This is a genomic window from Vibrio sp. Isolate30 (assembly GCF_022397975.1).
Taxonomy (GTDB): domain Bacteria; phylum Pseudomonadota; class Gammaproteobacteria; order Enterobacterales; family Vibrionaceae; genus Vibrio; species Vibrio fortis.
The window spans coordinates 1-57,671 of sequence record NZ_JAKEUS010000001.1; the positions used below are offsets into that span (position 1 = coordinate 1).

The 57,671-nt window shown below is 44.2% G+C and carries 52 protein-coding genes, 2 tRNA genes, 1 rRNA gene and 1 riboswitch (1 of these 56 running past the window's edge); of the genes, 20 read left to right on the top strand and 35 right to left on the bottom strand.

Annotation, left to right across the window (positions count from 1 at the left end; translation table 11 throughout):
- Nucleotides 1-79: 79 nt before the first annotated feature.
- The 4 genes from L1D60_RS00005 to L1D60_RS00020 form a co-directional block, all read right to left on the bottom strand.
- Nucleotides 80-155 (bottom strand) — tRNA-Ala (locus tag L1D60_RS00005).
- Nucleotides 156-195: 40 nt separating this feature from the next.
- Nucleotides 196-272 (bottom strand) — tRNA-Ile (locus tag L1D60_RS00010).
- A 173-nt stretch (nt 273-445) separates the two neighbouring features.
- Nucleotides 446-1,998: ribosomal RNA gene (locus tag L1D60_RS00015) — 16S ribosomal RNA — on the bottom strand.
- A gap of 454 nt (nt 1,999-2,452) precedes the next feature.
- Nucleotides 2,453-2,977, bottom strand: coding sequence for a DUF3087 domain-containing protein (locus tag L1D60_RS00020; protein WP_239839155.1), 525 nt, complete (start codon nt 2,975-2,977; stop codon nt 2,453-2,455).
- Between the two features lie 243 nt (nt 2,978-3,220).
- Between L1D60_RS00020 and trmY the strand changes: the two genes are divergently transcribed.
- Nucleotides 3,221-3,820 carry a tRNA (pseudouridine(54)-N(1))-methyltransferase TrmY gene (trmY, locus tag L1D60_RS00025; RefSeq protein ID WP_032553406.1) on the top strand — a complete coding sequence of 200 codons (600 nt, stop codon included), beginning with the start codon at nt 3,221-3,223 and terminating at the stop codon, nt 3,818-3,820.
- Between the two features lie 84 nt (nt 3,821-3,904).
- Here trmY and L1D60_RS00030 read toward each other — a convergent pair whose 3' ends face one another.
- Nucleotides 3,905-4,990: a permease gene (locus tag L1D60_RS00030; protein ID WP_239839156.1), complete on the bottom strand. Its 1,086-nt coding sequence runs from the start codon at nt 4,988-4,990 to the stop codon at nt 3,905-3,907.
- Nucleotides 4,991-5,224: 234 nt separating this feature from the next.
- Between L1D60_RS00030 and L1D60_RS00035 the strand changes: the two genes are divergently transcribed.
- Complete coding sequence (locus tag L1D60_RS00035) at nt 5,225-5,518, top strand: metalloregulator ArsR/SmtB family transcription factor (protein ID WP_239839157.1); 294 nt, start codon at nt 5,225-5,227, stop codon at nt 5,516-5,518.
- Nucleotides 5,505-6,089, top strand: coding sequence for an RNA polymerase sigma factor SigZ (sigZ, locus tag L1D60_RS00040; RefSeq protein WP_239839158.1), 585 nt, complete (start codon nt 5,505-5,507; stop codon nt 6,087-6,089). The genes L1D60_RS00035 and sigZ overlap by 14 nt, the downstream gene beginning before the upstream one ends.
- Nucleotides 6,090-6,161: 72 nt before the next feature.
- On the opposite strand, the gene L1D60_RS00045 is transcribed toward sigZ, so the two are convergent.
- Complete coding sequence (locus L1D60_RS00045) at nt 6,162-6,782, bottom strand: YitT family protein (RefSeq protein ID WP_239839159.1); 621 nt, start codon at nt 6,780-6,782, stop codon at nt 6,162-6,164.
- 352 nt (nt 6,783-7,134) lie between these two features.
- Here L1D60_RS00045 and L1D60_RS00050 point away from each other — a divergent pair, with 352 nt between their 5' ends.
- From L1D60_RS00050 to L1D60_RS00065, 4 genes are all read left to right on the top strand, one after another.
- On the top strand, nt 7,135-7,356 hold the full coding sequence (locus L1D60_RS00050; protein WP_239839160.1) for a hypothetical protein: 222 nt from the start codon (nt 7,135-7,137) through the stop codon (nt 7,354-7,356).
- Nucleotides 7,357-7,371: 15 nt separating this feature from the next.
- Nucleotides 7,372-8,592: an MFS transporter gene (locus L1D60_RS00055; RefSeq protein ID WP_239839161.1), complete on the top strand. Its 1,221-nt coding sequence runs from the start codon at nt 7,372-7,374 to the stop codon at nt 8,590-8,592.
- 150 nt (nt 8,593-8,742) lie between these two features.
- On the top strand, nt 8,743-9,468 hold the full coding sequence (locus tag L1D60_RS00060) for a sulfite exporter TauE/SafE family protein (RefSeq protein ID WP_239839162.1): 726 nt from the start codon (nt 8,743-8,745) through the stop codon (nt 9,466-9,468).
- A 63-nt stretch (nt 9,469-9,531) separates the two neighbouring features.
- Nucleotides 9,532-9,891: an MmcQ/YjbR family DNA-binding protein gene (locus L1D60_RS00065; protein ID WP_239839163.1), complete on the top strand. Its 360-nt coding sequence runs from the start codon at nt 9,532-9,534 to the stop codon at nt 9,889-9,891.
- Nucleotides 9,892-9,947: 56 nt separating this feature from the next.
- Here L1D60_RS00065 and L1D60_RS00070 read toward each other — a convergent pair whose 3' ends face one another.
- Nucleotides 9,948-10,703 (bottom strand): phosphatase PAP2 family protein, encoded by a 756-nt coding sequence (locus L1D60_RS00070; protein WP_239839164.1) that lies wholly within the window; start codon nt 10,701-10,703, stop codon nt 9,948-9,950.
- Between the two features lie 373 nt (nt 10,704-11,076).
- Nucleotides 11,077-11,243, top strand: a riboswitch (FMN riboswitch).
- Nucleotides 11,244-11,553: 310 nt separating this feature from the next.
- On the opposite strand from L1D60_RS00070, the gene ribB reads away from it, so the two are divergent.
- Together ribB and L1D60_RS00080 are read left to right on the top strand one after the other, a co-directional pair.
- Nucleotides 11,554-12,210 carry a 3,4-dihydroxy-2-butanone-4-phosphate synthase gene (ribB, locus tag L1D60_RS00075; RefSeq protein WP_239839165.1) on the top strand — a complete coding sequence of 219 codons (657 nt, stop codon included), beginning with the start codon at nt 11,554-11,556 and terminating at the stop codon, nt 12,208-12,210.
- A 224-nt stretch (nt 12,211-12,434) separates the two neighbouring features.
- Nucleotides 12,435-13,283 carry a hypothetical protein gene (locus L1D60_RS00080; RefSeq protein ID WP_239839166.1) on the top strand — a complete coding sequence of 283 codons (849 nt, stop codon included), beginning with the start codon at nt 12,435-12,437 and terminating at the stop codon, nt 13,281-13,283.
- Nucleotides 13,284-13,417: 134 nt separating this feature from the next.
- On the opposite strand, the gene L1D60_RS00085 is transcribed toward L1D60_RS00080, so the two are convergent.
- Entirely contained in the window at nt 13,418-14,311 is an 894-nt protein-coding gene (locus L1D60_RS00085) for a LysR family transcriptional regulator (RefSeq protein ID WP_239839167.1), read from the bottom strand.
- Nucleotides 14,312-14,464: 153 nt separating this feature from the next.
- Here L1D60_RS00085 and L1D60_RS00090 point away from each other — a divergent pair, with 153 nt between their 5' ends.
- The gene (locus tag L1D60_RS00090; protein ID WP_239839168.1) at nt 14,465-15,097 is read left to right on the top strand and encodes an NAD(P)-dependent oxidoreductase; all 633 of its coding nucleotides are present in this window, start codon (nt 14,465-14,467) and stop codon (nt 15,095-15,097) included.
- Nucleotides 15,098-15,235: 138 nt separating this feature from the next.
- Here L1D60_RS00090 and L1D60_RS00095 read toward each other — a convergent pair whose 3' ends face one another.
- The gene (locus L1D60_RS00095; RefSeq protein ID WP_239839169.1) at nt 15,236-15,886 is read right to left on the bottom strand and encodes a cupin domain-containing protein; all 651 of its coding nucleotides are present in this window, start codon (nt 15,884-15,886) and stop codon (nt 15,236-15,238) included.
- A 135-nt stretch (nt 15,887-16,021) separates the two neighbouring features.
- Nucleotides 16,022-16,789: an SDR family oxidoreductase gene (locus L1D60_RS00100; protein ID WP_239839170.1), complete on the bottom strand. Its 768-nt coding sequence runs from the start codon at nt 16,787-16,789 to the stop codon at nt 16,022-16,024.
- A gap of 105 nt (nt 16,790-16,894) precedes the next feature.
- Between L1D60_RS00100 and L1D60_RS00105 the strand changes: the two genes are divergently transcribed.
- The gene (locus L1D60_RS00105; protein ID WP_239839171.1) at nt 16,895-17,233 is read left to right on the top strand and encodes a helix-turn-helix domain-containing protein; all 339 of its coding nucleotides are present in this window, start codon (nt 16,895-16,897) and stop codon (nt 17,231-17,233) included.
- A gap of 60 nt (nt 17,234-17,293) precedes the next feature.
- Here L1D60_RS00105 and L1D60_RS00110 read toward each other — a convergent pair whose 3' ends face one another.
- On the bottom strand, nt 17,294-18,199 hold the full coding sequence (locus tag L1D60_RS00110) for a LysR family transcriptional regulator (protein WP_239839172.1): 906 nt from the start codon (nt 18,197-18,199) through the stop codon (nt 17,294-17,296).
- Nucleotides 18,200-18,397: 198 nt separating this feature from the next.
- On the opposite strand from L1D60_RS00110, the gene L1D60_RS00115 reads away from it, so the two are divergent.
- A complete protein-coding gene (locus L1D60_RS00115) occupies nt 18,398-19,117 on the top strand; it encodes an SDR family oxidoreductase (RefSeq protein WP_032553424.1) in 720 nt (239 codons plus the stop codon).
- 85 nt (nt 19,118-19,202) lie between these two features.
- Here the strand turns inward: L1D60_RS00115 and L1D60_RS00120 are convergent, their stop codons facing one another.
- The 11 genes from L1D60_RS00120 to ompW all read right to left on the bottom strand — a co-directional run bounded on the left by L1D60_RS00120 (nt 19,203) and on the right by ompW (nt 33,322).
- On the bottom strand, nt 19,203-19,763 hold the full coding sequence (locus L1D60_RS00120; protein WP_239839173.1) for a GGDEF domain-containing protein: 561 nt from the start codon (nt 19,761-19,763) through the stop codon (nt 19,203-19,205).
- A 421-nt stretch (nt 19,764-20,184) separates the two neighbouring features.
- Nucleotides 20,185-20,637, bottom strand: coding sequence for an HIT family protein (locus L1D60_RS00125; protein WP_239839174.1), 453 nt, complete (start codon nt 20,635-20,637; stop codon nt 20,185-20,187).
- Nucleotides 20,630-22,204: an AMP-binding protein gene (locus L1D60_RS00130; RefSeq protein WP_239839175.1), complete on the bottom strand. Its 1,575-nt coding sequence runs from the start codon at nt 22,202-22,204 to the stop codon at nt 20,630-20,632. Before L1D60_RS00130 ends, L1D60_RS00125 begins: the two co-directional genes overlap by 8 nt.
- Entirely contained in the window at nt 22,191-24,239 is a 2,049-nt protein-coding gene (locus L1D60_RS00135; protein WP_239839176.1) for an alpha/beta fold hydrolase, read from the bottom strand. Before L1D60_RS00135 ends, L1D60_RS00130 begins: the two co-directional genes overlap by 14 nt.
- Nucleotides 24,232-24,492 (bottom strand): hypothetical protein, encoded by a 261-nt coding sequence (locus tag L1D60_RS00140; protein WP_239839177.1) that lies wholly within the window; start codon nt 24,490-24,492, stop codon nt 24,232-24,234. Before L1D60_RS00140 ends, L1D60_RS00135 begins: the two co-directional genes overlap by 8 nt.
- A complete protein-coding gene (locus L1D60_RS00145; protein ID WP_239839178.1) occupies nt 24,489-25,349 on the bottom strand; it encodes a diiron oxygenase in 861 nt (286 codons plus the stop codon). The genes L1D60_RS00140 and L1D60_RS00145 overlap by 4 nt, the downstream gene beginning before the upstream one ends.
- Nucleotides 25,350-25,375: 26 nt before the next feature.
- Nucleotides 25,376-27,079: an AMP-binding protein gene (locus L1D60_RS00150; RefSeq protein WP_239839179.1), complete on the bottom strand. Its 1,704-nt coding sequence runs from the start codon at nt 27,077-27,079 to the stop codon at nt 25,376-25,378.
- 432 nt (nt 27,080-27,511) lie between these two features.
- The gene (locus tag L1D60_RS00155) at nt 27,512-29,425 is read right to left on the bottom strand and encodes a TRAP transporter fused permease subunit (protein ID WP_239839180.1); all 1,914 of its coding nucleotides are present in this window, start codon (nt 29,423-29,425) and stop codon (nt 27,512-27,514) included.
- 74 nt (nt 29,426-29,499) lie between these two features.
- The gene (locus L1D60_RS00160; protein WP_032553426.1) at nt 29,500-30,432 is read right to left on the bottom strand and encodes a TAXI family TRAP transporter solute-binding subunit; all 933 of its coding nucleotides are present in this window, start codon (nt 30,430-30,432) and stop codon (nt 29,500-29,502) included.
- Nucleotides 30,433-30,647: 215 nt separating this feature from the next.
- Nucleotides 30,648-32,393: a choice-of-anchor I family protein gene (locus tag L1D60_RS00165; protein ID WP_239840414.1), complete on the bottom strand. Its 1,746-nt coding sequence runs from the start codon at nt 32,391-32,393 to the stop codon at nt 30,648-30,650.
- 287 nt (nt 32,394-32,680) lie between these two features.
- Nucleotides 32,681-33,322 carry an outer membrane protein OmpW gene (ompW, locus tag L1D60_RS00170; RefSeq protein ID WP_239839181.1) on the bottom strand — a complete coding sequence of 214 codons (642 nt, stop codon included), beginning with the start codon at nt 33,320-33,322 and terminating at the stop codon, nt 32,681-32,683.
- Nucleotides 33,323-33,720: 398 nt separating this feature from the next.
- Here ompW and glgC point away from each other — a divergent pair, with 398 nt between their 5' ends.
- The 3 genes from glgC to L1D60_RS00185 all read left to right on the top strand — a co-directional run bounded on the left by glgC (nt 33,721) and on the right by L1D60_RS00185 (nt 36,117).
- A complete protein-coding gene (gene glgC, locus L1D60_RS00175) occupies nt 33,721-34,938 on the top strand; it encodes a glucose-1-phosphate adenylyltransferase (protein WP_239839182.1) in 1,218 nt (405 codons plus the stop codon).
- 467 nt (nt 34,939-35,405) lie between these two features.
- Nucleotides 35,406-35,762, top strand: coding sequence for a ribosome-associated translation inhibitor RaiA (gene raiA, locus L1D60_RS00180; RefSeq protein ID WP_239839183.1), 357 nt, complete (start codon nt 35,406-35,408; stop codon nt 35,760-35,762).
- 199 nt (nt 35,763-35,961) lie between these two features.
- The gene (locus L1D60_RS00185; RefSeq protein ID WP_150868545.1) at nt 35,962-36,117 is read left to right on the top strand and encodes a DUF3012 domain-containing protein; all 156 of its coding nucleotides are present in this window, start codon (nt 35,962-35,964) and stop codon (nt 36,115-36,117) included.
- A gap of 138 nt (nt 36,118-36,255) precedes the next feature.
- Here the strand turns inward: L1D60_RS00185 and phnE (L1D60_RS00190) are convergent, their stop codons facing one another.
- The 7 genes from phnE (L1D60_RS00190) to L1D60_RS00220 form a co-directional block, all read right to left on the bottom strand.
- The gene (phnE, locus tag L1D60_RS00190) at nt 36,256-37,059 is read right to left on the bottom strand and encodes a phosphonate ABC transporter, permease protein PhnE (RefSeq protein WP_032553432.1); all 804 of its coding nucleotides are present in this window, start codon (nt 37,057-37,059) and stop codon (nt 36,256-36,258) included.
- Nucleotides 37,059-37,859, bottom strand: coding sequence for a phosphonate ABC transporter, permease protein PhnE (gene phnE, locus L1D60_RS00195; RefSeq protein ID WP_239839184.1), 801 nt, complete (start codon nt 37,857-37,859; stop codon nt 37,059-37,061). The genes phnE (L1D60_RS00190) and phnE (L1D60_RS00195) overlap by 1 nt, the downstream gene beginning before the upstream one ends.
- Nucleotides 37,847-38,617, bottom strand: a complete 771-nt coding sequence (gene phnC / locus L1D60_RS00200; protein ID WP_239839185.1) for a phosphonate ABC transporter ATP-binding protein — start codon at nt 38,615-38,617, stop codon at nt 37,847-37,849. Before phnC ends, phnE (L1D60_RS00195) begins: the two co-directional genes overlap by 13 nt.
- Nucleotides 38,618-38,723: 106 nt before the next feature.
- Nucleotides 38,724-39,764 (bottom strand): phosphate/phosphite/phosphonate ABC transporter substrate-binding protein, encoded by a 1,041-nt coding sequence (gene phnD, locus L1D60_RS00205; protein ID WP_239839186.1) that lies wholly within the window; start codon nt 39,762-39,764, stop codon nt 38,724-38,726.
- A gap of 281 nt (nt 39,765-40,045) precedes the next feature.
- The gene (locus L1D60_RS00210; RefSeq protein ID WP_239839187.1) at nt 40,046-41,266 is read right to left on the bottom strand and encodes a glycerophosphodiester phosphodiesterase family protein; all 1,221 of its coding nucleotides are present in this window, start codon (nt 41,264-41,266) and stop codon (nt 40,046-40,048) included.
- Between the two features lie 313 nt (nt 41,267-41,579).
- Nucleotides 41,580-42,932 (bottom strand): sigma-54 dependent transcriptional regulator, encoded by a 1,353-nt coding sequence (locus L1D60_RS00215; RefSeq protein WP_239839188.1) that lies wholly within the window; start codon nt 42,930-42,932, stop codon nt 41,580-41,582.
- Nucleotides 42,929-44,893, bottom strand: coding sequence for an ATP-binding protein (locus L1D60_RS00220; RefSeq protein ID WP_239839189.1), 1,965 nt, complete (start codon nt 44,891-44,893; stop codon nt 42,929-42,931). The genes L1D60_RS00215 and L1D60_RS00220 overlap by 4 nt, the downstream gene beginning before the upstream one ends.
- A gap of 418 nt (nt 44,894-45,311) precedes the next feature.
- Between L1D60_RS00220 and L1D60_RS00225 the strand changes: the two genes are divergently transcribed.
- Nucleotides 45,312-47,372 carry an alpha-amylase family glycosyl hydrolase gene (locus L1D60_RS00225; protein ID WP_239840415.1) on the top strand — a complete coding sequence of 687 codons (2,061 nt, stop codon included), beginning with the start codon at nt 45,312-45,314 and terminating at the stop codon, nt 47,370-47,372.
- Between the two features lie 126 nt (nt 47,373-47,498).
- Here L1D60_RS00225 and L1D60_RS00230 read toward each other — a convergent pair whose 3' ends face one another.
- The gene (locus L1D60_RS00230; RefSeq protein WP_239839190.1) at nt 47,499-48,017 is read right to left on the bottom strand and encodes an RNA methyltransferase; all 519 of its coding nucleotides are present in this window, start codon (nt 48,015-48,017) and stop codon (nt 47,499-47,501) included.
- Between the two features lie 351 nt (nt 48,018-48,368).
- On the opposite strand from L1D60_RS00230, the gene L1D60_RS00235 reads away from it, so the two are divergent.
- Nucleotides 48,369-50,030: a methyl-accepting chemotaxis protein gene (locus tag L1D60_RS00235; protein WP_239839191.1), complete on the top strand. Its 1,662-nt coding sequence runs from the start codon at nt 48,369-48,371 to the stop codon at nt 50,028-50,030.
- A gap of 120 nt (nt 50,031-50,150) precedes the next feature.
- Here L1D60_RS00235 and L1D60_RS00240 read toward each other — a convergent pair whose 3' ends face one another.
- Entirely contained in the window at nt 50,151-50,825 is a 675-nt protein-coding gene (locus L1D60_RS00240) for an endonuclease (protein WP_239839192.1), read from the bottom strand.
- Nucleotides 50,825-51,694 carry a LysR substrate-binding domain-containing protein gene (locus L1D60_RS00245; protein WP_239839193.1) on the bottom strand — a complete coding sequence of 290 codons (870 nt, stop codon included), beginning with the start codon at nt 51,692-51,694 and terminating at the stop codon, nt 50,825-50,827. Before L1D60_RS00245 ends, L1D60_RS00240 begins: the two co-directional genes overlap by 1 nt.
- Nucleotides 51,695-51,973: 279 nt before the next feature.
- Here L1D60_RS00245 and L1D60_RS00250 point away from each other — a divergent pair, with 279 nt between their 5' ends.
- The gene (locus L1D60_RS00250; protein WP_032553445.1) at nt 51,974-52,321 is read left to right on the top strand and encodes a DUF3316 domain-containing protein; all 348 of its coding nucleotides are present in this window, start codon (nt 51,974-51,976) and stop codon (nt 52,319-52,321) included.
- A 115-nt stretch (nt 52,322-52,436) separates the two neighbouring features.
- Here the strand turns inward: L1D60_RS00250 and L1D60_RS00255 are convergent, their stop codons facing one another.
- The gene (locus L1D60_RS00255; RefSeq protein ID WP_239839194.1) at nt 52,437-54,074 is read right to left on the bottom strand and encodes a methyl-accepting chemotaxis protein; all 1,638 of its coding nucleotides are present in this window, start codon (nt 54,072-54,074) and stop codon (nt 52,437-52,439) included.
- 239 nt (nt 54,075-54,313) lie between these two features.
- Between L1D60_RS00255 and L1D60_RS00260 the strand changes: the two genes are divergently transcribed.
- Entirely contained in the window at nt 54,314-54,742 is a 429-nt protein-coding gene (locus tag L1D60_RS00260) for a DUF3010 family protein (RefSeq protein WP_239839195.1), read from the top strand.
- A 117-nt stretch (nt 54,743-54,859) separates the two neighbouring features.
- On the opposite strand, the gene L1D60_RS00265 is transcribed toward L1D60_RS00260, so the two are convergent.
- A complete protein-coding gene (locus L1D60_RS00265; protein ID WP_239839196.1) occupies nt 54,860-55,762 on the bottom strand; it encodes a DMT family transporter in 903 nt (300 codons plus the stop codon).
- A 118-nt stretch (nt 55,763-55,880) separates the two neighbouring features.
- On the opposite strand from L1D60_RS00265, the gene L1D60_RS00270 reads away from it, so the two are divergent.
- Nucleotides 55,881-57,299 carry a PLP-dependent aminotransferase family protein gene (locus L1D60_RS00270; protein ID WP_239839197.1) on the top strand — a complete coding sequence of 473 codons (1,419 nt, stop codon included), beginning with the start codon at nt 55,881-55,883 and terminating at the stop codon, nt 57,297-57,299.
- Nucleotides 57,300-57,343: 44 nt separating this feature from the next.
- Here the strand turns inward: L1D60_RS00270 and L1D60_RS00275 are convergent, their stop codons facing one another.
- On the bottom strand, nt 57,344-57,671 hold the 3' portion of the coding sequence (locus tag L1D60_RS00275) for a hypothetical protein (protein ID WP_239839198.1). Its footprint extends 155 nt past the window's final position; only the last 328 of its 483 coding nucleotides appear in the window; its start codon lies off the right edge, out of view; it ends in the stop codon at nt 57,344-57,346.

The following is a 57,671-nucleotide window of genomic DNA, read 5'->3' on the forward strand; positions in this document are numbered from 1 at the left end:
AGTCAGCTTTCCAAATTGTTAAAGAGCAGATTTTCTTTCGAAAACCATTTTTAAACACACTCGCAAGAATGCTTAAAGATGGTGGAGCTAAGCAGGATCGAACTGCTGACCTCCTGCGTGCAAGGCAGGCGCTCTCCCAGCTGAGCTATAGCCCCAACGAAATCGATATTGACCGCTATCTCTGGGAAAAGATAGTGGTGGGTCTGAGTGGACTTGAACCACCGACCTCCCGCTTATCAGGCGAGCGCTCTAACCAGCTGAGCTACAGACCCAATATCGTCTCTTAACTTTCTAAACCGTATCAATCTGTGTGGACACTTATCGTGAATATCTTCGTATAAGGAGGTGATCCAGCCCCAGGTTCCCCTAGGGCTACCTTGTTACGACTTCACCCCAGTCATGAACCACAAAGTGGTGAGCGTCCTCCCGAAGGTTCATCTTCGTATAAGGAGGTGATCCAGCCCCAGGTTCCCCTAGGGCTACCTTGTTACGACTTCACCCCAGTCATGAACCACAAAGTGGTGAGCGTCCTCCCGAAGGTTAAACTACCCACTTCTTTTGCAGCCCACTCCCATGGTGTGACGGGCGGTGTGTACAAGGCCCGGGAACGTATTCACCGTAGCATTCTGATCTACGATTACTAGCGATTCCGACTTCATGGAGTCGAGTTGCAGACTCCAATCCGGACTACGACGCACTTTTTGGGATTCGCTCACTCTCGCGAGTTGGCYGCCCTCTGTATGCGCCATTGTAGCACGTGTGTAGCCCTACTCGTAAGGGCCATGATGACTTGACGTCGTCCCCACCTTCCTCCGGTTTATCACCGGCAGTCTCCCTGGAGTTCCCGACATTACTCGCTGGCAAACAAGGATAAGGGTTGCGCTCGTTGCGGGACTTAACCCAACATTTCACAACACGAGCTGACGACAGCCATGCAGCACCTGTCTCAGAGTTCCCGAAGGCACCAAWSCATCTCTGSWAAGTTCTCTGGATGTCAAGAGTAGGTAAGGTTCTTCGCGTTGCATCGAATTAAACCACATGCTCCACCGCTTGTGCGGGCCCCCGTCAATTCATTTGAGTTTTAATCTTGCGACCGTACTCCCCAGGCGGTCTACTTAACGCGTTAGCTCCGAAAGCCACGGCTCAAGGCCACAACCTCCAAGTAGACATCGTTTACGGCGTGGACTACCAGGGTATCTAATCCTGTTTGCTCCCCACGCTTTCGCATCTGAGTGTCAGTATCTGTCCAGGGGGCCGCCTTCGCCACTGGTATTCCTTCAGATCTCTACGCATTTCACCGCTACACCTGAAATTCTACCCCCCTCTACAGTACTCTAGTTTGCCAGTTTCAAATGCAGTTCCGAGGTTGAGCCCCGGGCTTTCACATCTGACTTAACAAACCACCTGCATGCGCTTTACGCCCAGTAATTCCGATTAACGCTCGCACCCTCCGTATTACCGCGGCTGCTGGCACGGAGTTAGCCGGTGCTTCTTCTGCAGCTAACGTCAAGAGATGCCGCTATTAACGACACCCCCTTCCTCACTGCTGAAAGTACTTTACAACCCGAAGGCCTTCTTCATACACGCGGCATGGCTGCATCAGGCTTGCGCCCATTGTGCAATATTCCCCACTGCTGCCTCCCGTAGGAGTCTGGACCGTGTCTCAGTTCCAGTGTGGCTGATCATCCTCTCAGACCAGCTAGGGATCGTCGCCTTGGTGAGCCATTACCTCACCAACTAGCTAATCCCACCTAGGCATATCTTGACGCGAGAGGCCCGAAGGTCCCCCTCTTTGGCCCGTAGGCRTTATGCGGTATTAGCCATCGTTTCCAATGGTTATCCCCCACATCAAGGCAATTTCCTAGGCATTACTCACCCGTCCGCCGCTCGACGCCGTTATCGTTCCCCGAAGGTTCAGATAACTCGTTTCCGCTCGACTTGCATGTGTTAGGCCTGCCGCCAGCGTTCAATCTGAGCCATGATCAAACTCTTCAATTTAAGATTTTGTGAAATTATCGATTGGTCACTCAGTTCATTGAAATCATTTTGATACCGAAGCATCTGTTTGCCTTTGCTTATAAAAGCGAAAACAAACTTAGTGATATTCATCAACGAGTGCCCACACAGATTGATAGGTTTAAATTGTTAAAGAGCTTTTGCTCATTGAAACTTTCTTTTTACAAAGAAACCTCTCAAAGCGGACGTGCATTCTAGCGATTTAATCTTCAGTGTCAAACACTTTTTGAAAATTAATTTCTTTCGAATTTTCGTCTTACTGATTACTGCTGAAGCCTTGTGGCGTCTGCCGTGTCAGTGAGGCGGCATTATAGAGATCATCTAAAACTTGGCAACCCCTTTTTTCATAAAAAATCGAAAAAAGTGCTTAGATGGTTATTTTTAGCCCAAAAGCCATTTAATTTGGCTATACATCCAACAAAAACGCCATCTATAATTAAAATCCCGCCACTAATTCTATGTTAAAATCAGACAAACTTAGTTCAAAACTCCATTTATCTGCTTCTTTCTTTACATGATCTATCGAGGAATCAACCGAGTTCATTGTGAGTGTGTTGTTATCTAGCTCATATACTTGCTTTTGCGTTGTATAGTAGAAGTAAAGAACGATAAGTGCGTTTCGGTTGCCCTCATCTGCTGCAGCTTCAATCCTCTTTAGCTTCCTATATATCTGGTTGTGTATCTGTTTTAAGTTCCAAACATACACGGCTTCATTTAGGTAAGGGTGTGTTTTAATCTTCGATGCTATAAAAGCATTTAACGCAATCGCCAAAATCACACCGAATAGGTTTAAATGAAAGTTACCAGTCGATTCACCAGCTACACTCTCCTTCGCACCAAACAGCTCAATCAAAAGCGCACCGAACCCAATCGAGCTAATCGCAAGAGACGCAACTAATCCGATTAGTAGTACGTTCATCTTCTTTCTATATTCTTCTTTATTGATTTTCTGCAGTTTCATTGATAACTCCTTGATATCAGATGATGGCCATTCTCTATTTCTCCTAGCACGTTCTCAACCGGTTAGATGTTTAAATGTGTTAACCATCTATTTACTACGTATAAAAAGAATAAACGTGCCTAAAACTCTTCTGGTTATTTGACTTCACTAGAAGAAAGGAGTTACATACCGCCACAAGTTAGTTAATCACTGATACGGGCCTAAAGAACTCGATTTGCTCCGTATAACTAGAAAGGTACATTCATGCGTTCATTCGTATTACGTGCTCGCGCAGCACCAACTGAAAGCAAGCTGATTTTAGAAGGGGTTGGTCAAGAAGCTCATACTGAGATATTGGCACACACGTTGATGAACACCATCTTCGTTGCTCAATCTCACCGTGAAGATGTTACCGTTCATCTTGTATTGGAAAGTACCAAGGATTTTTCTCGTACCATTACCGTAGACTCAAACGCTATCACGAATATTGGTGGCTTCCATGAGAGCGCACTATTGGCGGCTGTTGTTCGTGCTGTTGATGCATCTCAAGGCATGGGTAAAGAGGAGACTCGTCAAGTTGAGCCGGGGATTACCGTTCGAACAATCAGTTTCGAGAAGCTAGTAAAAGAACTGGCCGAAGACCACCAGCTTTACATGATGGATAAGAAAGGTGAATTTATCCGTGACGCTGAGATTGCGGACAATCCATGTTTCCTTCTGACTGACCATATTCCAATGCCAAAGAAAAGCTACAACAGCTTAAAACGCTTGGGAACAGAGAAAATCAGTCTAGGTCCAAACATGCTATTTGCGTCTCAATGTGTTGTGTTGATTAATAACGAGCTGGATATCCGCGGGTTTTAGTCAATCTCACACAAAACGATTAAGGCGGAGTCAATATAGACTCCGCCTTTTCATAGGGACCTAAACGTCAGCAACACTTTGATATTAACCAAACATGAAGGTGTATAGGTAACCAGCACCAATCGCCATGCTTAGAATCACGAATAGGAACGCTGCAATCATCTGATTCTTGAAGATAGATTTCAGTAGAATTACTTCTGTCAAACTTGCACCTGCACTACCAATGATTAGTGCCATTACCGAACCTAACGCCATACCCTTCTGCACCAAAGCTGCACTCAGAGGAATCACCGCTTCTGCACGAATGTATAGAGGGATACCAATGACTGCTGCGATAGGAATCGCGTACCACTTGCCCTCACCCGCATACTCAGCAATCAAGTCTGTTGGGATAAAGCCATAGATGAATGAACCAATCGCAATACCCATCATTAAATAAGGGAACACTTGTTTGAAGTCTTTCCAAGTCGATAGCCAGATACGCATCCAACGGTTAGGTTCTTTCTTCTCTACCACTTTCGCAGTTGCCGTGCCGTCCGCTGAGCAGCATGATACTTCTACTTTTGGTTCTTCTTTAGTACCACAGCAGGACGTCTCTTTTGCCATTACTGGTGCAGGTTCACCGCATGAAGATGTTCCACAAGACGACTCTGTTTTCTCAACTTTTGGTGCTGAATTTCCGCAAGTTGTCCCACAGCTTGAAGCGCCAGCTGATTCGTACGCTTCTGGCTTCACGTAACGTTCAAAGCCAAGTTTCTCAAGAACGTAGCCCGCAACAACAGATACTGCCATCGCAATTGCAAAGTAGAACAGTGCAACTTTCCAACCAAAGGTCACAACAAATAAACCAATGATCACAGGGTTAAGTAGTGGGCTACCAAACAGGAATACCATCATTGGGCCGAAGCCTGCTCGCGCTCTTAATAACCCTTTAAGGAATGGGATAGTTGAGCAAGAACAAAACGGTGTAATCGCACCAAGCAATGCAGCGACAACATAACCTTTGCCTTTACGTGAGCTCAAAATCGACTGAATTTTTTCTGGTGTCAGGAATTCCTGCAGTACACCAACAATGTAGCTAATAGCCAAGAAAAGGATGATCAGTTCCGTTGCTAAGAAAGCAAACATATCTAACGCTTCTTTCGCCATAGTGAGTATTTCGTTGTTCATATATAACTCCAGATTGAGCACTTACAGGATGGAGATGTCAGATTTCTCCAAACCCTTCATTTCGAATATTCTCGAATTATAGAAATATAAGGCTAATGATCAAGATTTATTTCGACAAAAGTCGAAATAAATTTCAGAACACAGAAAGATCAATAGGTTAGCGAAGATAGAATGATCAGGTTTGAAAAGAGTCTTTATTTCGACTATTATCGAATTAAATTTTGAGGAGCCACCATGAACTTAGAAACTGTCGCTAAAGCATTAAAAGAGCTAGGCCACCCTATTCGCCTTTCGATCTACAAGACTGTGGTAAAGGCTGGCTATCACGGTATTGCTGTTGGTGGTTTACAAGAAGAGCTCGGTATCCCAGGGTCCACTCTGTCTCATCATATCTCTAGTCTTGCATCTGCAGGGTTAATCAGCCAAAGACGTGAGGGCCGCACACTCTTCTGTGTGGCGGAGTATGAGTGCCTTGACGGAGTGATCGACTTTCTAAAAGATGAGTGTTGTGCCAATGACAAATGCTAATACCTTCAGTTTAAGCCTTGAACAAGTTTGGGCTGAATATCAACAAGCACTAAAAGCTTTCTTATACTCGAAAGTAAGTCAGCCCGATGATGTCGATGATCTTCTTCAGGAAATCTTGCTTAAAACTTACCAGAATCTGGAAACGGTAAAAGATTCCGACAGCATCAAAGCTTGGCTATTTCAACTGGCCAATCGCACCATCATTGATTTCTATCGAAAGCGAGCTCGTGATCAACGTGACAGTAGTATCGATGCAGAAGAACTATGGTTTGCAGAGCTTGATCAAAATACAGAATTCAAACAACAATTGGCTCAATGTATCGAACCCTTTATTCAAGCTCTTCCCGAGAAAAACGCGTCATTGTTACTTGCTGTGGATATTGAGGGGCAAAGCCAAAAAGAGCTCGCTCTAAGCCAAAACAAAAGCTACTCAACCATTAAATCGCAGGTGCAGAGAAGTCGAGAAGAGCTCAAGAAGTTGTTTGAAGAGTGTTGCCACCTATCTTTAGACAAGAATGGCAGTGTGATTGACTGTGACCTAAAACCAGACAGAAGTTGTGATAGTTGCTAATCACAAAAACGAGAAAGCCAGCTTTGACGCTGGCTTTTTTACTATTGGTTAAACCTGACTCTTTTGGCGAGCCTAATTACTGCTAGCCGCTTGAGGAGCTACAGGTTGATAGCGACCCGGCTTGTGATTCATCGCCAAAATCAGATTAGTTACCACCGCTCCGACTACCGACAGAAGAATTAAAGAAATATCGACGATAAACAATGACAGGATAACAATAGTACAGTCCAAACCCATTTGAACCTTACCTGCGCGAATACCAAAACGCTCTTGAAGATACAAAGCAAGAATGTTGAAGCCACCTAGGCTCATTTTGTGTCTGAAGATCACCAACATACCAGTACCGATCAAACCGCCGCCTAGCATGGCTGCATAAACCTTATTGATCTCTGCAATCTGAATTACGTGATAAAGGTGATCCACCGCAAACGACACGATAGAAACTGCAATAAAGGTATTAATCGTAAAGCGCCAGCCCATACGGGTAACAGATAGAATATAAAAAGGTAAGTTAAGCGCGAAGAAAACCTGACCAAAGCTAAGCTCTGTGATTTTGGTAATGAAGATCGCTAACCCTGCGGTACCACCTGTCAGCAAACCTACTTGATTGAAAAAGATAACACCAAGTGACACCAAAGCACTACCTAGGGTTAATGCTAGCAGGTTCTCTCTGAGGTTATGATCTTTGTCCATTTGGATGACTCTCCCTTAAATTCTGAATCTTGTTTCACTCGTCCTGAGTGATTTCGGCACTAGGGTCACGATTTTTAAGGAATATGTCGAGTTTATAGAGTGTGATCAATGTAGCTCAAATCGTACTGTTTTGTTTACAAGCCAATAAATAGCCATTGATTACAATGCGTTATGTATCAATCCATGTAACATAACTAATAGGCTTAAGGACTCAACGGTATTTAGCAAATCTACCGCTCTCTAATCTATGCATAAAACGCATAAACTGAATCACAAATCGTCATTTGTCTCATACTAATACTCTCTTTAAGATGCGCGCCTTCTTACAACATTGAGCGCATGTAAAACCCTTATGTTTTCACAATCTCTTTTTGCCCAGCTTGCCAGAATGACTCTGTTTTTGGTCATCAGTTTGGTGGTGGTTCATCATAGCCAACCGTTAATCGATCTTTTGGCTCAGCACGCTGTAAGTAGTGGGTGTCACCAGCAGTCTGCGCATGAGCACTCTGGGCACGAGCATCACCACGACATGGGTGAACATGACATGTCTGCACTTCACTCACACCACCATTAATTTAAGAGTATTAGAATGAGTATTTTCCGCTTTCCCTTACTGGTATGGCTTGGGATTGGCACATTAATCATCAGTCTAGGGATCAGACAATCGTTCGGCATTTTTATGATGCCTATTTCCGACCACTTCAGTACTGGTCGTGAATTTTTTAGCTTTGCTATCGCACTCCAAAACCTGTTATTTGGTGTTTTTCAGCCATTTGTGGGTATGGCGGCCGACAAATGGGGCGCTCGACGCATTATCATCGCGGGCGCATGCGCTTATGGGTTAGGCCTGCTTCTGACTTCTATCTCCACCGAGTCAAGCATGCTCTACATCTCACTTGGGGCGCTCATTGGTTTAGGTTTAAGCGCTACAAGTTATGTGATTGTTCTTGGTGCTGTTGCAAAAGTCGTCCCAGCGGAACACGCAGCAAAGGCCTTTGGTTTAACCACAGCTGCAGGCTCATTCGGTATGTTCGCGGTAATTCCGGGCGCGCAATACATGCTTAACGAATTTGATTGGCAATCGGCGATGCAAGTATTCGCATTACTGTGCTGCTTAATGATTTCGTTTGCTCTGTTCATGCGTACGCCTAAACCGAAAGATGGCGCACAAGCACAAGCTACTCATGCAGAAGATTCACAGACACTAAAACAAGCATTGTCGGAAGCTTTTGCGCACAAAGGATATTGGCTTATCCATGCAGGCTTTTTCGTTTGTGGTTTCCACGTAATGTTTATTGCTACTCACTTACCAAGCTATCTAGCGGATAAAGATCTACCCGCTAGTAGCGCGGCTATGGCGCTTGCTTATGTTGGTATCTTCAATATCTTCGGCTCTTACTTCTGGGGTGTGATGGGTGACAAATTCAGTAAACGTCATGTGATGTCAGCATTGTACTTGGTCAGAACGGCAGTGATTGGCGCATTTGTCACGCTACCAGTAACCGAGTCGACAGCAGCAATCTTTGGTGCGGCAATTGGTTTTTGTTGGTTAGGTACAGTTCCATTGACGTCAGGCTTAGTTCGTCAAATCTTTGGTGCGCGTTACCTATCCACTCTATATGGTTTGGTCTTCTTTACTCACCAAGTAGGTAGCTTCTTAGGCGCTTGGGTTGGCGGTCGTATTTACGATTACTACGGCTCGTACGAGCCAATTTGGTGGTCAACCGTTGTACTGGCTTTCGCTGCTGCGCTTATCCATTTACCAATCAATGATAAGCCAATTGAGCGTCTTAAGATGGCAATGGCTTAATGAAAGCAAGCGGCTGCTCTTAGTGAGTAGCCGTTTTTGTTTGCCTCGACAAGCTACTCTTTTAACAGAAATTTTGCCGACATATAGGACAGACAACGCTATTTTAATTTATAGTATTTATCTTCTTACTCAATTCGTAGATTGATGCACATGGAACTGTTCGATCAGACGGTCATTATCGCAATGGCGCTCATTTTTGTTGGCTCTTTCGTTCAAACCGCTATCGGTTTTGGCTTAGCCATTGTCGCAGCTCCACTGCTTTTCCTCGTTTCTCCAGATTACGTCCCTGCCCCAATCTGTTTAGTCGGCTTGTTTATCTCTATTTTCAATGCCATGAAGCACCGCAGCAATATTTCAATTGGTGGACTTAAAGTTGCACTCTTGGGCCGCATTCCGGGGTCGCTTGCAGGCGGTGCACTACTAGTCATGGTTTCCACCAGCGTTTTATCTTTATGGCTCGGTCTACTGGTTGTGTTTGCTGTCATCGTGAGCTTACTTCCATTCAGGTTAGAACCAACACCAGCGAAAATGGGGATTGCCGGCTTTTTCTCTGGCTTTTTCGGTACCAGCTCAGGCATCGGTGGCCCACCAATGGCGCTACTGCTGCAGCACCAAGATGCCAATCAACTGCGCGGTAACCTGTCTGCTTTCTTCGTGTTCAGCTCTATTATCTCGCTGGTTGTGCAGATCCCGATTGGCTTTTTCACGTTGCATCATTTGACTATCACCCTGCCACTGCTCCCTGCCGCTTGGTTAGGCTATAAACTGGCATTGATGACCACGCAAACTCTTCCTAAAGAGCAGATTCGCATAGGTGCATTACTGCTATGTTCAATTAGCGGTGTCACGGCGATATGGCAAGGTTTGGCGGGCTAAGTTGTCGGAAGGCAAAGTGTCGATGACAATGAATGAAAAACGCACTTAAGAAAGGAGCACTCAATGGATTACGAACAGTTCAATGAATTCTGCAAAGCTCTACCTGCGACCACTTATGTGATGCAGTGGAACAACTCTCACGTATGGAAGGTGGGTGGAAAGGTGTTTGCAATTGGAGGATGGGGACCAGATGATCAGCCCGCTTGCATATTTAAAGCCTCAGACCAGAATTATGACTTTTTAAAAGACGCTACGGGCTATCGACCTGCGCCTTATTTTGCCTCTCGTGGGATGAAATGGATTCAATGCACCGATACCCAACTCGATATTGAAGAGCTTAAATACTATCTCGTTCAGTCTCATAAGATCGTTTCTCTTGGACTCACGAAAAAGAAACAAGCTGAACTAGGCCTAAATCAGTGATGGGTAACGGTTAACCCATCACTGAACCAGACATCACAAGTCAGGTCTAGAGTGAACTAGTTAAACGCTCTAAACGATTTGAACCAATCAGGCACATAAGGCTCTATTTTCTCATGAGGTATCGCTGGTACTAGAGCATACAACAAAGCGGCAAAGCCAATGGAGGCAGCTAAATCAATTGGCCTGTGCATACCAAGCCAAACTCGGCTATAGGCTACGGCTCCCGCCCATACTAAAAGAGCACAGACCCACATAAATTTTCGCGCTTCCCAAAACAATCCACCAAAAAACGCCACACAAATACCAACAAAGATCATATGACCAGAAGGGAAAGAGTAATCTGTTTCACCTAGCCAATGAATCGTGCGCCAATCACTGACCAAGCTCGATACCTGTACAATCGCGTCATTCTTCGCTAGCAGTGGTAACTCATAAAAGGCTTCTGGCAAATCAACCACTTGTTGCTCCGCTAAATACACTGCATAAGGTCTTGGGCTTTCCGTCCAATGTTTAAGGTACGTCTTCGCGGCAAAACTCAGGCCAAGCAAAATAACCAGTTGTACTCCAACACTGACCAACTTAGCAGCAGGTAAACGCAGTCTTAACAGCATAATGCCGAGTACTAGCAATGTAACAAGAAACCCCTGACTTCCAGCAGAATAAGTCACATAAGTGATCAGTGCTCCGACAAAACCGTCTACCTTGTTCGAGAAGTTAAAATCAGAACCAAATAGAAAGAATGGCAGCAGGCAATACAAGCTCAGAGCGAGAAGCAATAAGCCCTTGGATTTATTGGAGAACATGAGTTTCATAGAAATAGGCTAACGTTGAAAAAATCGAATGCTAGCTCACCTTAACACCCCCAATATCAATTTTTTGTCAGAAAGCATAGCCAGCGGTGACATTTCTATAAATTACGCAATTTCAGCATGTTGGCATTGCTCTTTTACTGACTCGTCTGTGTTGCATTAGAGCGGAATAAACTCTTAGTAGGAGCACTCTGAAAGGCTCAAGTAACGAACGAATGCCCCTGATTTGGAACACTTATACCGTGAAAACGGATAATTAATCAGCAAACTGTTCGCTGATTTCGTAAAGTTTGCGGACTATCCTTTTCATATGAACATGAAAGGATTACCATTCCTGCGCTTTTGAAATCAAAATCAAAAGCTAATCAAATTTATTTTTTATTCTCAGGGCGGGGCGAAATTCCCCACCGGCGGTATGTCCTTAGTAACACTATGTACTTAGCAAAACTATAGATAAGCCCGCGAGCGCTCGATTCGTCGAGGTCAGCAGATCTGGTGAGATGCCAGAGCCGACGGTTATAGTCCGGATGAGAGAGAATGGAAACACACCACTCATACTATTGAGTTGGTGAATTTCGTTTTGGATAAAACCATACGAACGACGATCTGTCTTATACCAATCACAGTAAGTAAGTGATCAAAAATAGCGCAGGAAAAAGGCTTGAGAACAAGGCAGAGTTTTTCGATAAGTAGTTATTCTACAATCAAAAATTCTAACGCAGTTATCGAGCATTTTAACAAGCTAGGGTGAGCAATTATTTACTACGATTGGTATTGTTGATAGATCGCGCCATCGTTTGGCTGTCATCCCTCATACAAGCCCTGATTCTGGTGATATTTTAGGAGTTAAACCATGAATCAGTCTTCAATTTTGGCCGAATTTGGCGAACCAATCGAACGCGTTGAAAACGCACTGCAAGCACTACGCGAAGGTCGTGGCGTTCTGCTACTAGACGATGAAGATCGTGAAAACGAAGGTGACATCATCTATTCGGTTGAGCACTTAACCAACGAACAGATGGCACTGATGATCCGCGAATGTAGCGGCATTGTTTGCTTATGTCTAACTGATGAGCAAGCAAACCAACTTGACCTGCCGCCGATGGTTGTTGATAACAACAGTGCTAACCAAACTGCGTTCACAGTAACAATCGAAGCAAAAGTGGGTGTGACAACTGGCGTATCTGCTGCTGACCGTGTAACCACGATCAAAACTGCGGCTAACCCAACAGCAAAACCAAGTGATTTAGCGCGTCCGGGCCACGTGTTCCCACTGCGTGCTCGTAAAGGTGGTGTGTTAGCTCGTCGTGGCCACACTGAAGGTACCGTTGACCTTATGCAAATGGCAGGTCTGCCTTCTGCAGGTGTTCTATGTGAAGTCACCAACCCAGACGGCACTATGGCGAAAACGCCAGAGATCGTTGCTTTCGGTAAACTTCACAACATGCCTGTACTGACGATCGAAGACATGGTGGCTTACCGCAACCAGTTCGACCTAAAACTGGCTTAAACAATACGTTTAGAGATCGATTCAAGCCCTGCTCTGTGAGCGGGGCTTTTTTGTTGAGATCTGTCCATATCGCCTCAGAATCTCCCTATTTTAGGGCTAACTTGCACCAAGTTAGACAAATGGAGGTCACATCAAAAACATAAACAATTGAATATTAAGCACATTTAACTCTGGCACGCTTAACGCATACCACCTAAGAGGTATTCACATACAAGGAGTGCGTTATGTTTATGCTTATTTCAACCATCATCATTTTGGCTTCCGTTTATGCTCTTTTTCACTTTTCACAGAAACGCCAAAAGTCCAACGATCAAAAATTTGAAACCTTAGTGCTACTTAGAGAGTTGTTGCAGCTATCTAGAAAACATCGAGCAGCAACGCATTATGCGCTGACCTGTAAGCTATCGACCGACTCTGTACAAAGAGTAAATAGCCTGTACCAATCCATGATGAGCGCATCCAACAAGCTAATTCAAAAAAGCCCATTTGATGGACGCCCGATGTACCGTATTTATCAGTTGAAAATTAAGGCGATGCATAACGATTGGCAAACTCGAAGCTTGGTACGAAATCAATTCATTCATGGCAAAACCATTCGCCACAATATGTTGTTAATGGATGAATTGATGATCACTTGGTTAACTGAGTCGGAACAGACTGAACTGGTTGATGATTATCACATGGAGTGGTTACAAGTTTTGGATGCTATGGAGACACTGACAAAGTTGAGAATGTGTATTCCAGATATGGACAAACAGGATGAGTTTCTGCGCGCCAAGTTTTATTCCGACCAAATTCATAGACACTTGAACCGCTTGTCGTTGATCTGCCCTTTGAGTTTAGGCTCTCCAACGAGCGCACGTGCGATACAAACGCTTGTTGATATTCACGATAGCGAACAACCGGAGATCACCGCGACAGTGATGTACGAGCTGACAAGTGACATCTCTACCATTATCGCGCAGGTGTACGACCAGATACTGTCTCGAATGACAGAGACACTCTACTTACCGCTTCCAGAGATTTCGTTAAGGCTGGCAGACGACCATCAGGGTGTACACGGTTCCGTGTAAAGGCAGCACATTCAAGTCGTCGTCCTATAGAACTCCCCCACATTGAGTTCGTATCCGATATCACTTTTGGTATCGGATTTTTGTTTTTACCGAGTGATAAACACGCAGAATAACGTAACGATAATGACAGCACACTAAGTCGGTCGAACAATATCCTGCGACCACATGCTGGCCACAAAATCGATAAACTGACGCACAACTGGCAACTGGTAGCTTCGCGAAAGGTACACCGCCCATAATGTGCTTGTTGGTACAACATAGTCTGTAAGGATAGGAGCCAACTCGCCCCGAGAAATTATCGGGTTAGCGATATCACAAGGCAGCCTGCTAATACCCTTTCCTCGACAAGTGGCTTGCACCAATACACCAACATCGTTGGCTGTGATCGTTCCAGCTACATCAACCGAGTGCTGTTGATTGTCTTTCACAAACTGCCACGTTGATACGCCAAGGTGTCGAAAACAGTTGTGATTTCTTAGATCTGATATGTGTTCAATGGGCGCATTTTGCTCTAGATAACTAGGCGCGGCGCATATCACCGAATCAATCTTCATCAGTTTGCGCGCGATAAGATTCTCATCGGGTGAGTCAGTATAACGCAGTGCGATATCAATTCGCTCATCGACAAGCTGTGTGAAGCGATCAGAAGCAAACAGCTCGATACTGACATTAGGGTGAAGATCCGTGAAGGCTTCGACCACATCCAGCAACAAATGCTGAGTCAGTACAATCGGAGCGGATATCCGAATAACACCCGACAGCTGCTCTGTCATATTAAGAGCACTCACTTCTAACTCAGCCGCTTCGTGCAGGATCCGCTCGCATCGAATCAATGCCGCCTCACCCGCCGTGGTTAAACTGACTTTGCGGGTCGTTCTATGCAATAGTCTTTGTTTTAACCAGCTTTCAATCTCTTGAACATGCCTCGAAACCTGAAGTCGACTCATACCCAAGTGATCAGCCGATTGAGTGAAACTGGAACAGTTCGCTACTTCCACAAAACTGCGCATCGCATTTAGTCTATCCAATGTTAACCCCTCGTGCTTCACTTCACTGATCCTGAGCCAATTAGTAACCCAAACAGATACAATCTACATCAATTGGCGATATTTATCACATCAAAGCAAGCTATTAGACTGCAATGGTTGTCGAAACACAGAATCAATTAACGGAGAATCATTATGAAAATTGCAGTATTAGGCGCAACAGGTTGGATTGGTAGCCACATTGCTCAAGAAGCCGTATCACGTGGCCATGAAGTTATCGCAATCGTGAGAGACGCAAGTAAAGTGGAACAAGAAGGTATAGAAGCGCGTACTTTCGATCTGCAAGATCCACAAACGAAGATCAACGATGTGACGTCTGATGTCGATGCGGTTATTGCCTCAATTGGCGGGCGCGCACTTGGCAATCATGAGTTAGTAAAGCAGAGTGCAGAGAAGCTACTGTCTGAGTTGCCAAACGGTCGTCGTTTGATGTGGGTTGGCGGTGCAGGATCACTGGAAGTCGCTCCTAACGTTGCGTTAGTAACAGTGCCGGATTTCCCAGAAGAGTACAAAGCGGAAGCCCTCGCTCAAGGTGAAGCTCTCAAGGTATTCAAACAATCAAACAGCGATGTACAGTGGACTTTTGTTAGTCCAGCTGCCGAGATTTTCCCTGGAGAATCAACATCTCAATACCGTATCGGTGGTGATCAGTTACTAACAGATGCGCAAGGCAACAGCAAAATTTCAGTATCAGATTACGCCATTGCGATGCTTGATGTTCTTGAAGGCGGCGAACATATCAACAAAAGAATCGGTGTCGCTTACTAGGGTCGACTGATCCTCAAGATTCCATGCTTAACCCTTGCCTAGCTTCCCGCTTACTACTCGCAAAATACAGTAATAAGCGGGAATACTTATGCCTTGTTAGACGCTATTAAGAGGCGTACCTCTAACACACAAAGGTATTTACAGGGGAAGATGCCCTGTTTTCACTAAAATCACGGTTTCCTCTTCGACAAATGGGAAGTGCTCACTCATATGTGGGCTACGCATCCAAGTGTGTTTTGGATACACACCATGTTCATCTTGAAAAGTACCAGATAATACGAAAATCTCTTCACCACCAAAATGACGATGCGGCTGAAAACGTTCGCCAACAGGCCACTTAACCAGAGCGACGTGCTCATGCTCAAATTCGTGCAGCGGCATCACCTGCAAGCCACCAATACCCTGTAACCACTCAGTTTGGTTGGTATCAACTCTCACCTGAGCCAGATCTCTATCATCGAACTGATTCAGCTTTACCAAAATCGTGCAGCCGTTTTTGCTTGAAGGCGAGTGCGCGCTACCTGGTGGATTGCGAATATAGGTACCTGCCGGAAAGTCTCCCGTTTCATCGGAGAATACGCCTTCTAACACGAAGATCTCTTCACCTTTGGGGTGAGGATGTTCAGAAAAAGAGGATTCAGGATCGTACTTGACCACGCTAGTCGTATGACCCGACTCCTTAGCTTCGCGTTCTAATGGCTTTCTCCACACACCCTTGGCTGGGCTCGCTACCCATTCCATAGGATCAGTTTCTATCACTAACCTTTTCGAAAAATCCATGTTTAACATGACTGTGACCTTACTCTTGCTATCGTTATTATTGTTTTGTCGCGACTCACTCACTGTTTCATTGTACGCGAATAACCAAAGAGGTGACCAATTCCAAGCGTTATCTGGTATGCCCACCTCTTACGGCTCGACTTATCAGTTACGACCCGCAATCACACCGCCATCAACATCCCAAATCGCACCAGTTACCCAGTCAGCACTGTCAGACAGCAAGAATGAAATGCTGTTCGCGATGTCCTGTGGTAAACCTACTCGACCAATTGGGTGGAACTCATTGAAGCCTTCAAGCGCCTCATCCACCTCTTCTGGGTTAATAAATGACTCGTAGATAGGCGTTTTAACCACAGCCGGTGATACCGCATTCACTCGGATATTATGTTCAGCGAGTTCCATCGCCATATGTTGAGTCAGTGAGTGCAGCCCTGCTTTAGCCATTGAATAAGCTGAAGAAGGCGTCGCTTTTATCGCTTGTTTCGCCCACATAGAACCAACGTTTACGATGTTACCACCACCCGACTCAATCATCTTCTTAGTGACTGCTTGGGTAATGAAGAATGTGGCTTTGTTAAGTTGCATGTATTGGTCATAGTCTGCCACTTGGTGATCTATAAATGCCTTGGGGTTAAAGTAGCCCGCTGCATTGACCAAATAACCAATACCCTCGCCAATTGAATCTAAATGCTCAATAAGACGAGCGGTGCTTTCATCGTCATAAAGATTTGCTTGAAAACCTGAAGCACGACCGATGGTTTGAAGCTCTGATACCGCACTATCTAACTTAGTCGGGTTGTTTCCGACCACTAGCACATGAATATTTTGATCCGCAAGTTGTTTTGCTGTTTCAAAGCCCATCCCACTTGTTCCACCAATAACGACAGCAATACCTTTTTTAGTGAAGTTCATTTTGTTATCTCCTAAGTCATGTGAACGTGGTAATCTTAGGCTTTGAACTAAGACTCTGAATAGTAAGTACAAATCGGTTAGGTAGGTACTTTTTGGTACATCTTTATGAAAAATCAGGAAAACTTTTTTTCTAGAAAATCGGCACCAGAACGCTCGGCGCGCATGGTAGAAACCATTTATGGCTGTAAATGGTCGCTAACGGTTTATCAGTTGCTTGCGAATGGTATTAATCGACCGGGTGAAATGGTTCGTTCTGTAGAAGGTCTCTCGACTAAGGTGCTCAATGAGTGTTTGAAGCGAAATGTTGAGTTTGGAATTCTTGAAAAACAGATGTTCAATGAGACTCCTCCGCGAGTGGAGTATCAAGTCACCCCTTTTGGCGAGAAGTTCTTAGTAATTCTGGATCAGTTAGAGCAGCTACAACATGAAATAGATGAAATGTAATTGTGCTGCTGGTGTAATCTGACCTTCCACCAGCAACCTTACATGGCATTGGGATCCACTTTAGCTCACCGACATCTCTTCAAAGCGCCCCTTTACAAAGTCGATAAAGGTTCGGATTCGACTCGGTTGATAACGGTCGCGGTGATAAATCACAGAAAAGTCGACACTTGGTACCACCCATTCATCAAACACTTGAACCAACTGCTTGTTACTCAACTCTTCCAAGCAGTAAATAGTCGGTACTCGAATAATACCGTTACCTGCCATCGCACCTTGGACTAACACTCGGCCATTCTTGCACTGCAAACGCCCGTTCACATGAACATCAACGGTTTTCTTATTGTCCTCTATAGCTTGAAAACTCCATCTACGAACCGATCCGGTTAAGCAGTCATGCTGTGTGAGTTCTTTGGGATGAACGGGTTTGCCTTTGCGCTCAAAGTAAGCAGGACTAGCAAGAGTCCCCATTTCGATATCAAGTAACTTACGGGCAATAAAACCGGCATCTTCCAAACTTCCCATGCGAAAAGCAATATCAAAGGCGTCTTCGATTAAGTCTACGCGATGGCTACTGAAATCTAGACTGATACTGATATCTGGATAAAGCTGCATGAACTCATTCACAAGGTCAGCAATGATCACCTCACCAAGATACCCACCAACGCAGTTCACTTTGATATCACCACGCACTTCTTCAACATCATCAACAGCAGCAATCAAGGCTTGGTCTATATTATCTAAGGCTTGCTCGCAGCGTTGGTAAAGTTCTTCGCCAGCATGGGTGAGGCGCAATGTTCGGGTAGTTCGAATAAATAGCGTCACTCCCATCTGCTTTTCTAGGCTACTCACTTGGCGAGAAACATGAGAACGAGAAACATCTAACTCTTCCGCCGCTTTAGTGAAATTGCCCAATCGAGCAATGAGAACAAATGAACGGATATCAGACAGGTTAATTTGATTGAGCATAGTCGCGATTCAGTCAGAATAAGATGCTTTTATTGTTGCAGTATGACAACAGTGTTTCAAGTAAAGCGCTATATATCAACAATGCAGTTTTCCTTAATATACCCCCATCGCAAAGAAGCAAGTCAATAACACCTTGTTTCAATTGCACTTAGACAATAAGTCGTCATACGACGACATGAAAGTACAGAGGAAATAAACATGAAAAAACTAATCGTAATCACAGGTGCTAGCTCTGGTATTGGTGAAGCAATCGCTCGTCGTCTAAGCGATGAAGGTCACCCTCTGCTGCTTTTAGCTCGTCGTATTGACCGTCTTGAAGCATTGAACCTGCCAAACTCTCTAGCAGTAAAAGTAGACGTGACTGACCAAGCTTCATTCGAAGCAGCAATTGCACAAGGTGAAGAGAAGTTCGGCCCTGTTGATGCGCTGATCAACAACGCTGGCGCAATGCTTCTAGGCCAAATCGATACGCAAGATGCATCTGAGTGGAAGCGCATGTTTGATGTAAACGTGCTTGGTCTTCTAAACGGCATGCAAGCTGTTCTTGCGCCAATGAAAGAGCGTAACAGCGGCACAATCATCAACATCAGCTCAATCGCGGGTAAGAAAACATTCCCGAACCACGCTGCTTACTGTGGTACTAAATTCGCGGTACACGCTATCTCTGAAAATGTGCGTGAAGAAGTGGCAGCAGCAAACGTTCGTGTAACAACGATTGCACCAGGTGCGGTAGAAACTGAGCTTCTTTCTCACACGACATCTCAAGAGATTAAAGATGGTTACGGTGAGTGGAAAGAACAAATGGGTGGCGTACTAGCAGCTGACGACATCGCTCGCGCAGTATCATTCGCTTACCAGCAACCACAAAACGTATGTATTCGTGAAATCGCTCTAGCACCAACTAAGCAAGAGCCATAAGATTCACGTGATAATAAACATCACGTCATAATTGACGTTGAATAAAGAAGGGGCCTGTAACTAGGAATAGATTACAGGTCCCTTTTTATTTGCGGTTTGTTTGTTGAAAACACATTTTTGTATCTCCATCAGAACTGCTCTCTATTCTGTCTCTACCGTTGCGTTTCGCTTGGTACAGACAGTCGTCTGCTTCATGAATCACATCACGTAACCGAGTATCGCCATCTGAGGTGCTTGTGGTTATACCAATACTAACGCTTAGATATGGCATATCTATGTCGACGTCTTCGAACAACTTCATGTTACGAAGATTAAAGATGATCCACTCAGCGACTTTTCTTGCACCTTGCTGCGAGGTATTCCCTAAGAACACAATGAACTCCTCACCGCCATACCTCGCACACAAATCGGTTGGTCGTCGGCACGCCTGTTCTAGTACGTTCGCGACTTTCACCAAGCATTGATCACCAAATGTATGACCACAGGTGTCGTTGATCTTTTTAAACAAATCGATATCAATCATGATTATCGATATTGGGGTGGAGTCTCTTAGGTTAATTATCCAATGCTCGTTAGCAAACAAGTCGAACTTTCTGCGATTCGCAATACCGGTTAACGGATCTTTCTCTGACGCTAACGTCACCATGATTTCAGCTTGTTTTCTATCGGTAATGTTTGATGGGTAATGACAAAGTAAGGAAGGTGGCTTTCGGTTAAGGCGTGACTCTCATTAAGAACCATCGCTGTGTATCTGGGCTATGACAAGGGTATTCGTGCAAGAAGTGAATTCAAGACCGATTCAAAGAAATCATTAGGCAATGAGATATCCATTTTCCCCGTCATACGTACCCTTCGTATTATCAAGAAAATAATAGCCCAAAATCAAAGAGTAGAGAAATGATCAATTACTGTATAAATGATGATAATGCTAACGTATAACTCTTAATCCAATAAGACATGAAACGCAAACTGGAATACCGTAAACATGATCATTGAAAAAACCTAAACTCGGATTAAGTATAGCTTAGCAATAAGGACCTGATTTAGGTCCTTATTTAATAGCTAAGTCAAAAATGACTTTTCAGTTTTTGAGACACTTTTAACAAACGTCTCTTTGAAACGGTCGGGTTAATAAACCTTGTAAGTAATCGCCAGTAAAAGTTAATGTTGTCCCATTTCCTTCGGGGAATTATGTGAATATGAGCATGAGGAATGTGCTGTCCTGAATATTTTCCATTGTTTACCACCAATGTATAATCATTGACATCATCAAATGCCTCAATAACTTTCTGCCCCAACTTCTTAGCGAACGAGAACAACTCCTTGTATTCATCATCATGTAGCTCTTCAAGATGAGAGACGTGACTTCTACTGAGAATAAGTAAGTGACCTTCCATTATCGGACGTATGTCAAGTACAGCTTTCAGACCGTTAGACTTCGCAATGAGGAAGTGAGCAGACTGATCACGATTAATCTGACAGAAAATACATGATTGAGTGCCAGTAAAAACTCTATTCATTGACTTTCAACAGCTCCGTAATGGCTCTACGATCTAACTTTCCACTACTGTTTATAGGAAGGTTATCTAAAAACGCGATGGTATCGGGCACCATATATGTAGGTAGCGCCGAACGACAAAGTTCAACTAGATCCTGGGAACTTAAACCAAGCTCGTTATGACACAAAGTTAAACCAGTACACACCTTTTCTCCATAAGGGTACGGAACGACTACAATCCGGTCTGAACCAGTAAAACGCCGGATCAATGATTCAATTTCTTGTATCTCTACGCGATAGCCTCTGAGCTTAACTTGATGATCGATACGTCCATGGAAGTATATTACTCCATTAGAGTCAGAGCTCGCCAAATCTCCGGTCTTATAAAGTCGTTGAACAACGCTATCATTGCATGGTGACCATTCTATAAAAACTTGGTTTGTTTTATCACTATCTGTCCAATACCCATCGACAACCTGAGGCCCTGTTAAATAAAGTTGACCCACTTCACCAAACTCGACAGGGAGCAGCTCATCATTCAAAATAACACAGCGGTTTTGGCCAAAAGGCTTTCCAATTGGGACTATTGGATGCGCTTCTTCATCGTCTCTATTAACCCTAAACAAAGTAAACGCAATAGTTGCTTCTGTTGGCCCATACAGATTGTCCAATGTTGAGTTTTCAGCCAAACAACTCCAGTCGTCAACAACACTGTCCGTTAAAGCCTCGCCGCAAAAAAGGCTATGTTTCAATGTTGGCATCTTTTCAAACTGAAAACGTTCCCCCATTGCCTGCTTCGCAAATGTCACCATTGATGGCGTGGAAAACCAGACTGTTAACTTATGGGTGTTAACAAACTTAGTCGGAAGCAACTTATCAAACTCAGTGGCTGCATATAGGCACCCACCAGTGGTCCAACAAACAAAAATGTCATGAACCGATAGATCAAACGTAAAATCGAAAAACTGACTATGTCTATCTAGATGATCAAAGTTGTACAGTGAAGTAATACCATCTAAATAATTAAGTAAGTTCTGCTCATTAACTGGTACACCTTTTGGTAATCCTGTACTACCTGAAGTGAACATTAGATAAACATAAGAACTTTGCAAATTATCAAACTTTTGTTCATTGCTAACTGAAGTACGCTCACAACGTCTAGAACCTATTTTGAAGATCTCATCCTTATGGATATCCATAGATAAATCATATGAACGAATAATTTTCAGCTTCCTATCACACAAAGGTAATAGATACTCTAGTAAGTCAATGCTTTCTTCATCGACCAATAAAGTACTGCATCCACTCGTACGAATAATTGAGGCAATCTTCTCAACAGGAAATGTATTGTTGAGAGGAATGTAAGTTATTTTAGATAACGTGCAAGCAAGTATAGAAGCATAACCGTCGAACGATTTTCCAACCAGTAGTAATGCATTGGGTTTTTCTAGCTGCTGTAAAGGTCGCGCCAACTGACTGGCGCGGCCTTCAAGCTGCTCATAGGTATATGTTACGTTTTTTACCCATAATGCAGGTCGTTCTCGGTGTGCTTGAAAAGCTTGCTTAAGTCGAAGACTAAGCTGGAACACCTTCTTGATCCTTTTTAAATTGAACGATAAATTGAATGATTGACTTCGCAAGAGAGCTGTCATAGTAATGAGCAAAATGACCACTATCTTCTAACATTAACAATCGACCATTACTCAGACACCTAGACAGCTCAACAGCAGATTCAGGATGTGTAATTTCATCGCTCTGGCAACCAACAACTAATACCGGTTGATGAACATCACTTGTATATGCATCGTCTCGTTCATTAAATAGGTTGTTCATCATATTGGCATATCGGTACAACATTTCACTGTTTTGATAAGGTAGGCTTGTCATTGCCATTAATCTCGGGTCAGTGCTACTTATTACCGAATTGATTGCTTTTTTATCGTCAGCATCTCCTTGGATGTTTCCATATATCAACTGACAATATAGTTCTGCATTTCTTCGAGACGAGCTAATTTTAGGGAGAAGACTCTTCAAACTTTGTTCGAATTCACTTACTGGTAACTTTTTTTTCTTCAATGAAATTCCACCATTTAAGAGTACTGCAGAAGAAAAACGAGCAGGAAATGCACTCAAGGCTCGCAGTACAACTTGGACACCACTGCTCCAACCTATCGTTGAAGCTTGTTTAACACCGAAGGAATCGAGTACGCTTATCGCATCCTTTGCATGCGTTAATGAGTGACACTTTTCTAATTCAAAACCTTGAGTAATTCCAGGCACCCAACGGGTATCCCAAGTGATAACGTGATAATCTCGTGACAAGCGAGAGGCGAGAGGTTGCATAAAATCAACTGGCATCCCATATGCGTTAGCAATAATGATCGTCTCTTTGTTAGGTGACCCCATGCTATATACAGTTAGTAAGTTACCATCCCAAGTCTTTACTTGATGACGTTCAAACGAATCATCGCTACCTTCAAGAACAAGTTCTTCTTGAAACATACGGATATAGTTATTCATAACGTTTAGTGACATTGGCTTATGATGAGGCAATGAACGTTCAAAAGATTTCAACGTGCCATAATATCCTTCATAAAACTCTGTTCTTCCATCAAACATTGATTCAAGTGTTGTCGTTTCACTATCTCTAGAATCAACAATGTCAATACAATCCGTTCCTATGTGTTGTTCACATTGTTTAATCACGTCAAAGATCCTTAAGTTTGAAGGATTTACAGAATGATAAATAGGTTGTGTACCAAAATTAATTGATCGTAGATATAGTAAGTCTGCTACTACCTGATCGACAGGAATAAAATTGCCAACAGCTTTGGGATCGCCTACAAGTCGAATTTTATGGTTTAACTGAGATAACGTTGATTTGATCTGATACATCTCATTAAAAAATCCATACAAACCAAATCGAGTTCCTCCACTGCGCTGAGTCAATACTGGGCCCAAAACAATGGAAGGCCTGACTATCGTGGAAGCAATCCCCATAGATGCGGTATATTGTGAAACTAACTTTTCCGCATAGCACTTACTCTGTTCGTAATAGTTGGTAAACTCTGTACCCTCGCTATGCAGTTGCTCCTTTATTGAGCCGCTAGTTTTACCTGCGGTATATGCTGTTGATATATAAATAAATCGCTTAACTTTCAACTTTTTTGAAACATCCAGTAAGTTTTGAGTACCTATTAAGTTTGTCGCATCAATTTTATTTTGGTCTTCCCAACGATAAGATAAACTTGCTGCGAAATGCCATATTTCAGTTATATTTTCTTGTTGTAACTGTATTATCTGCTTTTCACTGAGACCTAATCCTTGTGACTTGAGGTCTCCTCGAACACATACGAGCTTCCGCTCTAATTCATCTTCTGGGATATCCGGCAGATCATAACTTTGTGCACAGGATTTTAAGTTGTTTTTAATGCGCGAAAGTGCCTCTTGTTCAGATTCTCCCCTAGATAGAACAAATACTTTACCCGAAGTATGTAACTTCCAGTAAAGGTAATTACCTCCTAAAAAACCTGTCGCTCCAGTTATAAAAATAGATTCTTGACTATCATAAAGAGGTTGTTTAATAAGTTCGATTAAATTGATCTGTTGACTTTTATTAGACATATTGGCTTTCATCCTCAAAAAAATATTTTTTTACCGAAGCTAAGTTTTTCACTTTATCATGAAGATTTTCATCAACTTCAATAGTCAATCCTGTTGACTGTTCGATAACCATTAAGAACTCAACAAAAATAAGAGAATCTACAATTTTGTTTTTGATTAAATCAGTATCGTGTGCAATTGGTGAATTTAATTTTGTTCGTTTTTGTAGCCATTCACACAACTCCAAAAATCCCTGTTCCATTTTATTACTCATTGATAAGCTTCCTCCAAAGGTATACCGCACCTAATGAGCAATCGAGTGACATGTTTTAATAATTTCTCTCGATGGAATTCCATGCGCACAGGATTGGTCATCAGCTCAGTTCTCAGTGCTAATGGATCTAATATCCCAGCATCACGATATGCAGATGTGTTATAGAGTGCTCCAATATTAATATCTATCGATGTTTGTAGCTGCTTCGCTAACATTTGAGGACTTCCCTCACCTTCAAGCGCTGCTGGAGCCAAGTATTCAAGCAGTTGACGACCATATGCTATATGTCTTGATTCATCTTTGTAGTGCTCTTCATTTATTTCTCTTATAAAAGGGTGAACACGCTCATCTTTAGCATTAACAATATTATAATGGTGGCCAATTTCTTCAAAAATCAATATTCTGGCGAATATTAAAAACTGCTCTTCGGAAGGCGTTAATACTGGATTTTCTAATTGAAACTTTCTATTCGGATAAACTGTATTGGTATAGTCTTTACAAAACTTATGAAAATACCACATATGCTGATTTTCTTCGTCAATTAAATGAAAAAGATATTCTCTAGCATCTTTTAGTGTAACTTTATTCAATACTCGGCTTACCTCATGTATCAACTCCAACTCTCCGGTATAATTGAGGCTAAAAGTATTGACGCACTCCCATTTAGATAACTTTTTAAGTTGTTCTTCAGAAAAAATTTCGAATTTTTCAGTAAGACTAACACTTAAAATATCTGGAGATTGCCACCATGAGTCATCTTCAATATTTTGTGGCCAATTAAAAAAGCTAAATGCATAGTTGTGCTTATTCACAGACAACTTAGATAAGTTGTCTGTCCTTCTTAATAGCTGTGACATTGTTAGTTCCGTCTAATTTAGATTATTTATGCGCTTGCAGATACTCGTTTAGAGTAAGCGGTGCTAGAAGACTTATCTTTCTCTGTTAATTTACTTTCAATGATTACCTCATAAGGCAAGTTCAAGTTAAGTAAGTGTTCATAACGTTGTTCAATTTGGTCCCTTTTAAGCTTCAACGTAGGTGTTAGCAAGCCATTCTCAATACTCCATGGCTGTTCCACAACAATCAGGTGATCGAGTCTTTCATGGGCTTCTAATTCTCTGTTTACTTTCTTTAAGGTAGCTTTCAGTTCTTTTCGAACATGGGCTGCGGTACTAGGTGTGCCTTCACCTAAAACAACTAATGCAATCGGCTGTTTTCGACCAATCCCCATGACGCATACTTGCTCAATATCTGGATTCCTACCTAAGCTGCTTTCAATGGGAACAGGTGAAACGTACTTTCCTTTACTCGTCTTAAACTGTTCTTTTACTCGTCCAATAATTCGCCATGAGCCATCAGCATTAAGCTCAGCTTTATCACCCGTCTTAAACCAACCCTCTTCAAAAGCGGCTTTGGTGGCTTCATCATTTGCGTAATATCCCGAAAAGACAGCATCCCCTTTGATCAGAACTTCACCTTCTTCAGACAATTTCATTTCTACACACGGTTGAGGCGTTCCAATTGTTCCAAGGTGCTCGAAATCAAAAGGGACATTGCTGCACGATAGGCCTGACGTTTCTGTCATCCCCCAACCTTCGCCGATACTAATACCGATCTTGTGGAACCACAGGAGCACTTCTGGGGAAATAGGTGCACTACCAGATCCAAATAAAACCGTGTCTTGAAGTCCTAGGTTTTCACGTATTTTACGCGCGACAATTTGGCCAATAAACGGGATTTTTAGTAGCAGCTGTAAACGGTTATTAGGCATCTTAGCTAAGATCTTAGACTGGAACTTGGTCCATAGTCTTGGTACGGAAAGGAAAGCCGTTGGACGAGCATATTTAACATCTTCAATGAAGGTATCAATTGATTCAGTAAAGAATACTTCAGCGGGATTATAAATCGATGGAAGCTCTACCACACAACGCTCAGTGATATGAGCTAATGGCAGGTAAGACATAACGCGAGTTTCCCCTGGTTGAAAAAATATCTCACTGCCAGATGTTGCTGACGACGCAACGTTTAAATAGCTAAGTTCAACTCCCTTTGCCAAACCAGTGCTTCCAGAGGTGTAGATGATCGAAAAAGTATCGTTAAGGCTAGGGGAATTAATATTTTCAAGTGGCGTTAACATCGACAACCAAGCATGCCAATCAAGCTTACCGTCGACTTTAGCGCTAGGCATTGCTATGGTAACTAACGATTCAGATATAGCTTTACTAAGCTCTATGGAATCATCAAGCTTGCCAATAAACATCGCTTTAGCGCCACTATGTTCCAATACGTACTTTATGTTGTCTGAACTTGCTGTAGGGTAAATCGGGACACTAACTAAGCCAGCCATCATTATCGCTAAGTCACATATGTACCACTCTGCCGAATTTTTAGCGATGATCGAGACTTTGTCCCCTTCGATGAGCCCACAATCGAGCAAACCTTTTGCGACTTTCCGAGCTGTAATATCTGCCTCAAGCCACGTATAGGTATGCCACTCTCGTTCAACAGGTTGGTGCAGCCACACTTTGTCGGGGTGCTTTTTAACATTAATTTTCAACTGATCTAACGGCGTACGATAAGTTGTCATAATTAAACTTTCCTTAATTATTAAAAGGTGTCTGATCTTAAATTCAACAAGAACGCAGCACTGCGATAAATTTAAGCTCTCCAAAATCAGATGGATATTTAACCACCACTTGGTCTGACCACATTAATTTTGAACAACATTTGATCAACAAATATTTAACATTCAACAATCAATCTGAGATATGCAACAGCAACATTCCGCTAAAGAAATGACAGTTTTATAAATTACTTGGCTTACCTATAAAACTAATGGGAAAACTCGGGGTACATTTGTTGCCTGAAAATAGTCACGTTTAATAGAGAAGCAGTTTTCTCTAAATCTAAAAGTTAACTAGGTTAAAACAAGGCAATGGTTTTACGCGATTTCGTAGTAAACAAAAAGGGATCTGAACATTCAGATCCCTTTCTCATATTTATATAGCGTTAATACAGATTAGGCTTGTTGAGCAACCTCACGGCTGCGCCATTGAATCACTATTAGGCCAATAATAATGGCGATACCCAGAGGACCTAAGCCGAACGGGTTGAGGAGTAACAGTGGGATGGCTAGCAATGCCACCAAACGCTCAACCATATTCAGTGAACGAATCAGATAACCCTCAATCGCAATGGCGATAGCGACAATGATGGTCAGTGTTTGAACGATAGAGAATAGCAGCGCTGGCATACCATCGTTCGGGTTCACGATGCTGGTGTAGGCCATCATGATTGGGATGATGAACAGGCCGCCCGCTAGCTTGAATGCCTCTACGGATGACTTCATTGGATTCGCATTAGCAACACCTGCACCAGCAAAGGCTGCAAGCGCAATTGGTGGCGTTACGTTAGAAGTCTGCGACAACCAGAATACGATAAGGTGAGCCGTTAACAGAGGTAAGCCAAAGTCTGTCAGCATTGGCACCGCCATCACCGCGAGTACGATATATGCCGCGGTTACTGGTAGACCCATTCCGAGAACCAAGGCTACCAAGCTGATTAAGCCCAATGCGATGAGCATGTAGCCGCCAGAAAAGTCCATTACAAACTGGGTGAACTGAAGACCGATACCTGTCTGCCCAACTACACCAACAATAATGCCAGCAGCACCACAAGCCGCAGAAATAGGTAGCGCCATTAACGCACCATTCTTCATGCCTTCGATGAACTTCTTCAGACCAATACGGCTATGTTTGCGAAGTGCAGCTGTCATTAGAATCGCGGTACAGCCCGCTACACCCACCAGCAGTGGCGAGTAAGCCATCATCAACAACACAGTAATGAGAATCAACGGAATAAGGTGATGCGCACCGTCTTTCATCACGGCAATCACCGCTTCAGTTTTGCTGACAGCTTGCAGATTCAATTTACACGCCATCAGGTGAACGTAGAGCAGAGTACAGAAGAAGTAGAGTATCGCTGGCGCAATTGAAGCAATCATGATTTCGCTATAAGGCACACCGGTAAACTGCGCCATAACGAACGCACCCGCCCCCATGATAGGAGGCATGATCTGCCCACCCGTTGAGGCAGCCGCTTCAATACCCGCGGCTTGCTCTGGTTTATAGCCAAGCTTCTTCATCATCGGAATGGTGATAGAGCCAGTCGTCACTGTGTTTGCAATCGCAGATCCTGAAATAGAACCTAAACCTGCAGAAGCCAGTACTGCCGCTTTAGCTGGGCCGCCACGGTATTTACCTGCAATCGAGAATGCGAGATCGATAAAGAACTTACCTGCGCCCGTGACTTCAAGAAAAGCACCAAACAACACGAAGATGAATACCGTTGTCGCAGCAATGCCGAGTGCTGACCCAAATACGCCATTTGCAGAATAGATCTGGAACTGGATCAGCTCTTGTAAACTGTATGCCTTAATTGCAAAGCCACTTGGTAGCATGTCGCCCAATGCACTGTATGCAAGAAATAGAGCTGCAATGAACACCATCACCCACCCTACCGTACGTCGACAGCCTTCCAGTAACAATGCCAATAAAGTACAACCAGCGAACATATCGGCAAACTGAAGACCATAGAATAGATGGTTGATATCGTTGTAGTCGAAGATCCACAAACGGTATCCTGCAAATACCACCACGCCACACAAGATCACATCGATAAGCTTACCGACCACAAAAAACTTGTTCTCACGGTTGGTAATCAACGGATAGTGAAGGAAGATCAATACCAGCACCCAACACAAATGAATAGGTCTGAAATAGGTCGCGGAAATGGTTGAACTAACACCCTGCCAAATTTGAAAAACCGACAATGCCACCGCAACAACCAGTGTTAGGTAACCCATAACATTGACCAGTTTTTCGTACGGAAGCGTGTGTGAAGAAGGGTGTTGATTATCAGGAGTAATATCCATATTAATGCCTGTTGGATAAGAACGAATTGATAAAAAAGGGTAAGTGAGAGATCACTTACCCTGAGGTAGATGTATTACTTGCTGACTGAATCTAGGTACTTTTGAGCACCAGCGTGTAGTGGTACACCTTGTAGTCGAGACGCGTTTTCTGGTGTTGTCATTTCTGCCATTTTCACCACTTTACGAATGTCACCAATGTTTTCAAAGGCCGCTTTCGTTAGGTTGTAGGCCATGTCATCACTCATATTCGCGTTAACCACCAACACGTTCCAAACGCTCAACGTTGATACAGGATCAACCTTATTGTAAACACCCGCTGGGATGTCATAAGCGCTGTAAGCTGGGTACTGCTTCATGAAATTTGCGCTCTCTTCGTCTGAGATCGAAAGCACTTTAATATCATGAGTTAGCGCAATCTGAGTCACCGCGCCTACGCCTTGACCGCCAACGATAAAGCCAACGTCAATTTGACCATTTGCTAATGCGTTGGTCGTTTCTGAGTAGTTTAGGTAAACCGCATCAATATCTTTTTTAACATCAATACCCATAGACTCTAGTAGTGCCGCCGATGTTACCGCCGTACCACTTGCTGGTGCACCTAGAGAAACACGCTTACCTTTTAGCTGTGATAGAGAGTCAATACCAGAATCTTTAAGCGTGATGGTATGAACTAGGTTTGGATACAAAGCAAACAGGGTTTTCACAGGCATTTTTTTCGGGAATTTACCCTCACCGTTGTACGCATCCAGAACAACGTTACCCATAGCAATACCTGCGATCATATCGCCACGTACTACCTTAATCGTGTTCTCTACCGAAGCCGCTGTCACTTCCGCTTTTGCATTCACATCAGGCACGTTTTCAGACCAAACCTTAGCCAGAGCACCACCAAATGGATAGTAGATACCACTTTGACCACCAGTACCGATTGAGTAGTTTTCAGCACTTGCCATTGCAGGTAAAATCGCGAATAAAGCCACTAATAAATTACGTTTAAGCACAATCATCTCCTTGATTATTAAACCGTAATTAGATCTAAACCTAGCTACAGGTTTTATTAACTGATCGTTTTTCGAACCGTTTAAAACATTACTCTGCGACCGAATATTGTGCAATAAATTACAGTGCAAATGTGAAACAAGTGTTAAATTGATCACTTATCAATAAAAAAGGGCAAGCCTAAGCTCACCCTTCCATTTTCAACAAATATTATAAGTTGAGATTAAAACTCAATTTGAAACACCGATGTAGTACCACTTACTTCGTTACCAACCGCGATAAAATGTTGGCCTGAACGACTAAAATACTTGATAGATTCAGGTCCTAAATCTCCCGCTTTCGGATTATAGGTATCGTTGTCACAATCCCCATCTTCATCAACCTGAGTGCACACCGGTTGAGAGAAGTCTCGATTATTGAGGTAGCTAATGAAGCGACTCTCTTTAGGATCGGTAACGTCGTAAACCATAATGCCACCATGGCGCTCTAGGCCAATAAAGGCGTAATGTTTACCATTGATGTTCGCAACTTCAATCGCTTCAGGCTCCACACCTTTATCATCACTGCGATCATCACCACTCATGTTATTGTCATTGGTGCTGTTGAAGTGCTCTGGTTGTTGCTGGTAAACGATTTTCGCAAAGTCGTCACCGCTATCAAACACCAACTCGCCAGCTTCATTCCAGATAGAGAATGAACGAGAACCAAACGCTTGAACTTTTTGGTCAGCTTGCAGCGTCTGTTGAGGCTTAATTACTTTTAGACGAGCCAATTTCTTGTTGTCTTTAAGTGCATCAGCCAATGGGTGATCATCAACGACATCCAACTTTTTACCGCGAACTTCATCAACGTAAGCGATACAGAAGTCCTCTTCTGTCGCATAGTCAGCGGTACCTTGGTAATCATCACCGTCCCACTTGTAGCCTAACTCGTCACACACTTTTTGCGTGGTATCGATACCGTACTCTCGGCCATCCCCTTCATTAGCTGTTAGAATAAAAGTCTCACCGTTGACGCTGTAGCTCGCAATGCTGTCAGGCATGTACAAGCCTTCAAGCATCTCGTAGCTTTGGAAATTACCTAGCTTTTTATCTTTGTTGGATGCATCTAATTCAAACTCGGCCCAAGATTTACCGCCCAATCCAAAGATGGCATCAACGCTTGCAGATTCAACATCAATCGCGGCTAACGCGTTGTTCTCTTGCAGCGCGACATAGAGCTTGCCGTTGTCAGAAAAAGTCAGGTATTCGGGCTCAAGGTCTTGAGCTACAGAAGCGTTCGGTACAGAGATACGGACTTTGTCGGTCAATTCATTATGACGCGCTTGTCCTTGATTGAAGTCTTTGAAATCAATTTGAGTGACAACGGCATCTTGTGGACCATTGATCAAATCGATGAGCGTAACGCTTCCTTCAGGGTCAATGGTGTAATCAGCATTCGGCTCGCCTTCGTTAGCTGTTGCTAAATAGCGGCCGTCTTTTGAAAAGCTCACCATATCTGGGAGAGCACCTGCGCCATATGTGGTAATAAGTTCCAATGTATCCGAGCGATAGAGTGCGACTAAGCCGTTCGCTTGCTTATCTGCGTTTTCGATGGCAACCGCCACCAAGCCATGATGAGTAGAGACACTGTTCGCGGCACCAATATCGATACCCGCAGCCTGCGCGGCTAATTGAAGATCAATCGAACCTTCGCTGGTCGGTTTACCACTTTCATCCAAAGCAAGTACATCGACCTTCTTCGCTTGTGCATTCACAACATACAATTTATCGGTACACGCATCGTAACTCACGATCTCAGCCGCAGACGTGTCAAAAGGGGCATTTGCTACTGACGTCCCAATGAGACGAAGCCCAGTCACTTCAGCCGAAGACGAAACTGGCGCTGTCTGAGTCTGACATTGATAACCAAACGCAGCAGGCGCAGAAAATGCTGCATCTTGGATTGATGTTGACTGTGAACACCCCATCAGCGCAAGCGAGACAGAGACGGAAGTAACAAGTTGAGTGGTGTTGAGATTAAATCCAGTGAGTTTTGACACGTGCTTTTTCATAAATCCTCCATGAGCGAGAACCGCAATCCTAGAGGGCTTATATGACAGAACGCAGACAACGAGGTTACTAAAAAGTTACATTGATAGATCAGTTATATATTTATTCATTATCGACCAAACAAAAAAACGCCCAAGCTGGCTGGTGCTTGAGCGCTTAAAGTTAAAGCGATGGACTAATTAGAACGACTTAAAAGTGCGTCAAATTAGAAGTTGTAACCGCCACCGATCATGAATACCCATGGGTCGATATCTACATCAGTTTTGAACGTATCTGTCGCTGTTTTGTATGTTGCAGTTGTACCGATGTCTGCGTACCAAATTGAAGCGTTTAGGAACCAATCATCATTGATCATGTAGTCCATACCAATGTTTGCTGCTAGACCCCAAGAGTCGTCTAGAGATACGTCTGTCAGGCCTGCATTTTTACCTGTCCCAGTTAAAGACTCATCAAAGAATACCGTGTAGTTGATGCCTGCACCCACGTATGGGCGGAAGTCACTCTCAGAGTCACCGAAGTAGTATTGAACCATGAACGTTGGTGGAAGGTGCTTAGTTTCAGCTACTTCACCAACACCGTTTACAGAGATACCGTGAGAAAATGGAGTCGCTGCTAGTACTTCGAAGCTGATGTTGTCCGTAAACATGTAACCAAGCGTTAGACCTAGTTGCGTATTTGAATCTACAGAGAACTCTAGAGCAGAGCTGCCTAGAACGTCACCGCTGCTGTCGTTTGGAGACACGATAGCAGCACCTGCACGAACGATGAAGTCGCCTTCGCTGTGAGCAAGAACGTTAGCAGACATAAGGGCTGAAAGAACCGCAATACCACATACTGTTTTTTTCATTATTATTTCCTTTTGTAGGGCTTACTTATTGATGAGTCAGTAATCATTTCTTATTTTGCGTGCAAGGTAGCACACAATAACCCTACATTATTGATGGAAATCAATTTGTGAAAAGTTATGAGTATTTATATAAATTTATTTAACCTCGATCACTCTATACACCCAATTTATTGACACTTTTGTAATGCAACTTTCCCGTGCATCATTTTGTTAATGAAGAGCACCAACAGTCTCCTTGCACCAAACCTGTGCAAAACACCCCCTTACCCCCACTCGTTGTGCCGTGCTGGTGCACTTACGCTTCAAAGCTCGCAGTCATTACTATAATTCAATAACTTACACATGGCTCAATGCTTGCAATGATCTTGGCATAATCATAAATACATTGAGGTTCTGACATGCAAGACACTCTAACTATCGTCCTCGCAGGCGGCGTAGGTTCTCGGCTTTCCCCATTAACAGACAACCGTGCAAAACCCGCTGTTCCATTTGGAGGTAAATATCGAATCATCGACTTCACGTTAGCAAACTGTTTACATTCAGGGCTGCGACAGATTCTTGTACTCACCCAATACAAGTCGCACTCCTTACAAAAACACTTACGTGATGGCTGGTCGGTACTCAACCCTGAGCTTGGCGAGTTCATCACCAATGTCCCTCCACAAATGCGTACTGGAGACAGTTGGTACAGTGGTACAGCTGATGCCATCTATCAGAACTTATACTTACTCTCTCGCAGTGATGCGAAACATGTCGTGGTGCTTTCTGGGGATCATATCTACCGAATGGATTACGCGCCGATGCTAAAACAGCACAAGCAGACCGAAGCGGACTTAACAGTAGCGTGCATGGAAGTGTCGATTGATGAAGCGAAAGAGTTCGGGGTTATGGAAATCGACGAATCCCACCAAATCCAAAACTTTACTGAGAAGCCACGATACCCAGCGTGTGTACCTGGTAGACCAACTCGCAGCATGGCATCAATGGGGATCTATATCTTTGATAAAGAGGTGCTGACCCGTGCCCTATTGGATGATGTTGAAGATCCAAACTCTAGCCATGATTTTGGTAAAGATGTCATCCCGAAACTGGTGAACTACCAGAGTGTTTATGCCTATAAATTTGGTAGTGAAGAGGGTCGAGTGACACAAGACGCTTATTGGAGAGATGTCGGCACGATTGACTCCTACTACCAATCCAATATGGATCTACTTAAGCCAGTATCCCCTATCGACCTTTATCAACCGGATTGGGCAATTCGTACCTACGATCAACAGCTGCCTCCAGCTCGTACCATTGCCTCTGTTGAGGGTAATCAAGGTATATTTATCAACTCTATGATCGCCAATGGTGTAGTGATTGAAGGCGGTTCAGCGCAAAACTCGATTTTCTTCCCCAAGGTGAAGGTTGAGAACGCCGCAATTGTGATCGATAGCATTCTGTTTGAGAATGTTGAGATTGGCAAAAACTGTCATATTCAAAACTGCATCATCGACAAGCATGTGAAGGTGCCTGCGGGAACCGTGATTGGTGTCGATAGCAAAGCCGATGCCGAGCGATTTCATATTTCCAAAGAAGGGGTCATCGTGGTGCCCTCATCTTACCAATTCGATTGATGAGACATTTCCCACGGATAATATTGAGGCAGTCATTACGCTGCCTTTTTTATTGAATCATATCTGCTTAATGTTCCTCGCACACATCCATGATAAGCCGCATAAAACGCGAAAACTGGAACAGGAATATTAAAAGCTGTGATGCCGACTGACGGTTTTCGGACTCAATATAAGCGCAAAGTAAGCAGTTGTATAAAAAGTGACTAATATTGAGAGTAATTGGCTTGAAGGGATAAATTACTGCCGGGGAGAGACAAACTAGAGTAATTCGTCTGGTATGGTGCGAAAATAAACATGTATCAAAATCACGAGACATAATATGCGCACTGTTTTGGTGACTTTCAAGAGTCAAACTACAGATTATTTGATAACACTGAACTCAATCACACATGTGTATTTCTGCTGTTGGTTAATCTAACGGATGTTTGCTACGTTTAAATGACACAGTCATTGGAAAGGTATGATTTATGAAAGTAAACGTTCAAACACATCACGTATCAATTAACGACGACTCACGCAAAGACATCGAAGGCAAGTTCGATAAGATTGCTAACCACTTTCCATCACTGATCAGCTGCGACATCATCATCACAAAAGAGCACAACCAACATCAAGTTGAGGTATTCACAAACTACGAAGGTGTGCGTGTAACAGCCAAAGCGACAGACGATATTATGTACCCTGCCGTTGCCGCAGCAATCAAGAAACTCGAAACGGGTCTAAGCAATAGAAAAGGACAACTTAAAGCCGATCTTCATGCAAAACCGACTAGCACTAAGCCAGAAATTGCGTCTGACATCATTCAAGAAATGAAGCTAGTTTAACTCGGCATTCTTTCACCATATAAGGTGAATTGATAAGGAAAACAGAATATTAAGAGCCAGCCTACGCGCTGGCTTTTTTGATCGACAAACGAAATTGCCTTAAGGGCCTAAACCATACAAAGTATTGGCGATGTCACCAATAGCGAGTAGTATGGAATCCATTATCGTTATGGAACAATGCAATAAAAGGATGTTTATTATGAAAAAGATCGCACTTGTACTTTTCTTAGCAAGCCAATTGATGGCCTGTACTGAGGTAGGCAGTGAAGCTTGGTGTACAGATATGAAAGAGAAACCAAAAGGCGATTGGACCGCAAACGAAGCCGGCGACTTTGCTAAACACTGCGTATTTTAACACTATGCAGCTGAGTAATCCGCTGCAGTAAGCCTAAAAAAACGACCCTAGGAAGACCGAGACTCCTAGGGTCGTTTGAGCTTAATAAGGCTAGACAAAAGCTCTCAATCACACAGTTTTACGTTAGGGAATACCTCATTAGATCAGTTTGTTACGAATATGAATCACGACTGCTTCCGCGATAATCACGACCGCAAAAATACTCACCAGTACCATTGAAACCTTCTGCCACTCAAACAAGTTCTGAGCATCATTCAGTACCACACCAATGCCACCAGCGCCTACCAAGCCAAGTACTGCAGACTCACGAACGTTAATGTCCCAACGGAACAGAACAATCGAATAGAACGCTGGCATCACTTGTGGCCAATAGCCTTTCAATAAGACACTCATCCAAGATGCGCCAGTCGCACGTAAAGCTTCAATTGGCCCCATGTTCACTTCGGCAATGGCTTCCGCTAACAGCTTCCCTACAAAGCCTACACTGCGGACGGCAATTGCCATAATGCCTGCAAGAACACCGGGGCCAAACAGGGCGATGAAAAGCAGAGCCCAAACTAGAGAGTTCACTGAACGTGAAGAGACTAGGAAGAACTGAGCGATCCAATTCAAACTTTTATTTGGCGTGATATTTGGCGCATTTAATAGCGCTAAAGGTATCGCAAAAATGAGAGTAAACAGCGTGCCAAGCGTTGCGATGTGCAGCGTCTCAATCATCGCGTCATGAATGGTCGTTGGATAAAACCCGTAATCCATCGGCAACATACGTTGAAACATGTCCGCAAACTGTGCAGGCGCGTCATACAGAAACTCAGGTATCACTTCGACAGTTTGCCAAGACCACACAATCGCGCTCACCAAACTCAGATAAATGGCAAATCGAGCGATGCGTTCATTAGGAGTAAATCGCTGCCACTCTCTATCAATAGATGCTGTTGTCATCAGAAAATTCTCCTAACGATATTGGAAAGAAATTCACCTACAAGAATCAAAGCGATAATGGTGATCAAAATAGCCGCGACAAAGTCGTAGTCGAAGCGCTGGAATGCGGAGAACAGTGTGCCACCCAAACCACCCGCACCAACGATGCCAACCATGGTTGAGTTACGTAGATTTGAGTCCAACTGATAACTAGCAAAGCCAATAAAGCGAGTGAATACTTGTGGCATTACCGCGTACAGAATCACACTCACAAAGCTTGCTCCTGTCGCTTTAATCGCCTCTACCGGTTTAAAAGAGATCTCTTCAATTGCTTCGGCAAACAACTTGGCGATGAAGCCGATTGATGCGAACACGAGTGTCAAAATCCCAGCCAGTGCACCGAAACCCACCGCCTTTACAAACAGAATCGCAATGATGACTGGATGGAAAGAGCGGCATAGTGCGATAAAGCATCGTATTGGAGTGGATACAATGGATGGCATCATGTTTCTAGCGGCTAGCAAACCCAAGAAAAGAGAGATAACGATGCCAAAGAAGCTCGAAATGATCGCTATCTGCAAGCTCTCAGCCAATCCACTCAACAGTAAGTTGGTGCGTGAAAAATCTGGCGGGAACATACGCGATAGTAAACGCTCACTTTCACCAAAACCGATAATCAATCGTTCAAGCGTTAAACCCAGTGTCGAAAAGCTGTAAAAGAGGTAAGCGACAATCGCCACCACAATCGCACGGTTTGTCCATGACGCTTTGAATGGGTTCTGGTATTGAGTCTGCGATGAGTTTGAGGTTAATCCAGCCATGACTCACCTCCGTAGATGATCTTAAGGTCATCTTCTGAGATACCTTCAGGGCTGCCATCGTAATGCACCTTGCCATTGCACATACCGATGATGCGCTTGGCGTAGCGCTTCGCCAGACTCACATCGTGAATATTAACCAGCACCGGAATGTTCTTCTGCTCGGCGAAGGTTTCCATCAATTCCATGATTTCTACCGCTGTTTTAGGATCCAGCGATGACGTAGGCTCATCGGCCAATAAGATGTATGGGTCTTGCATAACTGCACGAGCAATACCAACACGCTGTCTTTGACCACCAGATAGGCTGTCTGCGCGCTGGTTGGCGAAATCTTGAAGGCCAACAAATTCCAGCAGTTCAAACGCTTTTGCAAGGTCTTGTGAAGAGTAGTTACGACGCCATGCGTTCCAAGCCGTCATGTAACCTAATCGGCCACTCAGTACGTTCTCAATAACGGTCAATCGTTCTACTAGGTTGTACTCTTGAAAAACCATTCCGATGTGACGACGCTGTTTACGCAGCGCTTGACCTTGCAGCTTTGTCAGGTCAGAGCCATCAAAAAAAATCTCACCCTTACTTGGATCATTTAGACGGTTGATACAACGAAGCAGTGTACTTTTACCCGTACCTGATGGGCCAATAATGGCGATGATCCCTGGTTCATCGATATCGATATTAATTCCTTTAAGGATCGGCTTCCCTGCTACGTATTCGTGATACAGGTCGTTAATCTTAATTCCGTCATAGCTAGCTACGGCCATACTGCGTTTCCTTGTGCAAATTTAAAATGAGCGATGCCCTACCCGTGAGGGCATCGACTTAAAACAACTTATTCAGTGAATAAGTGAAAAGGTAATTGGAGAGGAGTTACTGACTGTTCGCTTGTTTTGCGAGCTCAGCTGCTTTTTTCTTCGCGCGTTTGGCCGCATCTTTTTCTGCAAGCTTTTTCAGACCCGCTTTGGTGTAAGCAGTACCCGTTGCATGGGCAATATCACGAATCACACCCCACTCTTCTTTGTAAGAGATAGGAGAGAAACGGTCAGCGCCTTTGAATGCTGCGCTCATTTCTGGGGTAAAGCGGTAGCTAAAGAAGGCTTCGTTAATCTTGTCAACAAGCTCTGGTTTCAGGTTGTAAGCGTAGCCAAATGCTGAAGTTGGGAAGCGTGGGCTGCGGTAGATGATTTTAAGCTCTGACGCGTCAACACGCCCTGCTGCAACCATACGGTCGTAAACATCAGATGCGACAGGCGCAGCATCGTAGTCTCCGTTGAATACACCCAAAATAGATTGGTCATGCTTACCCGAGTAAAGCACCTTGTAGTCTTGATCTGGCACTAAGCCTTTTGCTGGGAAAAGTGCACGTGGTGCAAGGTTGCCAGAGTTTGATGACGCAGAAGTATGCGCAACCTTTTTGCCTTTCAGATCAGCCATCGTCTTGATGCCGCTGTCTTTACGCACGATAGTGATTAGGTTGTAACCTTGGAAGCCTGACTCATCACCTTTCACTGCGATTGGAACGTAACCCGCTAGGTTAACTGCGTAGCCCGTTGGACCCGTTGAGAAACCCGCAACATGCAGACGGCCAGAACGCATCGCTTCCACTTGTGCAGAGTTAGAGTGCACTGTGTAGTAAATGACGCGCTTGCCTGTAATCTTACTTAGGTGCGCTTGGAAATCGGCAAATGCATCTTTATACAACGCCGGGTCTTCTACAGGAGTGTAAGTAAACACGAGCGTACTCGGGTCATTCCACTCATCTGGATTTTTAGGCGAATCTGCCACTAAATCTTGGTTTTCATCACAGTATCGATCGTCTAACACACCACGGCTAGAGCAGTCGTTTGCCATAGCCATTGAAGGAAGTAGTAGGGAGCTAGCGATTAACAGTCCTTTAACACTGATTTTCATATTCAAACCTTACTTTTACTTTTTGTTGAGGGTCGAGCCTCTCATTGCACCCTTTGTGCCAACTATTATTTTGTTTATTTTCAATAACTTAAAATGTATTAAATTTTAAGCGAATAGATTTGAGTCATTTGTGTCCAAGCAATTAATATGAATTTGGGTCACTTTTGTCCCATGCTTATCGATCCAAAAAAAGAGCCCGAAGGCTCTTAATAAAGCAGATTGATGTAATCCAATCATGGAGACAGACAGCTCGCTTCAAACCACCTATCTCATCGGCTCACTTAGGCTTTTGGTGCCATACAGTTAGCGTAATAAGTTGTCGTTGCAGGCCAATCACTGAATACACCCAACACCTCAACGTCTTGCGCCAAAACGTCTAGCATCTTCATCATATCGCCATCGTTGTTGATGCCTTGTTTTACGCTTTGGTAGTACCAACCACCACCTTGCGCCAGTGGGCCAGAGCGCTCAAGTGTCCAAGCAATGATGTCTAGATCGGCTTGTTTCGCCAGCTTAGCGTAGTCAGAGGCCACGATTTGGTTATCTTTATCCAGCTCAACCAGAGCAAACAACGGCGGTGCGATAATGTTTACACCCGCTTTTTGTAGCTCTTTCATGTTTTCAATCGAAGCAACGAAATCCGCTTGTTCATACACTCGATCGTCTAGATAAACCGCTTGCTCACCAAACTTAGGGTTCTCTTTGATCCAGTATTTGACGTCATCAAGATTGAACGATTGCAGATAAGCTTCAGACGCATCAAAGCCAGCAGCCTTAACCTCGTCCACCAACTTTTGAGCATACATCTCTTGGCTAAAGCCATTGAATGGCATCTCGACGACCGCTGATTTAAGCTCCGGTGTCACTTTCACGCCATGCTGTTTGAACAGCGCTGCGCTCTCGGCATGAGTCATCAAGGTACCACTTTGACTGTAAAGGTCAGTTCGCCAACCAGGCGTACCATTCATGTACTCTTCAACCGTGGTCGCTTTCGGGTTGGCACCGTCCATTTTCCCTTTAAGAGTCTTAAACTCCGCTAAGGTAAAGTCCGTAGTGCGGCACTCCACCTGAGCGTCTTCACCCGTGGCTGGGTTAGCTGGTTTAAATGGAACCGTACATTTCTTCGCAAGCTCTGGGTGAGCCAGTACGTCCGTCGTGGTGTGCAAATCGTTTTGTGAGTGACGGCAGACAAGTTCTTTGTCTTTGGTGAAGGTCACATCACATTCCAAGATGCCTGCCCCCATTTGAATCGCCGCGAGATAAGATTCTTTGGTGTGCTCCGGGAACTGCATTGGCGCACCACGGTGACCAATAGAAAAGTCACTGCGTTGGAAAGGCCCTTCACTGCAACTCAATAGCTTAGTTTTCAGCGGTCCTTCGTCCATATTGTTGATTAAAAAGAGGGGACGAGGTCCAAGGTTGGCAGACTCTTGTGCTGCCCATGCTGTCATCGAACTTACGCCGAGTATCAAAGCAATCGAACCTTTCAGAATTTGCTTCATGTTTGTATCTCCTTGCTACAAGCAATTATTTTTTACTTTCCTTAATTTGGCCATTCAGTCTCCAACTTTAACGCCCCGCTCATTGATAAAAGGTGCGGATGCAGTATAGAGACTGATAACCTGCCTGCGGCTTTAAGCCAGATTGTTATAAGCCGCAATGGCTTTAAGCCACACTAGGTAATTGCAGACATTGTGCCAAATGTTAAAAACCTTATATTACAAACACTTGATGATGATATTAATTTATTGATTAATTAAATGGGTCATTACTGTCTTATTCATTTCATCTCAACTCAGTTCGAGATCACCTCAGCTATATCTTGAAGCTCTCTTTATCAAGATGATGTTTTTTCATCTTTCGATACAAGGTCTTACGCGGTAAGTTAAGCTTGTTTGACACATCATTGATGTTGCCAGCACTCTCAATTAAAGCCTCCGTTAACACGTTGCGTTCGTACTGCTCCATCTGTTTTTCAAATGCAAATTCACCGTTGGTCGACTCACAGCTTGGCGATTGAAGATCAAAGCCATCACCCACAATACCCAACACAAAACGATCTGCGACATTACGTAGCTCGCGCACGTTGCCCGGCCATTCATGACGACACAACTGCTGAATTTGTTCAGGATAGATCGTTGATGGGCGAGTCTTATATTTATGACTGGCTTGCACCACAAAGTGTCGAAACAGCACTTGAATATCCTCTTTTCGGTGGCGCAGGGCAGGCAGATTCAGACTGGCAATATTCAAGCGATAGAAAAGATCGGCTCTAAACTCACCCGACTCACTCAGGTTAGCGAGATCCGCTTTACTGGCGGCGACTACAACGATATCAACGGGGATCAACTCATTCCCACCAACACGCTCGATGGTTCGCTCCTGGATCACTCGCAGTAATTTGATTTGCACAGCGATAGGCATGCTCTCTATTTCATCAAGAAACAGGGTTCCACCACTCGCCTGCTCTATTTTGCCAATACGTTTTTTGTTGGCACTGGTGAACGAACCTGCTTCGTGGCCAAATAACTCACTCTCGATGATGCTCTCGGTCATACCGCCACAGTTAATCGCCACAAACGGTTTGGCTTTTCGTCGACTAAATTGATGAAGCGCCCTGGCTATCACCTCTTTACCCGTGCCAGTTTCGCCATTAATGATGGTGTCCACACCAGTGTGAGCCAATGCAAGAACCTGTTTACGAATGCTCTCCATCCCCTTTGATTGACCAATGACAACAGATTCAATGGGCAGATCACTCTCTTCACTATCACCAAAGGTTTGAGGGTTGCAGCTCTGGCATTGTGTTAGTGCTAAATTGAGCTTATCAACCAGCTCAGTGGTATCTAACGGCTTTTCTAAAAAGTCGAATGCACCGAGCTTCATCGCCTCAATCGCCATCGGTATATCACCGTGACCACTCATCAATAGCACTGGAACATTCGGCGCTCTGTGTTGAATTGCACTAACCAAACTCAACCCATCAATTTTCGGCATTCGAACATCACTCAACACCACAGACTGGCTGCTTCCTTTCAACGACTTGAGCGCTAAATTAGGGTCGGTATAACTCGTGACATCAAAGCCTTCGAGCTCAAGCATTTCACTCACCGCCTCGACAACGTCCAGTTCGTCATCAATCAAAATAATGTGGTTGTTTTGGGTCATGAGAGTGTGCCTTTTGGTAGAGTGACGATGAAAGTCGTGCCTTGGTGCTGTTGAGATTCAACGTGAATCGAGCCACCAAAGTCTTTAATGATGTTGTAAGCGATGGACAAGCCAAGTCCGAGTCCCTTACCTGAACTTTTTCGTGAATAGAATGGATCAAACAGATGCGGAAGCTCTTCTTGAGGAATACCTAACCCGTTATCTTTCACTGATACTTCGATGGTCTCGGGATGCTCATTTGTTGAAATAATCAAGTGCGGTTGTTCTTTATGTTCCATTGCGTCTAACGCATTGCTGATGAGATTCACCAAAACTTGTTCTAAGCGAATGCTATTGGCTCGCACCATTAGATGCTGCTGCGGAAAATATTCGATGTTGACCCTACTTTGGCGACTCTCAAATAACTCAATCGCATCGGTAATCACATCATTCAATACAACGCCAGTCAGCTTGCCATCACTTTTGCGTGAAAACGCTTTGAGGTGACGAGTAATAGCGGCGACTTTCTCAAGTAGTGTTTCAATCTTCTGTAGATTATTTACCGCTTTATCTGAACGCCCCTTTTCAAGCCACAGCTGCGCGCTGCGAACATGACTATTCACTGCAGTCAGCGGTTGATTGATTTCATGTGTAATCCCGACGCTCAACTGACCCAAGGCAGCAAGCTTACCCGCCTGAATCAACTCATCTTGAGTTACGCGAAGTTTTTCTTCAGCAATCGTACGCTCAATAACTTCTGCTTCGAGTTTGCGGTTGGTCTGTTTCACCACCTTGGCTGTAGTTTGGAACACCCTCAAATACTTAGCCATTTGAGTTACTTCATCACGGCCGCGAATCGCAACCTCAGTATCCAAATGCCCCGTCGAAATCGCGAACATGTTGTCTTTTAGCTGCAGTAGGCGTTCTAAAATACTCTTTCGTACATAAAACCAAGATATCGCCGCTGCCGCTAACACACTGAATAAAGACAAAAACAGAGACAGTCGTTGATTAGAAAGCAGAGATTGCTGAGCTTGTTGAATGGATTGATCAATATTGCTATTGACCTTGCTGGTATGACTTTCAATCTGAACCGTAAGCTGGTTTAGATGTTCCCGGCTATTCTGAAGAAAATACATCTCTTGGTAGCGATGATCCAAAGCCTTGTTTTTGAGTTCATACAAAGCACTAGTGCTAGATGCCAAGTTGTAGATCACCATCAATTGAGCGTCTAGCTGAGGAAACTCCGTTCTTAAGTCGCCACTCACCCAGATCGCCCACCACTCTTCACCCACCTGCTCTAAGCGATATCCGGTGTAATCTAACTCATTAAAGCTCGAATCATTGTAGAGCTTCTCGACTAAACCCAATTGATAGTAGAGCAGAGCCTTCAGCTGAGCGAAATCAATCTGTTGCTTACTTTGTTGAGGAAGCTGATCAAGCGCGTCACTGGCTTGTTGAAGCAGCGGATAAAAGCCTTCCAGTAGGTTACGTAAGTCTTTATTTAGTTGTTGTGACTCAACTTCACTCTGATAGAGCAAACTTAAACTGTTGTGAACCTGTGAAATCAAATCTTTGAAATAGGAGTGATAATCAGGGAATTGAACCATGATGCCCTTCATTTCAGAAATGGCTTGCTCAATTCTTAGCATCGCTTGTTTGCGTTCAAGATCCGACTCAGCACCACTGAGTTGAGTCGAGGTTGTGATCACCTCTCTCACTCGGTCATTTAGGCGAGCTGCATTATCAAGTGCTGGGATCTCTTGCTCTTTGAGTTCAACAAGACGCTGGTTGAGAATATCAAATGTGAAACTCGAAAAGACAGATAGAAAAATCGTCGTCATCGACAACATCGCAAGCGCTAATACTAAACGCAGCTCAATGCCTTTCCAATTGAACCACCTTCGACGTGAAAACTTCGCCCGCAATGTGGGCTCAAAACGATATTCATCGTCTACAAACTGGGAAGAATCACTACTCACATTCTCTACTCTTTTTATCGAACATTTCACAGTAAGCGTCAATGATTCAAAGAGTTAGGGTTGTTAAATAAGCCACGCCAACCACGCGTATTGTTTTAGATAAACAATGAAACCGCACACAATCATTAACATTTCACATAAAACACCATAACAATTTATTTATAAAGTGCTGACTGTGCATTTTGAGATAGCGAAAAGTGACCCCGTAGACAGAACCAAAAATGTCTTGAGCAAAGGTTCTATTTGATGGATGCACAAACAAACTATTTTTACTTCACCACATACCTTTAATCGGTGAATAATTTTGCACCAAATCATACTCTGCGCAGTGAAATGTAAATATATTGTGATTGAGATCTCTCAGCCCTTTTTCTCATCCTTAGGCCTTTGATTTATGGATGATTTGCCTCTGTTTTACTTGGTCAATAATAAAGCAAAACACAATAATAAGGACTTAAACGTGAAACGCACCCTAACCACGACGGCTTTAGCGGTTTCTGTAGCACTCTTAGCTGGATGCCAATCAACAACCGAGACCTCTGAACAGGTCGACCTCAATGCCTACCAATGTCAAACCACACACAGCGCTGAAATTAATGACCTACGCATTTACCAAGTGATGGTCGAAAGTTTTGTGAATGGCGACGATTCGTTTGGACACGGTACCGGCTACGGCACTAGCCATCACAAAGGTGACATTCAAGGCATCATTGACTCGCTCGATTACATCGAATCACTGGGTATGAACGGTATTTGGCTAACTCCAATCTTCAACTCTGAACCTGTTGCAGGGCAAGACCATTGGGCGGATAGACTAGATGCAACCGGCTACTTCGCAACGGATTATTTCAGCATCGACCCTAGGTTCGGTACATTAGAACAAGCCAAACAGCTCGTAGAAGAGGCTCATGCGCGTGGCTTATATGTATTCTTTGATGGTGTGTTTGGGCACCACAAAGGTAATGTTGCGCCATCACCAACAGGCAAACTACCACAAGGTGAGAACAACCCAGTCGCTTATCCAGAGAGTTTAGAGTTCTACAAAGAGGTTGCTACTTATTGGATCAAGGAGCTTAAAATTGATGGTTGGCGTCTAGACCAAGCCTATCAAGTACCAAAAGATGCATGGGCGGAAATTCGTAAAAGCGTCGATGTCGCCTCGGCTGAAGTTGAGTACGTGAACTCAGAGGGTGAAACCGTTAATCCACTTGGTTATATGGTCGCTGAGATTTGGGCGGGCGAAAACCGAATCATTGAAACAGGTTATGGTAGCGATAGCACTCCAGCACTCTGTTCAGCGTTTGATTTCCCAGTACGTTACCGCTTAACAGAAACCTTTGCAGTCAACGAAGCCGGTGTCGGTGGTAAAGGTGGCGAATGGTTGGCTGAAGGTATGTCACTGCACTCGTTATACCCAGACCACGCAAAACCAAACCTTATGATTGGTAACCACGACTTAGTTCGTTTTGGTGACTTACTGCAACGTGGCGATATCGCATCACCAGAAGATGATGAATATTGGCAACGATACAAAGCAGCTTTCTCATTCCAAGCTGCTTATACAGGCCCAATCACCACGTACTACGGTGATGAGATTGGCGATCAGTTGGATGGGTTTGCAGATAAGGTATGGGAAGACTGTGCCATTCCAGGACTTTGTGATGACCACGTAGCACGTACCAGCGGCAAAGTGGAAGGAGTCACTGCTGACCTCAATGCTCGCGAGCAAGATCTCAAGCAATATGTCACGACACTGATGACACTTCGCCAAGATCACCCTGCACTATCTCAAGGTAAACGTACTCATTTACTTGCCAATGATTCCGTTTACGTCGACCACAAAGGAACCAAAAACGAAGCTATCATCTATACCGTCAACGTAACGGATAAGGCGTACACGTTAGAGCTAACCAAGGAACAAACAGGATCTGAAGCTGGGCTGAGCGACTTACTTTCTCAAGAGAAAATCACCGCTTCTGGTGACAGCTACCAAGTTGAGCTCGCACCATTTGAAGGTCGATTCTTAAATGTCGATAAGCCAAGTGCGGCTGGACCTATCGCTGCTGTAACAGCTGCTGCACCTGTATCTGGACAAGGCTTTATGGCTCAGTGTGACAACCCTGTCGTATCTGAAGCAGGCCCAGTAAACAGCAAGCTCTATGTCGTGGGCAACTTCGCTGACTCAGGCTGGAAACACAAAGAAGGGAGAGCTTTCACTTACCGTGGCGATAATACCTATCAAGTTGTGACCAATGAGAAGCCAGGTAGCTACCGCATGCAATATGCGTCTAAGTCTTGGTCTCCGCAATACACGGCTGATGGGCTTAGTATCAAACTCGGTCAAGAGGCTGAGCTAACGAAAGGCGGTTACGGTAAAGACACAGCAGTAACGATCCGTGACGCCGGAAAGTATGTTTGGAGTTTGAAGTTCGATGATGCAGGACAACCATTACAAGTTATGGCGTCTAAGTGTCCTTAACTCAGTGAGAACATCATAAATTAAGCATTATGAAATAATAGTTAAAGCATGATGTTATAAGCAGCAATCGGCTAGCTTCATTGCGGTTCCCCGCCGTAATGAACTAGCCGATTCTTTTATCGATGTTTAAACCGCTTTCTCTTTCACTTGTAGGTGATTGCGGTTATCACGGCTCTTTTTAATCAGCTCGTTGCTCTCATCCATATCATCAGACTTAGCAAGTCGATCGTACAGAAGTACATTCACTGTCGCCGCCAAGTTCATACAGCCTACTGTTGGCACATATACAACGTGGTCAGCGCGATCAGCAACATCTTGAGAAATCGAACCATCTTCTGGGCCGAAGATATAAATGGCGTTTTCTGGGTGCTGAAATCTTGGCAGTGGCGTCGCCCCCTCTGCTAATTCAACGCAGACAATTTTAGTTTCTGGGTGAAGGTCATCAAGAAATGAATCAACCCCTACCAGTGGAATATTGCGAGTTGCACTCTTCGTATCGGTATGAAATTTAGCAGCCTTTTCATAACGTTGACCTGTGTACTTAACTTCATCCACTTGATAACAGCCTGCAGCTCGCATCACTGCTCCAACATTGGTCGGGCTTTTCGGGTTAGTTAAACCAATCGTCACCTGGCTTTTCTTCATGAATGTACTCACTTAAATCAATAACGATGTGACTGGATTGCCACAGAGCGCCGCATTCTAGCAAAGCATTCAAGCTATCAAAAGTTCTTACGCAATCCTCTTCACTCTCCTGCTCTCACTTACGCTGAGTACATTACTCACACATTCAGAAAAAAGTTAATCGCTGTCAAATTTATAGAACAAAACTATGCAAATGTAACGTTTAGACCAATGGCGCATTTACATTTTTTAAACATACAAATACTGTAAAACGATATGTACCATTTTTTGAGCAGTGTGTCGCAAAGCTCCATCTGTTCAATCGGTCTTATGACCTAATAAAAAACAATATCTCTGCAGTAGGAAGTCTTTATGAGTCTAACCATCAGAAACCGTCTCTATATTTTGTCTTTTATCCCTCTCCTCTTTATGACGCTGGGAATGATTTACGTAAGCTATTTAAAGACAACCGAACTCACCGCTGAGCAGGTCAACTCTACTCGCACCAATATGATGGAGATGAAGCAGAAAGAGCTGAAGTCTTACCTTCAAATGGCTGAGTCATCGATCGCTCCTTTCTTAGAGCGCGGTGCAACGTTAGAAGAAGCCCTACCAACCCTGCGTAAACTTGAATATGGCGAGTCAGGCTACATCTTTGGCTACGACTCGAAAGGTGTGCGTGTTGTAGTTGGTCAAAGTACCGATGGTATTGGCAAGAACTACTTCAACCTACAAGACAAAAAAGGCAACTACCTGATTCAAGACCTAATCAGGAACTCGAAGAGCGGACAATTTACCACCTATTACTTCCCTAAATTGGGTGAAACAGAAGCTCTACCAAAGCTGAGTTACTCGGTATTTATTCCTCAATGGGACTTAATGCTCGGTACTGGTTTCTACACCGATGACATTGATGCTGTGATTGCTGAGATGGAAACGAGCTCAAACCAAGCACTACAGAGCACGATCACTGCGATCACTCTATTCTGTGGCCTGATCGCTGCGATCGTCGCGGTCTTTGCAGTGGGAATCAACCGAACCATTATGAAGCCAATCGAGCAACTGGATCGCTCTATTAGCTCGTTTGCAAGCGGTGAAGCTGATCTGACAGCTCGTATGGAACCGTTCCGAGCTCCTGAGTTTGCTCGTTTAAGTGACAACTTCAATGCGTTTGTTGCCAGCCTGCAAACTATCATTCGTAGTGTCAGCGATGTCGGTCAACAGGTGGTTAACGAAACCAATAGTATGTCAGCTCGCGCCGCTCAAGTAGACGAACTAGCGGTAGGTCAACGTGAAGAGACGGAACAAGTTGCGACTGCGATGACAGAGATGACAACGACAGCACAAGAGATCTCAAGCAATGCAAGCCAAGCAGCCAACTCGGCGAAGCAGGCAGAAACCAACGCCCGTGAAGCTCAAGAGATTGTGAATGCAGCCGCGGAGTCTGTGGCTGGGTTAGCCTCTGAAGTGTCAGAGGCGAACACGGTAGTTTCACAACTTGAAGGTGACGTACAAAACATCTCGTCTTCTTTGGCGGTTATCCAAGACATCGCAGAACAAACCAACCTATTGGCATTGAACGCTGCTATTGAGGCGGCACGTGCAGGTGAGCAAGGACGTGGCTTTGCTGTGGTTGCCGATGAAGTTCGTAAACTGGCGAGCCGTACTCAAGAAAGTACCGGTGAAATCCACACGATGATCGAACAACTGAAAGCCGCTTCTGATGCCGCTGTAAAAGCAATGGATTCGAGCCAAAATCGCAGTGCTCAAACAGTAGAAGAAGCCAATGCAGCCGCTGAAGCACTAGCAAGAATTCAAGAGTCGATTGATACCATCATGGACATGAACTCTCTCATTGCAACGGCGACTGAAGAGCAAAATATTGTTGGTCAGGAGATTTCACAACGTGTTGTAGTAATATCAGACTCTAGCTCTCAATCAGCGACACTGGCGAATGAAAACCGTGCGGGCAGCCAAAATCTCAATAACCGTGCGAATGAGTTGTATCATTTAGTCGATAGATTCACGGTTTAGTCTCACCATTGAGCAAGCACATTAAATAACGCCCTTACGCTTTAGTAAGGGCGTTTTACTATGTAAGGAGTAACCTATGTTCAATTCATACAAAAAGAAGGTTAGAGAGCTGCTGATCGATCAATAAATTATAAATGCACCTTTGCATTGAGCGACTAAAGGACATTGTTCACATTTTGGTTTGGGGTGACAAAACTGCTGACCATGCTCCACCAGCAGACCGTGGTAATACCCGTAGGTTTTTGTGTTTGGAGGAATCACAGCCTCCATCAAGTCATGAAACTTCTCATATGACTTAGGGACAACCAAACCATTCCGCTCAAAGATTCTTCTCGCATACGCGTCAATCACAAACGACGCCTTCCCAATCGCATACACTAAAATCGCGTCTGCAGTTTCGCCACCAATACCTTTAACCGCTAGCAGTTGTTTTCTCAATACTTTGGTATCTTGTGCGCGTACAGCTTGAATATCGTAGTTGTAATCCGCAAACCACTGCGTCATCGCCTTCAGTTTGAGTGCCTTTTGGTTATAGTAACCACTTGAGCGAATGGCTTGTGCCAATGTAGCAAGTTCCATATCTGCAACTTGCTGTGGAGCGATCGTTTTTCCTAAATTATCGAGCGCTTTTTCTGCATTCTTCCAGTTGGTATTTTGGACGAGAATCGCTCCCATCATGATCTGATAGGGATCGCTGGTTGGCCACCAATCGAACCAACCATAGTGCTCTTCAAGGCTATGAAACACACCTCGAATCAGTCGAGTATCGTGTTCCGTCACTGGCTCGGTATTCATTAATCTAGGTTCTCGGCGAGAAAATCCACCAGCAGACGGACTTTAGAGGAGAGGTTACGGTTTTGCGGATAAAGCGCCCAGATCCCCTCTTTGTCGTCTCGGAAATCGGACAACACTTCAACCAATTCCCCAGACTCTAAATCATCGCTAACGTAGTATTCAGGTAACTGCACTAAACCAATACTCTGCTTTGCAGCATCTAAAAGCGCCAAGCCACTATTGCACTTAATTCTTCCATTAACGCGTACTGATCGTGGCTGACCATTCTCTTTAAAACGCCAGTGCTCGAAGCCACCGACTAAACACTGATGATTGGAAAGCTCAGATAAAGTATGTGGTTCGCCATAATGTTCAATGTAGCCAGGGCTAGCACAGACGTAGAGTTGCCTTTGAGAAAGGCGCTTTGCCACTAGGCTTGAATCTTCCAATCGACCCAAACGAATCGCAACATCGACCCCTGAGTCAATGAGATCCAACTTTTGATTGGTTAACATCAACTCAAGCTCGACCTGTGGGTACAGAGCTAAAAACTGATGCAGCAAAGGAGCAAGTTGGCGCTCACCATAGGTAACAGGGGCAGTGACTTTAAGTAGGCCCTTGGGCGTCGATTGCATCTGCGTGACCGCGAGCTCTGCTAACTCCAACCCTTCGACGAGCTGCTTACACTGTTGATAGTAAAGCTGACCGGCTTCGGTTAAAGAAACTTTTCGCGTCGTTCGATTGAATAACTTAACGGCTAGTCGCTCTTCCAAGCTAGCGACACGACGGCTTATCTGCGCAACGGAGGTTGATAGTTTATTGGCAGCACCAGTAAAGCTCTCTCGCTCGGCCACTGCTACGAATTCACTCACCCCTTCCCAATTCGCCATACTACACCTGTCTTTTAGATAATCTGTTTCTGTTTACTAACATCGTCTATTAAGTCTATTGAATTAACTTATTTAAGTCATCTTGATTCACGCATCGGCACTATTGATATCCAGCCATTCAATTGCGTATTTATTGTTCGGACGATGCTCTGACATTCGACGACAATTCTTACTTTTGTCTTACAAATACAGTATCTCCCCTGACACTTGTCGTACCACTTGGTTGGTATCTTGGTTGTGCACCGAAACACTGGTGCTCACAAAAAGTAAGGTATTCCTATGAAGAAATTAATCGTACTTGCATCAACACTTGTTCTAAGCACAACAGCGTTTGCAGCAACTAAAACAGCAATTCTAGAAACAACGCTTAAGTCAGATACATTTGTTACCGAAGCGGAAGCATACGATGCAGGGGCTAACCTTATGGAAGAGTTAAGCACAAAGAGTTCTTTTGAACTTTCAAGAGAACTGCCTCAGTTCAGAAACACAACCAAATATGATTCGTTTAAAATTGATGATGCCAATATGGAAGTGAAGAAGATCACCAATATGAGTGGTGATGTGCATTATCAAGCCGCAATCACTGTTGACTATCGCTACACCTACAAAGACGGTCGCAGCAGCTAGGTTTGTTTGAACCATTAAAAAGCCCGCATTTACGTTGAAAGTAAATGCGGACTTTTTGATTTTTACTGTCAGTTGCTATTCATTACAACAGGAAGATATTGAATCAGTTCAACCACTAAACTTCGAATTGAGATACCAATCTGTCTAGTGATTCGCACTGCTCTGCCAATGCCATACAAGCATTCTCAGCACTGCTTGCCATCTCAACCATTTGAGCGGTACTTTCCGCAATGCGTTGAACATTTTGGTTCACTTCTTCAGACACATGAGACTGCTGAGAAGCGGCTGTCGCGATTTGAGTGTTCATCTCATTCATCATGCCGATTGAGCTGCTGATTTCAGCTAGCGATGCTGCCGCAGTTTCAGCTTGAGTAATGGTTTTCTCGCCACTCTCTTTGCTCTCATTCATCACATTGACTGCTTGCTTTGCTCCCTGCTCAAGGCGTTCAATCATGGATTCAATCTCACCCGTGCTATCTTGAGTTTTGCTTGCTAGTGCACGAACTTCGTCGGCAACCACAGCAAAACCACGCCCCTGTTCGCCCGCACGTGCCGCTTCGATAGCCGCGTTTAGAGCCAATAGGTTAGTCTGCTCGGCGATACCTTTGATCACACCAAGGATCGAAGCAATGCTCTTCACGTCGGTATCTAGGTTATGAACCACACCGCTTGCATTCTCAATGTCGTCTGCCAAACGTTCAATTGAACCAACTGTTAACGCCAAGGTGTTATTGGTTGATTCGACTTCACGAGTTGCCGTGTTACTTGCTGTTGCAGCATCAAGGGCATTACCGCTCACAGCGGCACTGGTCGCTTGCATTTCATGTACCGCAGCAGCAACCACTTCACTCTCTTGCTGTTGATTAGCCGAGAACTCAGCGACGCTCTGAGTCAGAGACTTAATGTTTTCCATCTCTGAGCGTACTGCATTAGAAGCGAAGATCACTTGTTCAACGGTCACATGGATTTTGCCAACAAACTCATTGAATGCGGCGCTCAGGCGTGCAATTTCATCACTACCTTCCACTTTCATACGCTGAGACAGATCACCATCACCAGAGGCGATTTCACTCATTGCTTTTTCTACGTCTTGGATAGGCTTCACGATAAAGCGGTTTGACAGCCATAACGCAAAACACGCAGCTAAAATCGCGACACCCATACCGACTTCAATAACAATCTTGCTTGATTCAATCGAATCATCCGCTTGTTGACGCAATTCCGCTTGCTTCTTCTCGATAAGTGAACGGATAGACCAAAGTTGGTTGCGAATGGTTTCAAACTCAGCATCCAGCACAGGTGTGAATTCGCGGTTATAAGCCTGAGCATTTTCAGGGTCTGCAAACATAGGTTCATGCAGCTCAACCCATCGGCTCATTGAAGAGACTAACTTGGTCAGCTCATTACGAGACGAATGATCAAGAACGCCAGCATCATACAACTTCTGTACGCTCTCAAAACGTGGAACCGCTTTGTACGCATTGTCTTTGAACTCGAAAGTCTGGTAATCGATCGATGCTTGATCTTTAGCGAGCAAAAGGCCTTGTGCCGCAGAGATGACTTGATAGATATCACGATAGCCATCTTCTAGGTTTTCCAAAACAGGTTGCACAACATTATTCAGTTCGTGATTGATCGCCGCTTGTTGGTTCGACTTAATCACATTCATAACAGTCACTGCAGAGAAAACTGCAACGATCACCAGCAGTGGAATCGCGATCTTACTGCGGATGGAAAGGTTGTTGATACTCATTGGTCCTCTTAACCATACGATATTTAATGATATTCATATAATATATCGTATAAGCATTAATTCGCGCTACGAATTTGTGAGGTCGATCTCATAGCAAACGTTGTCGCAAATTTGTTCGATTACAACTCATCCAGATGTAAACGTTCGTACCAAATAACATCACCTAATTCCCGTAATTGACTGGCGATATCAGTCAATTCCACCCATAATGTACGGCTGTTAAATCGATAGGTAAAAACATGAAAATTTGTGGCGTTGAAATCAAAGGTAATGATGCGATCATTTGTCTACTTTCTCTTTCAGATGGTGTGTTCAACATCCCAGATTGCCGCGTTTCTAAAGTCGCAATCAGCGATGCAAATGACACGCAGAAAATGAAAGACTTCCAGTTCTCTTTCGCTAAACTGATGGAAGATTACCAAGTTGAGAAGGTAGTTATCCGCCAACGTCAAACTAAAGGCAAATTCGCAGGTGGTGGTCACGGCTTCAAACTAGAAGCAGCTATCCAACTGATTGATGGCCTAAATGTAGAAGTGGTATCGCCGGCAGCAATTAAAGAGAGCCTAAAGCACAACCCATTGATGATGAGGTTCAAAGAGACTGGCCTAAAACAGTACCAAGAAGCGCCATTCACAACGGCTTACGCTTGCTTGATGAAAAAGGCGTAACGCCCAACTCTTAAATACTCATTTCCAAACGCAAGAAGCTACCAAAAAAGCGGAAAAGTATCGAAGAAACTGAAAGAGCCCCGATGGGCTCTTTTTTGTTGGTTTATCAGCGGTCGCTTACAATCTCACTTGCATCTTTCTCTTGAAGCCCACGGATAGATCAGGCTTTTTCACCACCAGATAAACAGCGATAGCCGCCAGCGCAAAACCTATCGCGCCATAAAGGTCGAAGGATTCACCAAACATCAGCCAAGCTTGAATAGCCGTCGTCGGAGGCACTAGATAGAACACAGACGCCACACTCGAAGCTGCACCGTGTTCCACCATATAGAGCAACAACAGAATCGCGACACATGACAACACCACCACTAGCCAAACCATGGTTAGCGAAAATTCCACCGTCCAATCAACCTGCATAGTCTCAAAGCTCATCGCATAGGGCACAAACAAGATAGCTGATGCGAAATACTGAACCATCGCACTACCCACCATATCCACACCTTGGCAAAAACGTTTCTGATATAGAGTCCCAAAAGTAATGCCGACTAATGCGAGAACACACAGCAATACTGCTTCCGTTTTATGAGCGTCCGATTGCCACTCAATGTTACCCATCAACACTAAGCTAATACCTGAGAAGCCAAGTACCAAGCCTAACCATTGTGCCCAGTTAAAGCGCTCAACAGTAAATGTCACAATCATAACCGCAGTCAATATTGGCTGAAGGCCAACCAAGAGCGCACTCAACCCAGCAGGCATACCCATCTCTATTGCCAGATAGGTTCCACCAAGATAGAAACCGTGAATCAGTACACCAACAACGCTGCTGTGAAAGAACGCACTGCCGCGTGGCATTTTACGTTTGAGTATCACAATCAAAAGCACGAACAAGAGGACATTGGCGATCATGCGTAGAGACAACAAGGTCGCAGGTTCCGCATACTGCAAACCAAACCGCGCACCGACAAAACCGGATGACCATAATATAACGAAAACAAAAGGAATAAATTTAATCAACATGACAAATCCCTGGTCAACTATTCAACAATGCTGTTACCTTAGTTGGGTACAGATACAGATTAAAGATACAGTTTGAATGTTTTAGATGGTTACAGATTTGGCAAGTGGAGAGAAGTGAATGGGAATCAACAAGTACTTGGCGGTGGAACAGCACATTAAGAACCAAATAGAAGGTGGCATTTTGCATGTTCACGATCGCCTGCCGTCTATTCGTCAACTGAGCACACAACTAAACATGAGCAAAAACACCGTCATTCGCGCCTACCAAGAGCTCGAAGCAACAGGGCTCATCTATTCTGTACCTAAATCTGGCTATCGTGTGCAGGAACTCGAACTCTCTACGTTCGAAAAAAGCAGTCGCCCACAGAAAGTCGATCTGTTGTCAGTTACTCGCTCAGTACTGTCACGCCCTGATGGCAAACTCAAGCTCCTGACGGGCTCAGCACACCCCAATATCAACAACCCCGCAATACGAAGCCTGTATGCCGAAATAGGCCGACATAGTCGCCTTCAAGCACAGCTACCCGGTTACTACCAGTTGCCTCCCGGTGATGACCAGTTAGTCAAACAACTCCTCAAGATCACCCAAGACATTGGCGTACCAGCCAGCGCCAACGAAATTGCGATCACACACGGTGCTCAGCAAGCAATAAGCCTCGCGCTGAGAGCCTTAACCGAGCCTGGCGATATCGTGGCAGTCGAATCACCATGCTACTTTGGTAACCTATTGTTGCTAGAATCCATGGGGCTCAAAGCGTTAGAGATCCCAAGCAGCGTTCACTCGGGAATAGATATTAACGCCTTACGAGATGCGATTGAGAAATGGCCTGTCAAAACAATATTAGTGACGCCCAATTTTACCAATCCTACGGGCTCTCGCATGCCGTTAAACAATAGAAAAGCGCTGTTAGAGGTAACCAAGCAACTGCCCATCATTGAAGACGATGTGTTTGGCAGCCTAGCTTATGACGCACCATTGCCAAGTTTAAAAGCACTCGACCAAGATGGCCGCGTGATCTACGTGAACTCGTTATCAAAAACACTCGATTCAAGATTACGTATCGGCTGGCTGCTATCAGGGCAGTATCAGCAACAGATCGAGAAGTTCCTGCTATGCGATAATATGGGCAGCTCAAACCTAATGCAGTCTGCCGTGGGGCAGTTTTTGACATCCGGTCGATATCGTAGCCATATCGCCAAAATGAAACGCCTCTACCAAATCAACCATAAGCAGTTTCATTCGGTGTTATGTGAATCACTCAATCAATACCCAGAGGTCAAAGGGCGATACCACCTATCTCGTGCTGAAGGCTCATTTCTGGTTTGGTTGACCCTTCCCGATTCGTTCGACAGCTACAAGCTCTATCTAGATTGCCTAGAGCATAAACTGGGAATCCTGCCGGGAACCGTTTTTGGCACCCACGAGCAATACAAACACTGTGTAAGATTCAGCGTCGCAAACTTAGAAGAGACCAAAGAGTGGCGAGAAGGGATTGAGATATTAGCAAGATTGATTGCGAAGCAGCTCGCAGGGTAGATCTATGCTTCCAACTACTGGTCACCAAAGACGGTGACCAGTGGCTACACTTTCATACTGAAACCGAAGTAGATACCTTCGATTCTCGACATATCCCTGTCTTTCCAATTTTCTAGGGTATCGTGAATGCGGTAGCCTAACTCGACCTTCATATTTTCTACAGGCTCGAAGGTTGAACCAAATTGACCACCCGCCAGCACGCCATCATCACTCTTAGCGAAGCTATATCCTGCAGAAATTCCACCAAATATCGCCCACTTCGAATCCAGGTTATAGAGGTAGTCATAAGAACCTGTGGTGGTTGTGTAGTTAGAGTTGATGCTATGCGCAGCCCCTAAACTCCATCGATGAGTATTATCAACCAACGCATGG

Coding starts and splice junctions, on each gene's coding strand:
- L1D60_RS00020 (WP_239839155.1), bottom strand. CDS start 2,977: ATGAAACTGCAGAAAATCAATAAAGAAGAATATAGAAAGAAGATGAAC.
- trmY (WP_032553406.1), top strand. CDS start 3,221: ATGCGTTCATTCGTATTACGTGCTCGCGCAGCACCAACTGAAAGCAAG.
- L1D60_RS00030 (WP_239839156.1), bottom strand. CDS start 4,990: ATGAACAACGAAATACTCACTATGGCGAAAGAAGCGTTAGATATGTTT.
- L1D60_RS00035 (WP_239839157.1), top strand. CDS start 5,225: ATGAACTTAGAAACTGTCGCTAAAGCATTAAAAGAGCTAGGCCACCCT.
- sigZ (WP_239839158.1), top strand. CDS start 5,505: ATGACAAATGCTAATACCTTCAGTTTAAGCCTTGAACAAGTTTGGGCT.
- L1D60_RS00045 (WP_239839159.1), bottom strand. CDS start 6,782: ATGGACAAAGATCATAACCTCAGAGAGAACCTGCTAGCATTAACCCTA.
- L1D60_RS00050 (WP_239839160.1), top strand. CDS start 7,135: ATGTTTTCACAATCTCTTTTTGCCCAGCTTGCCAGAATGACTCTGTTT.
- L1D60_RS00055 (WP_239839161.1), top strand. CDS start 7,372: ATGAGTATTTTCCGCTTTCCCTTACTGGTATGGCTTGGGATTGGCACA.
- L1D60_RS00060 (WP_239839162.1), top strand. CDS start 8,743: ATGGAACTGTTCGATCAGACGGTCATTATCGCAATGGCGCTCATTTTT.
- L1D60_RS00065 (WP_239839163.1), top strand. CDS start 9,532: ATGGATTACGAACAGTTCAATGAATTCTGCAAAGCTCTACCTGCGACC.
- L1D60_RS00070 (WP_239839164.1), bottom strand. CDS start 10,703: ATGAAACTCATGTTCTCCAATAAATCCAAGGGCTTATTGCTTCTCGCT.
- ribB (WP_239839165.1), top strand. CDS start 11,554: ATGAATCAGTCTTCAATTTTGGCCGAATTTGGCGAACCAATCGAACGC.
- L1D60_RS00080 (WP_239839166.1), top strand. CDS start 12,435: ATGTTTATGCTTATTTCAACCATCATCATTTTGGCTTCCGTTTATGCT.
- L1D60_RS00090 (WP_239839168.1), top strand. CDS start 14,465: ATGAAAATTGCAGTATTAGGCGCAACAGGTTGGATTGGTAGCCACATT.
- L1D60_RS00095 (WP_239839169.1), bottom strand. CDS start 15,886: ATGTTAAACATGGATTTTTCGAAAAGGTTAGTGATAGAAACTGATCCT.
- L1D60_RS00100 (WP_239839170.1), bottom strand. CDS start 16,789: ATGAACTTCACTAAAAAAGGTATTGCTGTCGTTATTGGTGGAACAAGT.
- L1D60_RS00105 (WP_239839171.1), top strand. CDS start 16,895: ATGAAAAATCAGGAAAACTTTTTTTCTAGAAAATCGGCACCAGAACGC.
- L1D60_RS00110 (WP_239839172.1), bottom strand. CDS start 18,199: ATGCTCAATCAAATTAACCTGTCTGATATCCGTTCATTTGTTCTCATT.
- L1D60_RS00115 (WP_032553424.1), top strand. CDS start 18,398: ATGAAAAAACTAATCGTAATCACAGGTGCTAGCTCTGGTATTGGTGAA.
- L1D60_RS00120 (WP_239839173.1), bottom strand. CDS start 19,763: ATGGTGACGTTAGCGTCAGAGAAAGATCCGTTAACCGGTATTGCGAAT.
- L1D60_RS00125 (WP_239839174.1), bottom strand. CDS start 20,637: ATGAATAGAGTTTTTACTGGCACTCAATCATGTATTTTCTGTCAGATT.
- L1D60_RS00135 (WP_239839176.1), bottom strand. CDS start 24,239: ATGTCTAATAAAAGTCAACAGATCAATTTAATCGAACTTATTAAACAA.
- L1D60_RS00140 (WP_239839177.1), bottom strand. CDS start 24,492: ATGAGTAATAAAATGGAACAGGGATTTTTGGAGTTGTGTGAATGGCTA.
- L1D60_RS00145 (WP_239839178.1), bottom strand. CDS start 25,349: ATGTCACAGCTATTAAGAAGGACAGACAACTTATCTAAGTTGTCTGTG.
- L1D60_RS00150 (WP_239839179.1), bottom strand. CDS start 27,079: ATGACAACTTATCGTACGCCGTTAGATCAGTTGAAAATTAATGTTAAA.
- L1D60_RS00155 (WP_239839180.1), bottom strand. CDS start 29,425: ATGGATATTACTCCTGATAATCAACACCCTTCTTCACACACGCTTCCG.
- L1D60_RS00160 (WP_032553426.1), bottom strand. CDS start 30,432: ATGATTGTGCTTAAACGTAATTTATTAGTGGCTTTATTCGCGATTTTA.
- L1D60_RS00165 (WP_239840414.1), bottom strand. CDS start 32,393: ATGGGGTGTTCACAGTCAACATCAATCCAAGATGCAGCATTTTCTGCG.
- ompW (WP_239839181.1), bottom strand. CDS start 33,322: ATGAAAAAAACAGTATGTGGTATTGCGGTTCTTTCAGCCCTTATGTCT.
- glgC (WP_239839182.1), top strand. CDS start 33,721: ATGCAAGACACTCTAACTATCGTCCTCGCAGGCGGCGTAGGTTCTCGG.
- raiA (WP_239839183.1), top strand. CDS start 35,406: ATGAAAGTAAACGTTCAAACACATCACGTATCAATTAACGACGACTCA.
- L1D60_RS00185 (WP_150868545.1), top strand. CDS start 35,962: ATGAAAAAGATCGCACTTGTACTTTTCTTAGCAAGCCAATTGATGGCC.
- phnE (WP_032553432.1), bottom strand. CDS start 37,059: ATGACAACAGCATCTATTGATAGAGAGTGGCAGCGATTTACTCCTAAT.
- phnE (WP_239839184.1), bottom strand. CDS start 37,859: ATGGCTGGATTAACCTCAAACTCATCGCAGACTCAATACCAGAACCCA.
- phnC (WP_239839185.1), bottom strand. CDS start 38,617: ATGGCCGTAGCTAGCTATGACGGAATTAAGATTAACGACCTGTATCAC.
- phnD (WP_239839186.1), bottom strand. CDS start 39,764: ATGAAAATCAGTGTTAAAGGACTGTTAATCGCTAGCTCCCTACTACTT.
- L1D60_RS00210 (WP_239839187.1), bottom strand. CDS start 41,266: ATGAAGCAAATTCTGAAAGGTTCGATTGCTTTGATACTCGGCGTAAGT.
- L1D60_RS00215 (WP_239839188.1), bottom strand. CDS start 42,932: ATGACCCAAAACAACCACATTATTTTGATTGATGACGAACTGGACGTT.
- L1D60_RS00230 (WP_239839190.1), bottom strand. CDS start 48,017: ATGAAGAAAAGCCAGGTGACGATTGGTTTAACTAACCCGAAAAGCCCG.
- L1D60_RS00235 (WP_239839191.1), top strand. CDS start 48,369: ATGAGTCTAACCATCAGAAACCGTCTCTATATTTTGTCTTTTATCCCT.
- L1D60_RS00240 (WP_239839192.1), bottom strand. CDS start 50,825: ATGAATACCGAGCCAGTGACGGAACACGATACTCGACTGATTCGAGGT.
- L1D60_RS00245 (WP_239839193.1), bottom strand. CDS start 51,694: ATGGCGAATTGGGAAGGGGTGAGTGAATTCGTAGCAGTGGCCGAGCGA.
- L1D60_RS00250 (WP_032553445.1), top strand. CDS start 51,974: ATGAAGAAATTAATCGTACTTGCATCAACACTTGTTCTAAGCACAACA.
- L1D60_RS00255 (WP_239839194.1), bottom strand. CDS start 54,074: ATGAGTATCAACAACCTTTCCATCCGCAGTAAGATCGCGATTCCACTG.
- L1D60_RS00260 (WP_239839195.1), top strand. CDS start 54,314: ATGAAAATTTGTGGCGTTGAAATCAAAGGTAATGATGCGATCATTTGT.
- L1D60_RS00265 (WP_239839196.1), bottom strand. CDS start 55,762: ATGTTGATTAAATTTATTCCTTTTGTTTTCGTTATATTATGGTCATCC.
- L1D60_RS00270 (WP_239839197.1), top strand. CDS start 55,881: ATGGGAATCAACAAGTACTTGGCGGTGGAACAGCACATTAAGAACCAA.